Genomic DNA, 57,671 nt, shown 5'->3' with positions numbered 1-57,671 from the left:
TGCCTCCGCCGGGCCACCGCCGAGGAGCAGCGTGCGGCCCACCCGGGCCAACCGGCCGGCGAGCGGCCCGTCCAGCGCCTCGGCGACGGCCAGCACCGACCGATCCACCGGGGCGCCCGCCCGCATCGCCGCGGCCAGGAGGTCGGCGGCGAGTGGCAGGTCGGCGGCCTCCTGCTGCCGTCGCTTGCGCACAGCGGGCGCCTCGATCCGGCGCAGTAGGAGATCGAGCAGGACCGCGACCGGGACAGCGCCGAGCAGCCCGAACCAGCCCTCGACCACGACGGCCACGGCAAGTCCGCCCAGCGCCGCCACGAGCCGGATCGCGTCCGGCCGCCGCCGACTGACCGAGCTGGCCTGGCTCATCGAGCTGGCCTGACTCATCGAGCTGGGCTGACTCATCGAGCTGGGCTGGCGCGCTGAGCTGGGCTGGCGCACCGAGCGGGGTTGGCTCGCTGGGCCGGGGCGGCTGGCCGGGCCCTGGGGCATCACGCGGGCCGCCCCGGTGTCGCGCCCAGCCGTTCGGCCCAGAGGAGGCCCACGACCTGCAGGGCGACCGCGACCACCGCGCAGGCTCCACCGACGGTGCTGTGCAGCAGCACCGCCACGGGATTGACGCCGATGCCGTAGCCGAGCCCGATCCCACCGATCGGCAGCGCCGCCAGTAGCCATGCCGTGGCCCGGGCGCCGGCTGCCTGAGCCGCCGCAGCGGCCAGACCCCGGTCGGTCGCCCGAGCGTCCGCTTCGATCCGCTCGACGAGCTCCGCCAGCGGCGCGCCGGTCCGGTCGGCCAGCCGCACCGCCGCCGAGGTGAGTTGAGCTAGCCGGCTCGACCCGTCGCGCTCGACGGCCGCGACCTCAAACGCCTGCGGTACAGGCAGGCCGGCCCGAAGGTCCGCCGCGAGGCCGCACAGTTGGTCCAGCCCTCGCCGTCGGTCCCGCTCGGCGCACCGGTTCGATCGCCAGCGCAGTGCGGCACGTACGGCCAGCGTGCCGTACCCGGCAACCGCGACCGCAGCCACCGGCCCGCCAACCACGGCACCGACACTGCCTCCCACCAGGCCGATCAGTGGCAGCACCCGGGTCGTCGATCGCGAGAGGCGCACCGACGCGGTTGCGCTCGGCCCACCGGAGGTGCTGTCGACCGGGCCGTGGCGGAGGTCCCGGCTATCGATATCCGCGTACCCGTCGGCCATCGCCACCTCGGACGCGTCGCCCCGACAGCGCGTCTCCTGGTCGCCGTGCCCATCGGCGGTTGCCCTGCTGAGGACGTCGACCCGCCCGTCCACACCGTTGACCCCGATCGCGGCCGCCGACGGGGCAGCGGCCAGATCCGCGTCGAGCATGGTGGTCTCCGCCGGCCGGGCGGCGCCGGTCGGCCGTCGGGGATCTCGACGGGACGGTGGGCGCGTCGGGCCGGCCGGACGCGTGCGGCCCCCGGTCGCCCCGGGCCAACTCGGGCCGCGACTGAGGTCCCGGACGGGCCAACCGAGCGCCGTCCGCACTCCACCGGAACCCGCAGCGGTGCCCGGCTCGCACGCGGTGCCGGCCGAATGAACCGAGACCGGGGTGACGCCGAGGCCCTCGCCCGGTCCGTCCGGCGTGCGACCGAGTTCCCTGATCCACTCCAGGAGGGCGTCATCCGGATCGACACCGCCACCTTTCCGTCCCGGCGTCAAAATCCGACGTCGGCGGGCCCGAATGCTCTGCACGGGCCACGCCACCACGGCTGCGGCGATCAGGAGCAGTGCCGCCACCAGCATCGTCTCGCCGCTCATGCCGGACCCGCCGATCCGGGCCACGGCTCGCTGAGGATCGGCGGCACCGCCACCCCACGCTCCCGCAGTAGTGCCCCGAGGGCACGGGCCGCGAGCCCGAGCCCACTGCCACGCACCCAGGCGGGCACCACGGTCACCAACCGTTCGGGCCCCTCCGGCAGCAGCAGGCAGACCGACTCCAGAACCCGACCCCGGTCGCCCCGCCGTACCTGGAACAGCACCTGCAACGCGGCGGCCACCTGGGCGTGCAGCGCGGCCCGGGGCAACCCACCCAACATGCCCAGGGCCTCCAGCCGGGCCGGCACGTCGGACGGTGTGTTGGCGTGCAGCGTGCCAGCGCCCCCGTCGTGGCCGGTGTTGAGCGCGGCCAGCAGATCGACCACCTCACCGCCTCGACACTCCCCGACCACCAGCCGGTCCGGGCGCATGCGCAACGCCTGTCGGACCAGGTCCGCGAGACTGACCACGCCCGTGCCCTCCACATTGGCGGTACGCGCCTGGAGCCCCACCACGTGCGGATGCCCCGGACGCAGCTCAGCGGCGTCCTCCACCAGCACGATCCGTTCGGTGACCGGCACCATCCCGAGCAGCGTGTTGAGCAGGGTCGTCTTGCCCGACCCCGTGCCCCCGGTGACCAGGTACGCCAGCCGGGCCGCGACGACGGCGGCGAGCAGCGGTGCCAGCGGTCGCGGCACCGTCCCCTGGCGCACCAACTCGTCGAGGGTGAACGGCCGGTGCCGAAAGGTCCGCAGGGACAGGTAGGGGCCGTCGGTCGCCACCGGCGGTAGCACCGCGTGCAGTCGGGTGCCGTCAGGAAGCCGGGCGTCCGCGTACGGGGAGCCGTCGTCGAGCCGCCGCCCCGCGCTGGCGATCAGCCGCTGCGCCAATCGGCGTACGTCCTCTGCCGAACCCACCGGGACAGCGACCTGGTGCAGCCCCGACCCGCGGTCGACCCAGACCCGGGTGCCGTTGACGAGAACGTCGGTGACCGCCGGGTCGGCGAGCAGTGGTGCCAGCGGCCCGGCGCCAACGAGGTCGTCGCGCACCCGGTCGGCGATCCGGAGCATGGCGGTGTCACCGAGCACTGCCGCGGTGGGCTCGGCCCGTACCGCCGAGACGATCGCCGCCGCGGTGACCGGAGTGGTAGCGGCGGCGATCCGCTGTCGCACCCGGGCGGCGAGACTGCCGTCCTCCAGCCGGCCGGTCATGCCGCACCCGTGGCCGGCGCGCCGGTGAGGTCGGTGACGATCCGTTGGCAGAGTGCGGCCAGTGGGCCCTTGCCGTCGGCTGCCGGCGCCTCGCCCCGCTCCAGCCCACGGCAGATCCCCGGCTCGGGTCGCAGCGTGCCGGCCAGCGGAAGCCCCAACGCCCGTGCCACTTCGCTCGCGCGCAGCCGGCCCGGGGCAGGCCCGCGCACCACCGCCGAGAGCGCCGCGCAGTGTGGGGCGGCGGCGGCCACCACCCGAGTCGCCGCCGCGGTGGCACGCAGTTCGGCCGGCACGACGATGAATGCCTGGTCGGCGGCCTGCAACGCCACCACAGCCGCGTCGTCCAGCTGTCGGGGCAGATCGACCACCACAAAGTCACGACCACGCCGGGCCGCGTCGACCGTCGCCGCCATGGCCGCCGCCGGCAACGCCAGCATCTCCCCGCGATCCCAGGAGAGCACCACGAGATCACCCCGGCTGGGCAGGGCCTGCACCAGCGCCGGGGCGTCCACGCGCCCGTCGGCACCGGTGAGCGCCGGCCAGCGCAGGCCATCCAACTGCTCCCAGCCCAACACGAGGTCGAGGCCACCACCGAGCGGATCGGCGTCGACCAGCAGCGTGCGGAGCCGGGCCCGGGCGGCGGTCACCGCAAGGCCACCGGCGAGCACACTCGCGCCTGCACCACCCCGACCACCCAGGACCGCGACGATCCGGGCGCCGACGCCGGCCGGGCGGCCCGGATCATGCTCGGCGAACCGATCCACCAGCCACGGCTCCGCAGCCGGAAGCATGGCGACGTGCTCGGCCCCGATCAGCTCGGCGATCTGCCAGCCGGGGTCGAGCTGACCGGCCCGGCCCACCAGCACGAGCCGAGGCCGCTGCGGCAACCGGGCGCGCAGGCACGCCTGCGCCTGATCGGCGCCGAGCAGGACCAACGGCGCGGGAAGCCATCGGGTACGGGCGGCCGCTGGGTCACCGGCGAGCTCCACCTCGGTCCCGCCGACGGCGGCGAGCCGGAGCACATCATCGAGCAGATCGTCGTCGCCGGTGACGACCAGCGGAAGCCGGCGGATCGGCGGAACCGTGGTACGGGATGGCATCGCGGCCTCCAGCGGTCGGGCTCTGGTATGCCGCCAACCCTGGTCGGAATCCGCCCCACGGACCGCCCCGATGCGCTCGCCTGTGGACAACCTGGTGCCCTGTGGAAAAACCCCACCAAGACAGTTGATCTGCTACGAGCGTGGGCATCTTCGCAGCTACTGCCGCTGCGGCAAAGACAGCGGGGCCGCTCCCGGAAAGAGCGGCCCCGAAGGTCGACGGTCAGCCGAGCCGGTCGGTCCAGGCGACGTCGAGGATCACCTGGTACGAGCTGATCCGCGTGGGCGACAGCGTCAGCCGCTCGTGCGCGAGCAGTTCGCCCGTATGTGGATCGAAGATCAGGAGAGACTGCGCGTCGTGCTCGCGGTCGTCGAAGGTGACAGCGACACCGTTCCGGCCGGCGCGGTCGGTGACCTGCCCCCGCCAGCGGAAGCCGGGCACGTCGGCGAGGACCCGCAGGACCGCCGCTCGGGTCGCACGCGGGACGACGTACCGCCCGTAGAGCGTGCTGACCTCCTTACTCGCCGCTCCCGCGCCGTGCTCGACCTTCAGCAGCTCCCGCAACTCGGACGGGACGGCCGACGGCGGCCTGAGCTCCCTGGGCGGTAGCGGAACGACACTCGGTGCAGGGGTGCCGGTGGCTGCTGATCGCCCAATGCCCGCGCGCTGCCAGTAGTCCCGAGACTCCTGGTCGGGGTACTGCGGCTCGAGTTGCGTGTTGACCTGGTTACCGGTTCCGTCGGCGGCCTGCCAGACCTTCGTCTCGTCGGCGAAGGCCACGTGGTGGCGGCCGTCGGCCGAGGTCATCACCGGGTCGCCCCACACCTTCGTGTGGTGGTACATGTAGCGCCCGCTCTGGTGGTCGTACGCCGCGTCTTTGATCTTGTCGGCCAGCATGCGGAGCTGCGGGCCGGCGGCCGGCGGACCCGCGTCGAACTGGTACGCGACCGGCACGAGTACCAACCCGGCTGCCGCCGCCGGTTCGCCCGGAGTGTCCGGTGCGCCCTCGCCGAACGGCTGGAGCACCGCCACGGCGCCGACCGCCACCGCCAGCGTGCCGGCAGCCAGGACCAGCCGGCGGGTCGGGCGTACGCGACGCCCGACCACTGTCTCGGTAGCGCCGGCGCGGTCGATCAGCTCGCGCGCCGAGACCGGCGGTGGCCCGACGGCGACGTTCCGGGCCGGGTCGGCCGGGCCGAAAAGTGTACGGGTTCGCTCTGCTCCGAACATCACAGATCCTCTCGAATGGGCATCAGCACCGGGCTACGCCGGGTCTGCGCGGGTCGGTCCGACATCGCTTCGGCAAGACGGCGGCGGGCGCGATGCAGGCGCACTGCGGCGGTCGCCCCGGTGCAGCCGAGAACCTTGGCCGCCTCGGATACCGTCAGCTCCTCCCAGCCGACCAGCCGGAGGATTTCCTGGTCGAGGTCGTTGAGGTTGGTCAGAGCAGCCCAGATGTCGGCGACCCCCACGCTCGTGTCGGCACCCGGCGATCCGGCCAGCCGCTCGACGTCGACATCGGTGATCGAGAGGAGGTCCGGGGCGCTACGTCGCGACCGCCACTGGTTCGCCAGAAGGCGTCGGGCCACCCCGTACAGCCAGGGCAGGCTGCGCTCCGGGACCTCGGCGCGACGACGCCAGGCGACGACGAAGACCTCTTGGGCAAGCTCCGCCGAGGCATCCCGGTCAGCGAGCCGGCGCAGGCCGTATCGGACTATGTGCGCGTACTCGGCGGCGTAGAGACTGGTGAACCAGCCCTCGTCCCGCTTCTTCGGTGGACCCACCCCGAACCCCCATTGCCTCGGCGACTCTCACCCTGGCTTGTGTCGCTGCGGGCCCCGGGATTACCGCAACCCCGAGGGCGGGTGTCGCCCACGGGAAACGGCAGTACCCGCTTCCAGGCCGCTCCGGCGCGCGATTGCCGTTTCCGCTCCCCGGCGCATGCGCCTCGAAGTGCCGGGAAGATGTTGCAGGCGACGGACCTCGTCGGGCGCCAACTCGCGGCGGCTGGACAGTGCGATGGCGGCGCCGTACGGCCGGACACCGTCAGGCCGGGCAAGCAGCACGGCGACCGGGTGATCAAACCAGAAGCGTGATGCTGCCGCGCTCGTCACGGAGCGGCGGATCTCTGAGGAGCGCGGGGGTCCGGCTGACCTCCGCTGACCTTCGTCCGCCGTCCCGACCGGCCGCCCCGGAAGACAGACCTTCAGCTGGCCGGAAGCGATCCCGGGAAAGGGACGACCCCCGTCGGGGGGAAAGTGACCTGACGTAGCAGCGAGTGTGATCAAATGCCGTGCCGCGTGGTCAGGCGCATCGGTCGTGCCGTCGAGCATGATCGAGCCGGGCTGCGCGGTACGACGTTCGCTGACGATCCGCTGACTTCCTGCGCTTTGCGCCGAACCGCCAGCGATCAACCGTGACGGGCGCTACTGGCCGCCCGGCGCCGCTCCCGCCGAAGTCGCCAGCTCGGCTTCAATCCCCCATGCCTGTCGATGTGCTCGCACAGCTCGCGTTGACGGTAGGCACCAGGCACACCACGTCCAACGGCCACCCAGAACGCCTTGGCCTCGCCCAGGTGCCCGCTGCCGGTGTACCAGTACAGTCCTGGATTCTCCTCACGAAGTGCCCACAGAGCCACCGAAGCAAGGCCCTGACGCTGGTACTCCTCAGCGGTGTACGGCTTGTCGACCCAGGCTGTTCGGCAGTGCGGGCACACGATGTATTCGACGGCAAAAGCGAACTCCCGGTTGAGGTTCCCCTGTCGGCACCGCCAACCGAAGTACCTACCTGATGCGGTGTCCTGCCAGGGTGTGTCAAGGGTCGGGAGTTGGCCGACCGAGTAGCGCGGGCGCTTGTCGATCCGCCCACGTGTCGCGTGGTACAGAGCATCCCGAAGTGGAGCCCGCCCCGACCATCGACCAACGCCGGTGAGTGCCTGGTCACAGAGCAGCCGGACGGCTCGCCGAACCTCTTCCGTCACAGAACCAACGCTATCGGCAGCGTGACGTGCGCTCCAGGTACGGAAGCGGTTCGTCTTCGCCCGCTAGAAGCTCAGTTTGGAGGATCGTTCTCGGCAGTCGGGATCTGCCCGGAACGCCTGGTCAGTGTGGGTGGCGTGCTGCCCGATTATGACCGCTGTTGACCGCCCGGGACACCGGTTGCTGGCAAGGCAGAGCGGTGGGCGCGTGGCTGTCCGGCGGCGTGTGGCTTACCGCCCCCGGCCTGTTGGGCCGGGGGCGGCTTGCCGTGTCGCCGGTTTTCCGCGCGCCTGGACCCCGGTACCCGATGGCAAGCCGCGAAGCGGCGCGGCAGCCGATAACCCGGCTCGCGACGGACGTTGACCACCTTGCGATCGTCACATCTAGGGCTGGCGTGCTTGTCAACATCCCGACTACCACTCGTTAGCCAGCGGCGTCGCGTTGTCGTACGCTGCGCGGGCGCGGCGGGCACGAATCCCCGGAGGGGCCCAACATGGCAAAAGGCAGCGACAAGTCGAGTGGCAAGCGGCACGTCAGTACGCCGAGCGGTGAGTTCCGGCAGGAGACGGTGTCTACGGCCCAGAAGCCACCGCGGTCCACAAAACTGAGCCCCGAGGCGAACGCGTCCGACAAGTCCGGGTCGAAGAAGACGAAGTAGGAGGGGCAGTCGGGTGGTCCCGTCCAGCCTCGTCGGGTTGGTGCTGTTCGTCGCGCTGCTTGCTCCCGGCTTTGCCTACGTTCTGCTTCGAGAGCGGACGACCCCGAGGGGCGTCTTCTCACCCTTCCGGGAATCGCTAGCGGTGGTTTTCGCCAGTGTTGCCTGCCTGGCCGCCGTCGCCCTGCTTCATACGGGTCTACGGGCGTTACTTCCGGATCACACCCTGAACGTTCGCGAGTTAGTCAGGCATCCGGCCAGCTACGCCCGAGAGCACCATGTCAGCGTGGCCTGGTGGTCCTTCGCTCTACTTGTCGGCGCGGTCGTGATCGGCGTGGCTGCTGCTCACCCTCGCGTTCTCGACATAAGTAAAAGGCTCGGGTTCAGCCGGGTGCTGGGCTCGATGACGGGCTCAAACGGCGGCAGTATCGACACTAGGTCTGCCTGGCACAAGGTCATGCACATGTACGACGAAGAGGGCGCCGGGCCCATCTTCGTGGGTGCCTCCATGGACGATGGCAGCTACGTGCAGGGCAGGCTGTATTCCTTCAGCCCCGTACCTGAGGAGACTCAGGATCGGGAGATCCTGCTGTCGGCTCCAATCTCCTTGACCTCCAAGGAGGGGTTGACTGGACGAGTGGATGCCCAGTTCTCGGTGATCTCTGCCCGTCGTATCGTCCGCCTAGACGTGAAGCACTTCGAGCAGGGCGAGGACGTGGATGAGGCATGGGTGGGCCCTGAATCGAAGGGCGGAGAAAACGTCCACCGGTGGTGGCAGTTCAAGGCATGAGAATGTGAGCTACTAGCGCGGGGGCATCTTTGGGGAGAGTCGGCGTTCGGGCCGGAGCCCCTAGGTCTTTAGGTTCTGTCGTCGTCAGCGTGGCCGGCTGGCCCGGCCGATGCCGGCCGAAGGCCGCCAGCAGGCCGGGTCGGGCCGGCGCGGGCCGCTTGATTCAAAAGAGAGTGTTTCGGCATCCTAAGTCGCAGACATCGTCGCAGGCGCTGACGGTGTAGCCCTGAAACACGCACTTCCAGCGGTATTGATCTAGGGCAGAAGCGTAGCGACAGTGGTTGAAAGCCCATGTCAATCTCAGTTGCGCCGGGTCTGTAAGCCTGATGATCTTCCAGCTGCCGGCAGCCCCTCAGCGCCGCCCACTCGGTGCGCTGGCGCCCAGCCACCGATGGCGGGCCAGCACAGATCGTGGTCGCCACCCCGACCACGCCGTCCCTGCCATGGCACCGCAACGGCCGTGCTGGACCAAAAGGTCCGGGCCACCACTCAACCGTGAGGCCAGCTTCTACCACCAAACGCTGGGACCACCGCTGCCACGCTTCCTTTGCTGTTCGGTGAGCTTTACGTTGGGTCAATGACTGTGCTCCCCAGAGGGCCAATCGCCCTGCCTACGGCCTGGCTTATGTCGAAGAAGGAACTCAGGGCGTACAAGTGAACTTCCGTTTCGATGTCGAACTCAGTGCGGCAGAGTATGAGGAAGCCCGGCAGGCCGTTGAATCGATATTGCGGCTTGGCGGACAGGAGATCTTCAAGCTGGTCGCCCGCAACTATGAAGAAATAGAATCGCTGAACGCATACTATCTAAGACTGTTTGGCCTACCCCGAGAGCGTGGGCGCATCGAGCCACGCGAGGCGGCAATTGGGTTTATGAATGCGTGCGTGAACTGGCTGAACGTTGTTCGCCTGTTTCTTGACCATGAGGAGACTTGGCTTAAGCGAACGTTCGGTGAAAATTCCAACTATTTCACCGACTTCAAGTCAGCATGTAGTCAAGCGTTCGACTCCTCTATCGCCTACCGTTTTCTTTACAAGCTGCGGAACTACACAACCCACTGTGGTCTGCCGATCAGCAGCGTTAATCTGGATCCACCCGGAGCAGAGGAGCGGGCAGCAGGGCTGCACCAAAGGATTTCCTTTAGGCTCAACCGAGATGATTTGTTGAGGGATTTTAATTGGGGCGCGAAGGTAAGGGACGATCTAGCCACAATGGATCCGGCCTTCGAACTGCTGCCGTTGATAGGCGAGGCCATGCCCCATCTTGACGCCATCTTACAAGCGACCTTTGCAAATAAAGTGCGGGAGTGCCTCCGCACACTTCCTGGTATCCGAAGTCACCTCAGTCGGATGACTGCTAGGGCGGGCCAGCCATGCCTTTTGCGACTTACGCCGAACGACCTGGGGGGCTACGAGATCTCGCCCATGATGCTGCCGATGGACGCTATCGCCCGGCTTGAAACGGTAGACCTTTCGGGAGACGTCCTCGCTCCATTTCGACGTACCGGTGAATTTGTTAGGCCAGGCCCGCCCACCGTGTCGCCGGAGAGCCGATATCGAATGAAGCGCGGATCCCTGGTGCTCAGCGCACATTTGCACGAAGGCGGCCCTTCGCCAGCATTCTTCGAGACGGTAAACCAGCTCATAAGAGAGGACGGAGACATCGAGCCGGTTCTGACCGGAACGATCAACCTGGGAATAACGATACTTCATCTAGCAGCGATGGCGACCAATACGACTCCGCAATCCATCCTCGCATCGTTCGGAGAAGGCGACGAAGACCAGGCGAGAGGTCAGTCGTAGGATCTCCGGGCCGCCCTCCATCCTCCGCCCCACGCCGGCCCCCCTGCCCTCGGCCCGCCACCAAGCCAGCCCGTCGGCCTTCGTCCCCACACTGTGGAGTGGGCGGGCTGGCGGCCACCATCCCAGAGCGCCCGTGCCCCGCCGGAGGCACGGTATTTAGGTATTGGACAGTCACAGCCCGGCGCGGGAGGCGCAACACACCCGCCGCGCAACCCATACTGACGCAATGCTTGAAGTCATGGATGAGATCTGGCGATGGATCGGCCAGACCAACCCCGATACCTGGGCAGCAGGCGCGGGCTGGACAACAACAGTCGTTGCAATCGTCGCCAGCGTCGCGGCATTTTGGCAAGTCCGTGAAGCAAGAGACCTGCGCAGGGAACAGGCGCAGCCGTACGTTATTGCTTACATGGAAACCAGCCCAGCGAGCGAACACCTAATGGATCTGGTAATCAAGAACGTCGGCACTACTCCCGCCCGAGACGTAACGGTTGTAAGCGTGCCACCGTTAGTTAGAACGTCTCTTGCAGACACGGAATGGGAGAACTTGGAGATTCCCGCCGTACTACCAATGCTGGTACCCGGGCAGGAATGGCGAAGCTATTGGGACAGCGGCATCGAACGCAAAGACAAGGGGCTCCCTGACCGTTATGAGATTACGGCTACATACAAAGACTCGCGAAACAGGGTCATGGAGCCGACGATTGCTATCTTGGACTGGGCAAGCTACAAGAGCCGGGTATTCGCGAGGGTTTACGGCGTCCACGACGCGACAACAGCTCTAAGGCGGATCGACAAGACCCTCACCAAGTTGTCGCAGCATGGTTTAACCGTATTCACCAAAGATGGCAAAGCGGTGGACGCTGCGCGTCGGGAAGCCCATGCGCAAACGGTAAGGCGGCTACATACTCTAGGTCTCGTTCCAACGCAGAATGCATCGTCACCGTCTGCGCCTCAAGCCGAGGATATCGAGCCGGGCGAAAGCGACGAGGCGTAAGGTTAAGCCCCGAAACTGCCACTCTCCACGGCGGGCCGGGGATTCGTCGTACGTCGCGCCGCCGACGGGGCTGGAACCGCCGGGTGCGCTTGCGCCTGGGCGGCGGGCCCCGGGCGGCGGCCTATCGGGCCGGCCCCTGGTCAGCGGCGCGAGCGGCCTGCGAAGCGGGCCGCTTTGAAGACGTACAAAGATTCTGGGCTAAAGGGCCTTGCCGTGCTCCGCATAGGCGGCGATGCCGCTGTTGCGCGATGCGATCGCTGTGCGAAGTCTGCGAGTGAGTCGAGGCGGGCCGTAATGTTCAAGGTCGTCTGCTGTCACGTAGCGCCACTCGGTGAGTTCACCATCCGCGAAGTGGATGGCCTCTACTTGCTCCGTAGTGAGAGTTCCGGCGTCGAAAATGAAGAGGAGCTTGTCCCCTTCGTGCTCGGCCGGCGCCCAGTCAACGACGAGCATGGGGCCAAGCGCCGTGGTTAAGCTCAGCTCCTCCTCGATCTCGCGCAGACACGCCGTACGTGGCGACTCGCCGGGTTCAACGTAACCGCCGGGGATGTCCCAGTGCTTCTTATAGCTCGGGCGTACGAGGAGCACGCGGCCTTCGTCGTCGAAAAAGAGGGCGCCGGCGGCGACGCGTGGGGTTGCCATGGGTGGCATCTCGTTGGCCGTCACCAGGGCAGCCTAGATGGACTGGGTTCAGTCGAGCACCTTGAGTCGCTGGGCCAAGCCGACCAGTTCGGCCGGGGGCTTGCCGCGCTGCCGTCGGATCCAGGTCAGGGCGAGTTGGCGGCTCAGGAAGTGGTGCCGAACCTGCTCGGGTGCCATCTGTTCGGCGTCGAGGATGACGGCCTGGGCGTCGTCGAGGCGGTTCCACGCGCTGTAGGCGCGGGCGACTTCGAGGGCGTGCCGTACCCGACGCTCCATCGGTAGCCTGGCGGTGTCGACGCGCGGGCCGAGGTCGATGGCGACTTGTAGGTCGCCCAGCTCGGCGGCGGTGGCGACACGGTGGATGGCGACGTTGGTCGGGCCGAACGCGGTCCAGAGGTGATTGGCATCGGCTCCGAGTTGGCCGGCGGCCTGGTCGGCGGCGGCGAGGAAGGTGCGGGTGGTAGTGGCGTCGTTGGATCGGGCGGCGGCCATCGAGCCGGAGAGAAACAGCGTCCCGTATACGGAGAGAAGCGCTGGTGTGGCGTGCTTGAGGTAGGGCTCAAGGTAGCCGGCGGCGTCTTCGGTGAGGCGTACAGCTTCGGTGTAGCGGCCGGTGGCGTGCAGGGCATGTCCGACGGAGCGGAACAGGGAGCCGGTGACGAGAGGATCACCCGTGGGTCCGACGGCGGCCAAGCCGCGGTCGGCGGCGATCCATGCCAGGTCGTTCTCTCCAAGCTTGGTGAGCTGGGTAGCGGCGAGTTGGTACGCCAAGCCGAGAAGCCGACGAGCCTGGTCCTGGCCGTCGCCGTCGTGGTGGTCGGCGGCGGCCTGGGCGCGGTGCAGCAGCTCGGGCAGGCGGCCGGTCACGTACCCGAAACGGGAGTCCTGGTAGGCATCCCAGAGGGCGCCTACCTCCATCCTGAGCACAGCGACGCTCGTTGGCCCCGCGTCCGTGTCGCTGCCGAAGGGGCCGAGGGCTCGGTAGTCCATCAGAGCGGCACGGAGTGCGGGCATGGTCGCGGTGCCGCTGTCGCCGGTCCAGTCGAGCAGCGAGGGTTCGCCGAGCAGGTCGCCGAGGGAGACGTCCAGGACTTCTGCGAGGGACTTGATGACGGAGAGCCGGTCCAGCTCGATCCGGTTGTTTTCGATCTTGCCCAGCCAGTTGGCGGTCCGGCCGATGAGCCCGGCCAGGACTTCCTGGGACAGGCCGCGTCGGTAGCGGTACCAGGCGACGCGTTCGCCGATGGTCAGGTTGTTGGTTCTTCCGCGCACCGGTTCACCGTCTCCCCTCGGTCGGCTGCGACCCCGGAAGGATTTTCCGGGTAGCTGGGCGGTATGTGCCACAACCTGTCTGCATGACGGGGCTGAACGCATCGATCAACTGCCAATCCTGCTCGGGCGCGGGCTGGAAGTACACCCTCGCCCGCACCGCCGTCCGGGCAATCGGGCGTGGTCCGGAGCGGACCCGCGACTTCGAGCGTCGGTCATGCCTGGACTGCGCGGTTTCCGGTCGCGCGGCGACCTGCTGAGGCTGGCCCGGGGTGGGTGCTGGTGTGGGGCCGCGACCCGAACGACGGCCCGTGAATGGCCCGCCCGCCTCAGCGCTTCGCACACCGACGCCGCGCCGGCCGGGTGTCCCCGTTCCGGGTGACCTGGTGCTGGTCGATGGTCGGGCGTCGGTGCAGTTCGGCGGCGATCGGGCGCTGTGGCTGCGGGTGACCTCGGTGTGCGACAAGCCGACGTATCACGGCTGGGTGTGGCTCACCGGTTACTCCACCAACCCGGTGAGCGGCAAGGCGCTGGCGCGGCGGGAGGTCTTCGTGCAGATCGCCGGCCTTCAGATCCAGCCAGGCAAGACCGACAGCGCGCCGCCTCGCAACGTGGCGCCGGTGATGAGGAGACGCGGTGTTTGACGTTCGGATACGACTCGGCGCGGTGCTGGAGATCGACACGGCCGATCGCCTCCTGCCGTCGGACGGGCCGGTGACGTTGTGGGTGACCGGCGTTCGGCTGGTGACTCACCGCCCTCCGGACGATGAGTGGGTCTGGGTCGAGGGGATACGGCTCGGTCCGTCCGGCCGCCGTGGTCCGCAGGCACAAATTTTGGTACGCGCGAGCAAGCTTCCACCGGAGGGCTCAGTCCATGGAGTGTCGCCGTCGGCGTGACCAAATCGGAACGGCCGGGAACAGCGGACGGACCTTCCGACCGATGCGTCGGCGGTGGCGCACTCGGCACCGGTACCCGCACAGGCCCGAGCACTACGCGACCCGTCCGGCTGACCTTCGCTGACGCTTCGCTGCCTTCCCGCCCGCCGTCCCGACCGGCCGCCCCGGGAGACAGACCTTCAGCTGGCCGGAAGCGCTCCCGGGAAAAGGGACGACCCCCGTCGGGGGGAGACGGGGGTCGTCGGAGGTTCGGCTCCGGGGGGGTCGAGCCGAACCACTCAGCGGTCACGGGGGGTGCAACCGCTGAGGGTCTGTCTGTTTCGAGGATGTGAATGCTCGTCGTACGGACAAGTCTGCCTGAGCGGGCCCGTCACGTCGAGTGGTGCCGACTCCACTCACTGCGAAAATCTCCTCGCGGAGTGTGAGTGCGATCACGCGGAGCGGAGATGGTGCTGCCAGCCCGCAGGTCTGAGGGGTGGCATGACCCCGGGCACCCGCCGACGATAGACCATCCGGCTAGACTTTCGCGCCGTGGGCCGAAGTGCCGCTTTCTTCGATCTGGACAAGACCGTCATCGCCAAGTCGAGCGCCCTGGCGTTTGGTCGGCCGTTCTACCGGGACGGGCTGATCACCCGGCGTGACGTGGTCAAGTCGGCGTACGCGCAGCTGATGTTCCGGCTGGGCGGCACCGACGAGCAGACCATGGCCCGAACACGGGACTACCTGGCTGCGCTCTGCAAGGGCTGGCAGGTGGAACAGGTCCGCCAGATCGTTGCGGAGACGCTGCACGAGCTGATCAACCCCTATGTGTACGCCGAGGCCGCCGCCCTGATCGAGGAACACCAGGCGGCTGGGCGGGACGTGGTGCTGGTGTCGGCGTCCGGCGAGGAGATGGTCCGGCCGATCGGCGAGTTGCTCGGGGTGACCGATGTGATCGCCACCCGGATGACGGTGCGGGACGGCCGGTACAGCGGCGAGGTCGAGTTCTACGCGGCCGGCCCGAGCAAGGTCGAGGCGGTCACCGAGTTGGCCGCCGCCCGGGACTACGACCTGGCTGATTCGTACGCCTACTCCGACTCGTACAGCGATCGTCCGCTGCTGGAGTGCGTCGGCCACCCGAGCGTGGTGAACCCGGACCGGCAGCTGCGCAAGTTGGCCTCGGAGAACGCGTGGCCGGTGCTGGAGTTCCGGCACCCGATCCCGCTGGGTCGGCGCCTGCGGGAGCGGCCCGCGGTCCCGGTGGCCGCGGCGGCGCTCGGCGTCGGCGTCGGGGTGGCCATCGGCATCGCCTGGTACGGCCGGCACCGTCGCACCCGCGCCGCCACGACCGCCTAACTCGGAAGTAGACCTACTTCCTCCCGATTAGGGCCGCTTCGCGCAGCGGAGCGACAGGGACTAACCCCCCGGCCACCCAAACCAGGTTGATCATGGAGTTGTGGTGGGCGTCTTGAACCGATTGGCACCCTTCGCGGGGCACCACACCTCCATGATCGACGTCGCGAGGACGGGCCGCTGCTCCCGGGTAGCTGGCGGGGTCAGGTGGCGGCGAGGATTTCGTCGCCGATGGCGGTGAGCTGGTCGGCACCGACCTCGACGGCGGCCATGTAGTGGCGGAGCCAGGAGCGCAGCCCGTCCGGGGTGCCGGTGGCGAAGGCGCCGGCCGAGCCGACGTACTCGGGCTCGCGTTCGCGGTGCCCGACGTCGACGGCGAGCAGGCCACGCGGGTCCAGGCCACTGGCGAGCAGCACCAGCCGGGCGGCACCCCGGGCCACCACGCCGGACGGCCCGGCGAACGGTCGCAGGTTCAGCAACTCCCCGTGGACGACGGCGGCGAGCACCAACGGGGAGACCTTCGTGCCGCCGGCGACGAGGCCGGCCAGCCCGTCCAGTCGAGTGGCGACCACGGGGTCGGCCACCGGGCGGCCCAGCTCGGCTTCCGGCACCAGATCCCGGGCGGCGAGCACGTGCAGCTTCGCGAGCGCCTGGCGGGGCGCCTTCGGCCACAGCTCGCTCAGGCCGGGCAGCGCCCCGGCGACCCGCAACGCCCCCTGCAGCACCGGGTCGGTGACCGTGCCGGCCCGGACCGCCTCGCGCTCGTGCACCGCCCCCTCGAGGGCCGCGCTGGCCACCGCGGAGCGCAGGCTGACCTCGGCGGCGACCTGTCCACCGTGCCGGCGCAGCGCCCGGTGCCCGAGCGCCTGGTCGAACCGCTCGCGGGCCTGCTCGACGGCGGCGGCGATGTCGGCGAGCGCGAGCAGGGGCGCGAGCGGGTCGGTGGTCACCCCGCCACGCTAACGACCCGACGAGGCGGGGCGGGTCGCACCCGCCCGCAACGCGACCCGGACCACCCGACTTGACGCGGCACGGGCAAGGTCAACACGGATTTCTTGAAGTCGGGGTGTCCAGGCCACGCGGACACCCCAACTTCAATGAACCCGTGTCGATCAAGGCGCGCTGCGCGGCGACCGCGGGCGGGACGGGCCGTCGGGCGCGCGGCGAGGGCCACTCGGCGCGACGGAGTGGGCAGCCGTGGCCGGTCGAGGGCCCCGCGACTACCCTCGTGCCATCGAGACGCAGGTCACCCCGAGGATGAGGAGTCACGGCATGAGCGAGGCATTGGCCAATCTGCTGAACGAGACGCGCCAGTTCCCCCCGCCGGCCGAGCTCGCCGCGCACGCCAACGTCACCATCGACGCGTACGCCGAGGCTGAGGCCGACCGGCTCGCGTTCTGGGCGAAGCAGGCCGACCGTCTGGCCTGGTCGAAGAAGTGGGACGAGGTACTCGACTGGTCGAACCCGCCGTTCGCGAAGTGGTTCGTGGGCGGGCAGCTCAACGTCGCGTACAACTGCCTGGACCGGCACGTCGAGGCGGGCCGGGGCGACAAGGTGGCGATCCACTGGGAGGGCGAGCCGGGCGACACCCGCACCATCACGTACGCGGATCTGCACGAGCTGACCTGCCGGGCGGCGAACGCGCTCACCGAGCTGGGCGTGACCGCCGGCGACCGGGTGGCCATCTATCTGCCGATGATCCCGGAGGCGGCGGTGGCGATGCTGGCGTGCGCCCGGATCGGCGCCGCGCACAGCGTGGTCTTCGGTGGCTTCTCCGCGGACTCGCTGAGCAACCGGATCCAGGACGCCAGCGCCAAGGTGGTGATCACCGCGGACGGTGGGTACCGGCGGGGCAAGCCGTCGGCGTTGAAGCCCACCGTGGACGAGGCGGTGGCGAGCTGCCCGTCGGTGGAGCACGTGCTCGTGGTCCGCCGCACCGGCGAGGACGTGGCGTGGTCGGAGAAGGACCACTGGTGGCACGAGACGGTGGAGACCGCGTCGGCCGAGCACACCGCGCAGCCGTTCGACGCGGAGCACCCGCTGTTCATCCTCTACACCAGCGGCACCACGGCCCGCCCGAAGGGCATTCTGCACACCACCGGTGGCTACCTCACCCAGGCGTCGTACACCACGCACGCGGTCTTCGACCTGAAGCCGGAGACGGACGTCTACTGGTGCACCGCCGACATCGGCTGGGTCACCGGGCACTCCTACATCGTGTACGGCCCGCTCTCCAACGGCGCCACCCAGGTCATGTACGAGGGCACCCCGGACACCCCGCACAAGGGCCGGTTCTGGGAGATCATCGACAAGTACGGGGTGAGCATCCTGTACACCGCCCCCACCCTGATCCGGACGATGATGAAGTGGGGCGACGACATCCCGGCCGGCTTCGACCTGTCCTCGCTGCGCCTGCTGGGCAGTGTGGGCGAGCCGATCAACCCGGAGGCGTGGATCTGGTACCGGCAGCACATCGGCCGGGGCGAGCTGCCGGTCGTGGACACCTGGTGGCAGACCGAGACGGGCGCCATCATGATCTCGCCGTTGCCGGGGGTGACCGCGGCCAAGCCGGGTTCGGCGATGACGCCGCTGCCGGGCATCGTGGCCGACGTGGTGGACGACCAGGGCCAGTCGGTGCCGAACGGTGGCGGCGGCTACCTGGTGCTGCGCGAGCCGTGGCCGTCGATGCTGCGCACCATCTGGGGTGACGACGACCGGTTCATCGAGACGTACTGGTCGCGTTTCCAGGGCATGTACTTTGCCGGCGACGGTGCCAAGAAGGACGACGACGGGCACATCTGGCTGCTCGGCCGGGTGGACGACGTGATGCTGGTGTCCGGGCACAACATCTCGACGACCGAGGTGGAGTCCGCGTTGGTGTCGCACCCGTCGGTGGCCGAGGCCGCGGTCGTCGGTGCGACCGACCCGACCACCGGTCAGGCGATCGTCGCGTTCGCCATTCCGCGGGGCAGCACGGACATCGCCGGCGACGCGGGTGAGCAGCTCATCGCCGACCTGCGCAACCACGTGTCGAAGACGCTCGGCCCGATCGCCAAGCCACGGCAGATCATGCTGGTGCCGGAGCTGCCGAAGACCCGATCCGGCAAGATCATGCGCCGTCTGCTGCGGGACGTGGCGGAGAACCGGTCGCTGGGCGACGTGACCACGTTGCAGGACTCCTCGGTGATGGACCTGATCTCCTCGGGGATGAGCGGCGCGAAGTCCGACGAGGACTGACGGTAGGCGTACCCCAGCGGTGGGTGGCGGTCCGGACGGGCCGTCACCCACCGTTGTCTTTGATGGAGGTACGTCCGAAGCATCGATGTGATACGTCGGTTAAACAGATAACGCATCGATCACGATCCCGCCGCGCGGGTTGTTCGTCATTTAGTTTCACGCTCGTCGGGCGGCCTCGATGAGCTCCACGCCACCGGATCCGGCCGACGTCTTCTGCCCGAGAAACGGAGTGGCATGAACAGAAACTCCCGTCCGGGGTCGCGCCGACGACTACTCGTCGCGCTACCCGTCATCGCCCTCGCGGCCACGTCACTGACCGTGAGTGGCAGCGCGGCCGCCCAGCCTTCGTCCGACACCCCCCGGGCGGTGATCGGGGCGGACGAGTACTACATCAACTACGCCGAGCCCGAGGTGCAGCCGGACACCAGCGGCCGTGAGGTCAAGGGCAAGGGTGGCGTCTACACCCCTGCCGCCGAGTCCGCGCGTGCGTTCGACCGCAAGCACGCCCGGGGCAACCCGGTGGCGGCTCGGCAGCTCGCCAAGGACGAGGCCAAGTCGCTGCGGACGGGCCAGAACCCCCGCAAGTTCAAGAAGGCGCCGACCACCCAGACGGCGAAGCTGCTGACGCTGCTGGTGGAGTTCAACGACAAGGCCAACGACGACTTCACCGGCGTCATGGTCCCCAAGACCGTGTTCGAGGACCGCACCTGCGTCCCCGGCACCGTCCAGAACGGCCCGAAGCACAACAAGATCCCGGACCCGGCGCGACTGCCGCACGAGGACAACAACTCGATGTGGGTGCCGGACTTCTCGCCGTCGCACTACAACAAGATGCTCTACAGCAAGAAGGGCATCACCGAGCGGGTCCGCACCGACCTGAAGGGCCCGGACGGCAAGAAGGGCATCGACCTGTCCGGTCGCACCATGCACAACATGTACCTGGAGATGTCCAAGAACGCGTACACGGTGGACGGGCAGGCGAGCCCGTGGATCACCGTGCCGCACTCGGAGGGCTGGTACGCGGCCAACCGCTGCTTCCAGGACGAGACCGGCGCCTGGGTGCCCGGCCGTGAGCAGTCGATGAACGGCCACCCGGACAACCCGGCCGGCGTGGGCCGCCTGGCGACCGACGCGATCGACGCTCTCGTCGCGAAGGACCCGAACTTCCCGTGGGCCGACTACGACATCGAGGACCAGGCCGACCGCGACGGTGACGGCAACGTCTTCGAGCCGGACGGCGTGATCGACCACCTCGTGCTGGTGCACGCCGGTCAGGGCAAGTCCCGCGGCGGCGGCGCCGAGGGTGTGTACGCCGTGTGGGCGCACTCCTCCACGGTCGCCGGTGGCTACACGATCCCGGGCACCAACCTCAAGGCGTCCAACTACATCGTGCAGCCGGAGGACGCCGGCGTCGGCGTATTCGCCCACGAGTTCGGCCACGACCTGGGTCTGCCGGACCTCTACGACACGTCCGGCAACGCCGACTCCGACGTGGACTTCTGGGACCTGATGGCCTCGGGTTCGCACTCCGGTGAGATCTTCCAGGCGCTGCCGACGCACATGGGCATCTGGGACAAGTGGGTGCTCGGTTGGGCCGACCCGCTGACCATCCGCCCCGGGTCGAACCCCCGGGAGGTGAAGCTCGGCCAGACGTCGCGTACCCCGATCGACTCCGAGGACGGCATCAAGGTCGACCTGCCGGACAAGGTGACGACGCTGGCCACGCCGCACAGCGGCACGAAGATGTGGCACAGCAACAACGACCAGGAGTGGGCCGACGTCAAGCTGAGCCGCTCGGTCGACGTGCCGGCGGCCGCCGACTCGAAGTTCTGGATGTGGAACAACTACATCATCGAGGAGGACTGGGACTACGGCTTCGTCGAGCTCTCCACCGACGGCGGTACGACCTGGACCGAGCAGAAGGTGTACGACGAGGGCGGCACGGCGGTCACCACGCCGGACGGCTACGCCGACCCGAACGGCCGGATGAGCGACTTCGGCGGCAAGAAGTACGGCCTGACCGGCAGCACCGACGGCTGGCGGCACGACTACGTCGACCTGTCGGCGTACGCCGGGACGACCGTGCAGGTGCGGCTGCGCCTGGCCACCGACGAGGCGTTCGAGGAGCGCAACTGGTTCGTCGACGACTTCTCGGTCACCGGCGGCGGCGCCACCACCTGGAGTGACGACGTGGAGGGCGGCGCCAACGGCTGGACGGCCACCGGCGGCACCTTCGTCGACACCACCGGCGGCGGCTGGAAGGTCTCCAGCGGCACCGAGGTGCACGCCCAGTACTACCTGGCGGAGTGGCGCAACTTCGACGGCTTCGACAAGGGCCTCCAGTACGCCTACGACACCATCTACTCGCACGAGGCGTGGAAGGTCGACCGGATCTCCTACAACGCGCCGGGCATGCTGGTCTGGTACCGGGACACCGCGCTCGGCGACGTCAACCACGTCACCGGGCAGATGACCGCGCTGCCCAGCTACGGCGCGAAGGGCGGGTTGCTCATCGTCGACTCGCACTTCGACCCGTACCGGCGCACGGGCGAGGCGGCTGTGAAGGACCCGTCGGTGACGGACAACCTGCCCAGCCGTCCGCAGTCGTCCAACGCGGCCTTCTCGCTGCAGCGGACGTACCCGTTCACCGAGTGCCTGGAGGCGGCGGACGAGCCGTACAGCGCGTACTGCACGAAGTTCAAGGGTCAGGCGCCGGTGAAGGCGTTCACCGACGCCAAGGGCTGGTACCCGGGCATCGAAATGCGCGATGGTGCCGCCTACGCCCGGGACAACGACGCGTCGGTGGTGCTGCCGTCGCGTGACAACGCGCCGTACACCACCCGGGTCACCCACCCGGACGGCAGCCCCGCGCCGGAGTACTACGGCGTGACCCTGGGCGGTGGCGCGATCGTGCTGGGCACCGGCAACCCCGGTGACCAGGGCGTGAACTACGGCGTCTCGCTCACCATCAAGAAGGCGGCCGCGGACAACTCGTCCGCCATGATCTACGTGACCCCAGCGAAGAAGTAACGGTTTCGCAGATCAACAACTGAGGTGGGGCCGGTGGCGGAGACGCCACCGGCCCCACTGCCGTAGGTCGATCCAATTGGTCGACACCTGTCGTTACAAACCCCGCGCCCCACCCGTCGACGCTGGCCAGCGTCGCTGATGAAGCGCAGGTGTGTGACGGTGAAAAGCATTCCCAACAAAATCTTGCAACAAATCGACGCATTCATCTTCCCACCCGTCCCGGCAGTGTCTATGTTCACCATTGGTCCCACTAGTGGGATCGATCTCCCACCGGCCCGTACCCCCGTTGGGCCGGTTCCCCCACACCGGAGGTACCACGTGCGCAAAGTCGCAGTGGGTCTGCTCGGGCTCTCACTGACGGCGACAGGCCTGGCTTTCGGCCCGTCCGCCTCGGCGGCGCCTCAGCCCAAACTGCCGGCAGCAGCACCGGCCGCTGCCGAACCACAGGCACTGAAGGATGAGCTCCCCGACAAGCTCGAGGACAAGCGCCGTGCAATGCGCGAGCAGGGGCTCAGCGACGTGCTGAGTGGGCGTAGCAAGCCGATCGAGCGCAACGGAAGCACGGTTGTCAAGGTTGGCGAGGTCGGCAAGGCAGGCGGAGCAGGCGCTAACGCCCGCGCCGCCGCCGGCGCGACCAAGACCAAGGATCAGTACGTCGAGCTCAAGCGTGAGCGGACCGACAAGATCTTCGTGATCCTGGCCGAGTTCGGTGACGAGCGGCACCCGTCCTACCCGGACAAGGACCTGAACCCGGACATCGCCGGGCCGGCGACGTTCGAGGGGCCGCTGCACAACAAGATCCCCGAGCCCAACCGGGCCGTGGACAACTCCACCATCTGGCAGCCGGACTTCAGCCCGGAGCACTTCCGCCAGCTGTACTTCGGCACCAACCCGGGCGACGAGTCGCTCAAGCAGTACTACGAGGCGCAGTCGTCGGGTCGCTACACCGTCGACGGTGAGGTGACCGACTGGGTCAAGGTCCGGTACAACGAGGCCCGCTACGGTCGCTCCGACGACCCGATCCCGGACCCGGAGCCCGGCCAGGAGCCGGACCCGCAGGATGACCGGGCCGTCTGCGCGGACAGCGTCTGCCCGAACACCTGGAATTTGATCGCCGACGCCGCCAACCAGTGGGTCGCCGACCAGAAGGCCAAGGGCCGGACGGACGCGCAGATCGCCGCCGAGATGAAGTCCTTCGACCAGTGGGACCGCTTCGACTACGACGGTGACGGCGACTTCAACGAGTCGGACGGTTACATCGACCACTTCCAGATCGTCCACTCCGGCGGCGACCAGGCCGACGGTGACCCGCAGCAGGGTGAGGACGCCATCTGGAGCCACCGCTGGTCGGCGTTCAACAGCTCGCCCGTCGGCCCGCCGAACTTCCCGATCGGCGGCACCCAGATCGGCAACACCGGCGTCTGGATCCGCGACTACACGATCCAGCCGGAAAACGGCGGCCGCAGCGTCTTCTACCACGAGTACGGCCACGACCTGGGCCTGCCGGACGACTACGGACCGGCGGACAACAACAACGAGCACTGGACCCTGATGGCCCAGAGCCGGCTCGGCGCGAAGAACGACGTCGGCATCGGCGACCGGGGCGGTGACCTCGGCGCGTGGAACAAGCTCCAGCTCGGTTGGCTCGACTACGAGGTGGTCGTGGCGGGGCAGAAGCGCTCCCTGGAGCTCGGCCCGCAGGAGTACAACTCCGACAAGGCGCAGGCCGCGGTGGTCGTGTTGCCCCAGCGGGAATATACGTTCAACTACGGCGCGCCGTTCGAGGGCTCGAAGCAGTACTTCTCCGGTAACGAGGACGATCTCGACAGCAAGATGACGAGGACGTTCGACCTCACCGGTAAGTCCTCGGCGGCACTGTCGCTCAAGGGCAAGTACAGCATCGAGGCCGGATACGACTACCTCTACTTCGAGGCGTCCACGGACGGCGGCAAGACCTGGACCGACCTGGATGGCACGGTCAACGGCACGCCGATCGGTGTCGACGGCGCGGGGCGTCCGGCCCTCGCCGGCACCAGCAAGGGTTCCTGGGCGGACATCAACATTCCGCTGACCTCGGTTGCCGGGAAGGTGGCGCAGGTCCGCCTGCACTACGTCACCGACGGTGGGGTCTCCGAGGGCGGCTTCTTCGGTGACGCGATCACCGTGACCGCCGACGGCCAGACCGTGTTCAGCGACGGCGCCGAGACCGACGCCGGCTGGGTTCTGGACAAGTTCCAGGTGGTCGGGGCGACCTACACCCGGCTGTTCGACAACTACTACATCGCCGGCAACCGGTCGTACGTCTCGTACGACAAGTACCTGAAGACCGGCCCGTACTTCTTCGGCTACGCGAACACCCGCCCGGACTGGGTGGACCACTACGCGTACCAGGAGGGCCTGCTCATCTCGTACTGGAACACCCGCTGGTCGGACAACAACACCGCCCCGGCGTCGGAGTCCAACCCGGGTGGTCACCCGGGTGAGGGTCGCAACCTGTACATCGACGCGCACCCGCGCCCGATCTACAACCTCACCGGGGCTCCGTGGCGGGCCCGCATCCAGGTGTACGACGCACCGTTCAGCCTGAAGAAGGCCGACTCGTTCACCCTGCACCTCAACAGCCAGCCGCAGTACATCCGTGGCCAGGCCGCTGAGCCGCTGTTCGACGACACCCAGAAGTACTTCTACGAGGAGCTGCCGAACCACGGCGTCAAGCTCCCCGCGACCGGTGTCAAGATCAGGGTTCTGGAGCAGGACGGCACCTCGATGAAGATCCGGATCAGCTGACCACTGATCCCGCACCAACCAGCGACGCCCGGGCAGGTCATCTGCCCGGGCGTCGCCCTTTGTCGCGCCAGCTCCCCTGGTCCCGGTCCGGGGCAACCCGGGGCTTTCCCCTGTTCAACACGACCACCGGGGTCATCGGCGGCCACCGGGTCCTAGGCTGTCTGCCATGACCGACCAGCGCGGCGGAGCCGTCGACGAGTCCTGTGTCCTCACCGAGGGGCCGTGGACGCACCGTTTCGTCGGCGCCAACGGCAGCCGGTTCCACGTGGTCGAGGCCGGCACCGGGCCGATGGTGCTCTTCCTGCACGGCTTCCCCGAGCACTGGTGGGCCTGGCACCAGATGTTGCCGGCGGTCGCCGACGCCGGCTTCCGGGCGGTCGCCGTCGACCTGCGCGGTTACGGCGCCAGCGACAAACCACCCCGGGGGTACGACGGCTACACCCTCGCCGCCGACATCGCCGGGTTGATCCGCGCACTTGGGGAACGATCAGCGACCATCGTCGGCAGCGGCCTCGGCGGCATGGTGGCCTGGACGGTGGCCTCGTTCCACCCATCCCTGGTACGCCGACTCGTGGTGCTGGGGGCACCGCACCCGCTGCGACTGCGCGCCGCCATCTTCGCCGACCCGCGCGGGCAGTTCACCGCCTCCACTCCGGCGTTGAAGTTCCAACTACCCCGGTACGAGCACGTGCTGACCCGCGGCGGCGCGGCGGCTGTCGGCGAGATCATGCGCCACTGGGGCGGCCCACAGTGGGTGGCCGGGCCGGACTTCGAGGCGTACGCCGAGCGGTGCCGGGAAGCGATGTGCATCCCGCAGGCGGCCTTCTGCGCGCTGGAGGGTTACCGCTGGGCGTTCCGGTCGCTGTTGCGGCTGCACGGCTACCGGTTCGTCCGCCTGATGCAGAAGCCGCTGGCCACCCCGACCCTGCAGCTGCACGGCGCCCTGGACACCGCCTCCCTGCCGCGGACCGCCCTGGGCTCCGGCCGGTACGTCGTCGCCCCGTACGAGTGGCGACTGCTCGACGGGGTGGGGCACTTCCCACATCTGGAGGCACCGGAGCTGGTGCTCGGCGAAATCCTGCGGTGGGCGAAGACCTGACCGGTCAGACCCGCTGCTCCCGCAGATCGGTGACCTCGGCGGCCGGCGCCCAACCCTGGTAGACACCGAAGTCGAAGACCTCCAGCCGCATCGCCTCGGCCACCGGCCACCGCCCACCGGTGTATTCCACCCGCAGCCAGGCGTCGTGCTCGCCGAGCACGATGAACGGCTGCCCCTGCCAGGTGCAGGTCGTCCGCACGTACGCCAGATCCTCGATCTCGGTCGCCGGCAGCACCCGGACGTAACGGCCCGCGCGGACCTCCTCGAAGCCCTCGCCCGGCTCGGGCTGGTAGAGGCGGATGTTGTCGCCGTCCGGGCTGGCCTGGTATTCCCGGCCCTGCCAACGGGCCACGTAACCGTCGCGCATCACGCCTCACCGACCCGTCGCCAGACGACCTCATCGGTGTCCAGTTCCGCGACCACCCGCTCGGTGCCGTCCGCGCCGATCCGCCAGAGTTGGGCGCCGTGCGGCAGGCGGGCGCTGTCCACTTTGAACTCGGCCACCACGTCGCTGCTCTCGCCCGGGGCGAAGCCGTTGCCCCGGAACGGCGGGCGTTCGATGACCCAGCCCTCCATGGCGCGCATCGCCGGCTCGTTCTGACCGCCGTACGGGATCCGATAGAGGCTCGGCCGGTGCGCCGGCCAGCGCAGCACGTAGATCTCCTCGGCGTCGGGGGCGAACGGTGAGCCGGGGTAGCTGAGGCCGAGCGCGTCGTGCAGCTGAGCCGGCGTGGTCAGGTGCGACAGCTCACCGGCCCGGTGCACGAACCCGGAAACCCGGTCGTACCCGCGATCCAGGTAGTACGCGAGCTGGCTGGGCGCGATCGCCTTCTGCATGACCGTCGGCCGGGTCGGGTCGACCGCCGCGGGAGCGTACCGGGGGCGGGCGGTGGGCTCCGCCACGGCCGGCGCCTCCTCCTGGTCCACCTCCAGGTCGTCCCCGAGCCCCACCTCGGCGGCCCAGTTGGCCAACGCGACGATCTGCTCGCCGGGCAACTTGGCACCGACCGGGGTGCCCGGGTTGACGGCGAAGGACCAGTCCTCGTCCGGCCAGCGTCGGATCAGCTGGGCGAACTTCACCCGAACCGTGTCGACGTCGCCTTCGACATGGTCGGCGAGGCGCTCCGGCGACGTGTAGACCACCACGTACGTCTCGCCGTCGAGCTGCCCCGTACGCCAGACGAAGCCGGGTTCACCCGGGCGGCTACCCCGCACCGACTCCGGTGCCGCCGGCAGCAGCACCCGGGCCAGCAGCAAAGTGGACAGGAACGTGTCGGTGCTGCCAGAGCTGGCGGCACCGAGCAGGTCCTCCTCGACCGTGTTGGCCGGCTCGAACTCGACCGGCGCCGGTTCGCCGGCCGGCGGGCGCTGTTCGTCGCCCGCGATCACGCTCCCGCCGCTGACCTCGCTGTCGGCCCGGTCCGCGCCGGTCCCGCCGAGCGACGAACCGCTGTCGACACGGTCGCCACCCACCGGGGCGTCGGCGCGAGTGTCGGCAGCCACCTCGCCCAGGCCAGCGTGGCCGGCCTCGGTGGGAGCCGTGGGGTGCGGGATCGACGGGCTCGGGGCGGGCTGAGCGGGGCTGAACGACGTGGGACCGGCAGGACTGGGGCTGAAGGACGACGGACCAAACAGGCCCGGACCTGAGGACGACGGGCCGAACGACGGCGGGGCGGCCTCGGCGGGGCTGGGCCGGCGCGCCGCGTCGACCGGCCCGCTGCTCTCGACCGGGTCGGTGAGATCGCGGGACTCGATGATGGTGCCCTCGATGACGATGGGCGTGAAGCCACGGCGGGGCGCGGGCGGACCGGAGACCGGTTCCGCGACGGACACCGGCAGCTCCTCCACCGGCCCGAACCGGCCCGGCCGGTCCTGGGGGATCGCCTGGGTCTCCTCCGCCGACGGGCCGGACCGCCCGGGCGCCCCGACCACCGGAGGCTCACTGGTCATCCGGAACGCACGGGTGGGCTCCTCGGCCAGCGGATTGTGCCGGCGCGGAGGCAGTGGCTGGGTGATTTCCTCGCCGGATGACGGCGCGCCTGCGCCACGGGGCGCACCAAGACCACCCGTCGGCCGACGCAGCGGCCGGGTGGCTTCGGGATCGGCCATCGGAAAGGCGCGCGTCGCAGTCTCGTCGGCCGGTGCGTCGGCCGGGCGACGCCGAGGGAACGGCTGGCTGCCTCGCCCGAACCGGGTCGGCGGGGCCGCGCGATCACCGGAGCGCCCCCCGCTCGCGGCCGGGTCGGACGCCCGGTCACGGGCGGGGCTGGGGTCGAAGAAGGAGCGCCGAGGGGCCGCCTGGGGACCGGCGTTGCCGTTGCCGGCGGCGGGGGCGTCGACGTCGCCGGGTCGGCTCGGTGCCGGCCAGCCCGCGCTCGGCCCTGGCGGATCGGTGGCAGGGCCGGTGGACCCTAACGGAGTGAACCGGGACGGCCGGCCGGTGCGGGGCAGGGCGTCGGTGCCCGACGCCGGCCGAGGCGGCTCGGTCGGGTGCCGTTGGCCGGCGGCGGGCAGGCTCTCCTCGCCGGATCGGCGCGACGGCTCACCGGGGACGGATGGCCGCGGTGCCGGGCCCGTGGGGACACCCACCCGGGGCAGCCCACCGCGGGTGGGCCGCCCGGGTGCGAGCGGAGCGTTCTCGGGCCCAGACGGGGCCGCTCCCGTGGCCGGGGGCGATCCAGCGGCCGGCGCGGCGTCCCGGTGTGGCATGCCCGGCCGGGTACGGGCCAACGTCTCAACCCGCTCCAGCCGCGCCCGGGCGCCCATGGCACGGCCCGGCAGCCGCACGTCACCTCGGGACAGCTGAGACACGAACCAGGCCGGCAGGTAACCCTCGACCGGCAGACCCGGGTTGACGGCGAGCCACCACTCGTGGTCGGGCCAACTGGCCGCGAGATCGGCGAACGGGATGCGTCGGTTGCTGCCGGCGTGGTCGCCGAGGCAGGCGCGCAGCGAGGCGGCGGAGGTGAAGGCCAGGACGTGGGTCCGGCCGCCGGTGGTCCAGGTGCCCCATCCGGCGGGTGGCTGGCCGGGCTGCGTCGGCGCGGAGACCGGCAACAACACATCGGTGCGGGACAGGAGCCGGAAGTAGAGCTCCTGGTCGTTGGCGCGTAGCGCGTCGCGCATCGCCACCTCGGCCTCCGTGGCCGGCTCCCATTCGGTCACGGCCACCTCCCCTTCCGAGAACAGGCCACAGGTATCGCGTACAACCTACAAGGTGGTACCAAGATCACAATGGCTGGCCGGCGGCGGTCTGTCGGGGCCCGGACGAGGCGATAACATCGCGTCCCGGAGCCGACACGATACGGAGGGTGTCGATGTCCCGATCGATCACGCGCCCGGTCCTCGCGGGTCTGGCCGTCAGCCTGTTGACCGTACCGGCCCTGCCGACCGACGCCGCCACCGCCGGGCTCCGGGCGGCACCAGCCTGCGCGACCCCACTCGCCCCCGTCCGGCCGGTCGCGGCCGAGCCCTGGCCACAGCGGCGGTACGACCCCGCACGGCTCGCGCCCCTGGCCACCGGCCTCGGGGTGACTGTCGCGGTGGTCGACTCCGGGGTCGACCGGGTGCATCCGCAGCTGGCTGGACGGGTGCTGGCCGGCACGGACCTGCTCGACCTCGGCGGGGACGGTGGTCGGGACTGCGCCGGACACGGCACCGGTGTGGCGAGCATCATCGCGGCGGCGCCCCGCCGCGACGTCGCCTTCCGTGGCCTCGCGCCGGGCGCCCGGATCCTGCCGGTGCGGGTGAGTGAGCAGCAGGTGGTGCAGGGGCGGGAGTCGGGGCGTACGGTCAGCGCCGCCGAGTTCGCCCGGGCCATCCGGTGGGCCGTCGACCACGACGCCGACGTGGTGAACCTGTCGGTGGTGTTGTACGCCGACGACCCGGAAGTCCGTTCCGCCGTGCGGTACGCGGTCGACCGGGACGTGGTGCTGGTGGCCGCCGCCGGCAACCTGCACGACAGCGGCGACCCCCGACCGTTCCCCGCCGGTTACGACGGCGTGCTCGGTGTGGGGGCGATCGGGGCGGACGGTGGGCGGGCGACCTTCTCGCAGACCGGCCCGTACGTCGACCTGGTCGCCCCGGGCAGCGAGGTGCTGACCGCCGCACCCGGTGCGGGCCATCATCGGGTCGAGGGCACCAGTTACGCGGCGCCCTTCGTGGCCGCCACCGCCGCGTTGCTGCGGGAGTACCGGCCCGAGCTGACCGCCGCCCAGGTGGCGGAACGGATCATCGCCACCGCCGATCCGGCTCCGGGCTCGGGCCACGGCGGCGGGTACGGCGCCGGCGTGCTGAACCCCTATCGGGCGGTCACCGAGACCAGCGGCGGCCGTGCCGGCGGTTCGCAGCCGGCCGCCGCGCTCGCCGACGACCGGGCCGACCCGGCGCAGCTCGCCCGCCAGGCCCGCCGGGACACCGCGCGGAACCGAGCCCTGCTCGTCGGTGCGGTGGTCGGCATGACGGCGGTCACCCTCGTGCTGCTCGCCCTGGTGGTGCCCCGTGGTGCCCGCCGACGCTGGCGCCCGGCCGACCAGAGCTGACCTCGCCCGCCCATGGCACCGACCTCGGATCGGCTGCGGCCGGGGCGCTGACCCGGACACGGTCAGCGCTCCCGGCCCACATCGCTCACTGGAACAGCCCGGTGTTCTTCTTTTCGGTGTCCAGGTAGTCGGTGGCGGAGTCGTTCACCGCCAGCCTGATGTCACGCAGCATCCCCTGGAGGTCCTGCGAGGCCGAGCGCCACCGCGCCTGCCGCTGCTCGTAGGCCTGCCGGGCCTCGCCGGTCCAGCTCGCCACCAGCGGCGCGGCGTCCCGTTCGAGTTGGCCGAGTTGCGTGTCGAGGGTGTTCAACGCCTTTTGAATGTCCGCGCCGGCCTGTTGCAGCGCGGCGAAGTTGACGACCAGCACACCATGGTCCATCGGATTCCCTCCCCAGCGGGATCAGAGCGGCAGCTGGATGCCGCCGCGGTTGGTGCCGGCCACCCGGCTGGCCGCCTCGTCGTCGGACACGTCGTACTGCCGACCGGCGGTGCGGATCGCACCGGCGGTCTCCCGCAGCGCCCGGTGCAGCGCCGCCTGGTCCTGTGACCACTGCTGCTTGACCTGCTCGAACGACCGGCCACCGGCGCCACGCCAGGCTTGCTGCAACACCTCCAGCTCGGCCAGCAGGCCGGTCAGCATGGACTGCAACGACTGGTCCACCTGCTCGAACTTCGCGGCGGTCTGTTGCATCACCGCGGCTTCCGCCTTGGTCTGAGACACCCGAACGTCACCTCGTCTCTCCGATCGCACCTGGCTGTCGACGCGCCCACCCCGGGTGGACGCGTCGTCGCTTGGCCCGTCGTCCAGCACTGAGACACGGGTCAGCGAAGGACTTCGTGGCTGACGGTAGCGACCTCGTAGCGGTTCTGCTACCCCGCGCGGTTCTCCTGTGGACAACCGAGGCAGCCATCGGTCGCTTACGATGTGCCGCAGCCACGTCGCGGCGTGTGACGGGCCGTCGGAGGACGGCCGGCCGCCCGACAGGTCCCACTGGTCAAGGAGGCACGGTGCCGGCGATCACCACCGGAGGTCCGCATCCGGCGACCCCGGTCGGGTCCGGGGCAGGTGCCCCACGGGCGATCGGGCCGGGCCGACCCACCGAGCGCGTCCTCGGGCCGGGCGATCAGCGCACCCCTCACCCCCAGCCGTCCGTGCACCACTGGCTCGCACTCGCCCGGCGCGCGGGCGCCGGAGTGCGAGCCGGTCAACTCGTCGCCGCCCAGGTCGCGGCGGCACTCGTCCTCGTCGCCCTCGGCCGACCCGCGCCGGTCGTCGTCGCGGCCGTACTGCTGGCGGTGCTGCTGGTGACGGTCGCCTGGGTGCCGGTTCGGGGCCGTTGGCTCTTCGCGTGGCTGGGCACCGCCATCGGGCACCTCACCCGCCGGCGGGCGCTGACCGGGCCGGCCGGAGCGGGAGAACTGCTCGACCTGGTCGCCCCGGGCACCGTCGTCCGCTCGACCGAGCTGACCGACGGGCCGGCGGCCGTGCTGGAGGACATCGGGGGGATGGTGGCGCTGCTGGAGCTCGGCGACCCTGGCGACCTGCTCGGCGACGGGTCCCAGGCGATTCCGGCACCGGCCGCGTTGCTGCCCCCGGCCGGGCCCGACATGCCCCCGCTGCTGGTTCAACTGCTGCTCGCCGGGGCACCGGCTCCGGTGCCGGGCGCGGGTGGCACCGTCGGCACGTCGTACCGGCAGCTCACCGACGGGCGGCTCGCCGGGCGGGAACGGGCGGTGGTGGCGGTCCGGGTGCTGCGGGTGGACGGCTGGTCCGAGGAGGACCTGCGCCGCGCACTCGCCGGGACGGTACGCCGGATCGTCCGTCGGCTCGGGTCGTTGACCGCACGGCCACTGGGGGTGCCCGCGGCGCTGCGCGTGCTGGGCGAGTTGGCCCACCACGACGGCGCGCCGATGAGGGAGTCCTGGCCGGCGATCCGGTCCGGCACCCTGTCGCAGGCCACCTTCCACCTGATCCGGTGGCCCGAGCCGGGCGGTGCGGCCGGACGTCGACTGGTGCCTCGGCTGCTCGCGCTGCCGGCGACCGCGACGACGGTGTCCCTGTCGACCGGCCCGACCGCGCTGTCGATGTCGTCGGGCCCGTCGGCGAGCACCGGCGTCACCGCAGTGCCGACCGAGCTGACCGTACGCCTGGCCGCCGGGACGGCGACCGAGTTGGCCACGGCCACCGAGGCGCTGATCCGCCTGGTGACCGACCTGGGCGGAAAGCTGCGGCGGCTCGACGGCGCCCACCTGGGCGGGCTGGCCGCCACGCTGCCGTTGGCGCTGACCGCGTCCGGCGCGCAGCCCCGGCCGGTGGCACCCGCCCCGGCGGCGGACGACTGGGAGTTGTCCCTGGGCGACGCGGGATTGATGGTCGGCACCAATCGGCACGGCGGAGCCGTCACCGTACGACTGTTCCGGCCGGCGAGCACCCGGGTGCTGCTGGTCGGCGGCGTCCGCGCGGCCCAACTGGTGGCCCTGCGCGCCCTGGCACTCGGCGCCCTGGTGGTGGTGCAGACCGCGCGGCCGCGCGCCTGGGAACCGTTCGTTCGGGGGGTCGGCGCGCCGGGCGGCACGATCCCGTTGCTCCCACCCGGTCGGCCGGTAGCTGACGGGGTGGGCACCGCGCTGCGTCCGTTGCTGCTGATCGTGGACGCCGGGCCGGTGGCGGCCGACGCCGCGCCGGGGCCGCCGTGGCGGGCGACTCTGGTGGTCCGGGACGAGCTGACCCCCGCCGACGTGGACGCGTTGAGCCGGGCCGACCTGGCGTTGCTCCAGCCGCTGAAGGCCGCCGAGGCCACGTTGGCCGGAGCCGCGCTGGGTCTGGGCGGCTCGGCCGAGTGGCTGACCCGGATCCGCGACGACATGGTGGCCGTGGTCAACCGGCGGGCGCTGCGCTGGGCACTGCTCTCCCCCACCCCGATCGAGGCGCAACTGATCGGGTCGCCGGCCCGCGGCTGATCCACCACGATGGTCAGCTGCGGGTTACGCCGGTGGGCGGTCCGTGGCACGATCCCCGCCATGGGTTTTCTGAAAGGTCTGCTGATTCGGCTGGCCAGCACAGCTCTGGCTTTCTGGCTGGCCACACTCCTCATCCCGGGCATCACCCTGGATTCGAACTCCGCCACCGAGACGGTGACCACGCTGCTCCTGGTAGCGGTGATCTTCGGTGTGGTCAACGCGGTGCTCCAGCCGATCATCAAGACCGTCGGCTGTGGCTTCTATCTACTGACCCTGGGCCTCATCGCACTGGTGGTGAACGGACTGCTGTTCCTGCTCACCAGCTGGATCGCCGACCAGGCCGGGCTGCCGTTCTCGGTGGACGGTTTCTGGCCGGCGGCCGTGCTCGGTGCTCTCTTCGTGAGCATCGTGACCTGGATCCTCGGCGCCGTCCTCGACCGGGACTGACCGGCGAGCAGCCAGCACTGGACCCGGCCCGCCCGACGCTCCGACCTCGGTCGGGCGGGCCGATGACCAGATTCCGGGAATTGGCCGGCCGGGGTGCCCGTCTCGACGGTTAGCGTCGCGGCATGCTCTCGGTAACCCACAGCAACGGTCACCTACTCAGCAGCGATCCCGCGCGCATCGATCTGGACCTGGTGCACCACTGGTTGTCCACCGACGCGTACTGGGCGCTCGGACGAGACCCGGAGGTCACCGCACGGGCGTTCGCCGGCTCAGTGCCGTTCGGCATCTACCGGCCGGAGGACGGTCGCCAGGTGGCGGTGGCCCGGGTGGTCACGGACGGTGCCACCTTCGCCTGGCTCTGCGACGTGTACGTCGACCGCGCGGCCCGGGGTCGCGGGTTGGGCGGATGGTTGGTCACCGGGGTCCGCGACCACCTGGCCGAGCTGGGCGTACGCCGGATCCTGCTCTGCACCAACGACGCGCATGAGGTGTACGCGCGGGTGGGTTTCACGCCGCTGGACGTGCCGCAACGGTGGATGCAGCTCGATCGGCGCCCCCCGGTGACACCGATCACCGGAAAGGAACAAAGCGGCGGTACGCCCCTTACGGTAGACGCGTGACACCACTCCGCCTGGGATACCTCTACGGCCTCGGCGCGTACCTGCTCTGGGGTTTCTTTCCGCTCTACCTCAAGCTGCTGCGACCCGCCGGCCCGCTGGAGATCCTGGCTCACCGGATCGTCTGGTCGGTGGTCTTCGTGGCCCTGCTGCTGGCGGCGCTGCGCAACATCGGCTTCCTCCGTGCGCTGCTGCGCCGCCCCTGGGCGGTGGCCGGGATCGTCGCGGCCGCCGCGCTGATCGCGGTCAACTGGGGCACCTATATCTACGGGGTCAACTCCGACCGGGTGGTGGAGACCGCGCTGGGCTACTTCATCAACCCGCTGGTCGTGGTGCTGCTCGGGGTGACGGTGTTGCGGGAGCGGCTCCGGTCGGCGCAGTGGGTGGCGCTGGGCATCGGCGCGTCGGCGGTCGCGGTGCTCACCGTGGACTACGGCCGGCTGCCCTGGCTGGCGTTGACCCTGGCGTTCAGCTTCGCCGGGTACGGCCTGGTCAAGAAGCGGCTCGGACTGCCAGCCGCGGAGGGGCTCTTCGTCGAGTCGGCGGTGCTGGCCCTGCCGGCCCTGGGCTACCTCGGCTGGCTGACGGCGCGGGCCGACCTGACCTTCGGGCATGTCTCGGCCGGGCACACCGCGTTGCTGGTGCTGGCCGGCGCGGCCACGGCGATTCCGCTGCTGCTGTTCGCCGGGGCGGCCAACCGCCTGCCCCTGAGCAGCCTCGGCATGATCCAGTATCTGGCGCCGATCCTTCAGCTCGGCTGCGGTGTGCTGATCTTCCACGAGCCGATGCCCCCAGCCCGCCTGGCCGGCTTCGCGCTGGTCTGGCTCGCCCTGATCGTCTTCACCGCCGACGCGGTCCACACCTCCCGCCGCACCCGCCAGTCCCGCACCCCAACCCCAACCCCAACCCCAACCCCCGTCCCCACCCCCTGACACCCCACCCTTGTCCACCCCGCGTGCCCACCTGCCCCGGCGATCTTGCAGTTTCGACGGTCGATATGTCCTTCATGCCCCGTATGGAAGGACAGAAAGTGCAAGATCGCGGGGGACCCGGGTGCGGCAGAGGTGTGGTTGGTTAGGGGACGGCGTAGGTGAGGATGGGGGTGCCGTCGGCTTTTTGTAGCTCCACGCTGACCAGTTCGGCGTCGGTGAACCTGGTGGCACCGGTGAAACTGAGATCGTCACCGGGGGCCGCCAACCAGGAGCCGACCTGTTCGGTGCTGCCGTTCGGGCCGCGCGCCACCAGCCGGAACGGGTACGCCTTGCCGTAGCTCGTCCGCGCGTCGTACCCGCAGCGCATGGTCACCTCGGTGCCCCACTTGGTGCCGATGAGCCCGATCTCGGCGTGCACCGGCCCGGCGGCGGCCACCGGTCGCATGGCGACCATCGACACCTGCGGGGCCGGGGTGCCGCCCTGCGCACCGGGGGGCCGGGAGGGGCTGACCGGCCGGGGCAGCGCCACCGCGGTGCCCACCCCCACCAACAGCGCCAACCCGGCAGCGGCCAACGTGGTCAGCGCGTACCGTCGCCGGTCGGCGGCGCGGTCCCGACGGCGGCGACGCCGGGCCTCGTCGAGCAGCGCGGGCACCCGGGGCGGGGCCGGGGGCGGCAGGATCTGCTCCAACCCCGCCGGGTCGAGGCGCCCGAGCAGCCCGGGCAGGACGGCGATTTCGGCGACCGCCTCCCGACACGAGGCGCAGCCACCGAGGTGCCGCTCGTAGGCGGCCCGCTCGGCGGGGGCCAGGGCACCCAGCACGTACGCGCCGTCGTCGTACGCGAACTCGCACCGGGTCATCCCGTCACCCCCATTTCAGCCAGGACCAACCGTAGAGACCGCAGTGCGTAGTGGGTGCGCGATTTGACGGTCCCCGGTGGTACGCCGAGGCGGGACGCCGCCTCGGCCACCGAACGCCCCTGATAGAAGCACTCGACCAGCACTTCCCGGTGGGTCGGGCTGAGCCGGTTCAGCGCCTCGGCGACGGTCCACGCCTCCACCGCCCGTTCGGCCTCGTCGATCACCTCCGGCGGTTCGGGCAGATCGTCGGTGAACACCTCGCCGACCCGGGTGGAACGCCGCCGCCAGGCGTCGATGGCCAGGTTGCGGGCGGTGGTGAACAGCCAGGACCGCACCGAACCGCGGTTCGGGTCGAGCGCCTCCGGGTGTCGCCAGGCCCGCAGCAGCGTCTCCTGTACCAGGTCCTCGGCCCGCTGCCGGTCCCCGTTGACCAGCCGCAGGGCATGGGCGTACAGCGCTTCCGCGTGCTCGTCGTGCAGCGCGCGCAGCAGTTGGGCGTCATGGTCGCTGATGGCGGTCTCCTCGCTTCCGGCGCGCGTCCGGCGGTGCGTCCGCTCGGGAATACGTGCGGTCACGCCGATCGGTTCAGCCCGAGGTCAGACCGGTTGCATGGCGGTTGCCGCCCACGTAGGTGTTCATGCCCGGTTCACATCGTGGCCGACGAGCGCTCACCACGTCCTCCTAGCGTCCGGCTGGTACGCCGCCTGTCGTGCCACCGACTTCTCTGGAGGCTTCTCCCATGAGCGACCGTCCCCGGCTGCTCCCCCTGTTGAACGGCACCCGTCATGGCACCCGTGACGCCATGACCTGTCTATACCGCTGCGGCAACGCCTGTGACCACCCGGTCCCGAACACCTCCGACAACGCGTACTTCGGTGACGTGGTGAACGCGGAGGTCTCGCGGCGTGGCGTGGTCCGGGCCGGCGCGGTCGGCGCGTTGGTCCTCGGTTTCGGCGGCGCGGCGGCCGGTGCGCTCGCCGGCGCGGCCCCGGCCATGGCGGCCCCGAGCACCCCGGACGTCCCGGAGGCCTTCGGCTTCGGCCGTCCCAGCACCGGAGTCGGCAGTGGCGCGCTGACCTTCAAGCCGATCCCACCGAACAAGCTGGACACCCTGGTCGTGCCGAACGGCTACGACCACGCCGTGGTGATCAAGTGGGGTGACCCGGTGCTGCCGGGCGCGCCGGAGTTCAACCTGCACCACCAGACCGCCGCCGCGCAGTCCAAGCAGTTCGGTTACAACAATGACTTCGTGGGCGTCCTGCCGCTGGACAAGCAGGGCAAGCGGGCGCTGCTCGTGGTCAACCACGAATACACCAACGAGGACCTGATGTTCCCGGGCTTCCCCGGGCTGGACGGGCTCTCCGTCGAGCAGCTGCGCACCGCGATGGCCGCGCACGGCATGTCCGTGGTGGAGCTGGAGCGGGTCGCGGGCACCGGGCAGTGGAAGCCGGTCGACAAGGGTCCCCGGCCGTACAACCGGCGGGTCACCGCGCTGAGCACCAAGTTCGACCTGACCGGCCCGGCCGCCGGCTCGGCCTGGCTGAAGACCGCCGCCGACCCCAAGGGTCGTACGGTCGTCGGCACGTTGAACAACTGCGCCGGTGGGGTGACCCCGTGGGGCACGGTGCTCTCCGGCGAGGAGAACTTCAACCAGTACTTCGTCGGCGCCGACGCCGCTCCGGCCGAGCTGAAGCCGAAGCTGGACCGTTACGGCATCAGCACCGCCAGCCGTTACCCGAGTGGCAGCCGTAAGTGGGAGCGCGCGGACGAGCGCTTCGACCTGGCGAAGCACCCGAACGAGGCACACCGGTTCGGTTGGATCGTCGAGATCGACCCGTTCGACCCGGAGAGCCGCCCGCGCAAGCACACCGCGATGGGCCGGTTCAAGCACGAGGGCGCCAACGTGATCGTCGCGAAGGACGGCCACGTGGTCGCGTACATGGGCGACGACGAGCGGTTCGACTACCTGTACAAGTTCGTCTCGGACAAGAAGTTCATGAAGGGCAACTCCTGGGCTGCCCGCAAGCACAACCTGACCCTGCTGGAGTCGGGCACGCTCTACGTGGCGAAGCTCGAGCAGAGCAGCGCCGCCGAGATCGACGGCTCGGGCAAGCTCCCCACCGACGGCGCGTTCAACGGCCGGGGTCGCTGGATCAAGCTGGTCAGCGGAAACCGCTCGTTCGTCGACGGCATGACCGCCGCGGACGTGCTCACCTTCACCCGGCTCGCCGGTGACAAGGTCGGCGCGACCAAGATGGACCGCCCCGAGGACGTCGAGCCGAGCCTGCTCACCGGCAAGGTGTACGTGGCGCTGACCAACAACACCAACCGTGGCGTCGGCAGCAACCCCAAGGCGGACGAGGCGAACCCGCGCAACGCCAACAAGCACGGGCAGATCCTGGAACTGGTCGAGGACCGCAACGACAACACCTCGGAGACCTTCGCCTGGTCGCTGCCGATCGTCTGCGGCGACCCGACCGACCCGTCGACCTTCTTCGCCGGTTACGACAAGACCAAGGTTTCCCCGATCTCCTGCCCGGACAACGTCGCCTTCGACGCCACCGGCAACCTGTGGATCTCCACCGACGGCAACGCGTTGGGCAGCAACGACGGCCTCTTCGCCGTCGCCGTGGAGGGCCCGGAGCGGGGTCACCTCAAGCAGTTCCTGACGGTGCCGCTCGGCGCGGAGACCTGCGGCCCGTTCATCACCGGTGACAACCGCTCGGTCTTCGTCGCCGTACAGCACCCGGGCGAGATCACCGGCGCCTCGGTGGAGAACCCGGCCTCGACCTGGCCGGACGGCGACTACGCCAAGCCGGGCGTGGTGGTCACCTGGCGCCTCGACGGCGGCCCGGTCGGCAGCTGACTCCACACCCGCGGCCGAGAGGTCGCTGACGTTGTTCCGGCGGTCCGGCGCTGGACCGCCCCGAGAGGCCTTCTCCCAGCCTGGGAGAGGGCCTCTCGGCCGTCAGGTGTCGGCGGCGATGCCGTCGGCCACGTTGCGGGCCACGGTGAGCAGCTTGGCGCGTACCACCCGGGCGGAGGTCATCATCTCGCTGGCCGGCAACGCGCAGGCCAGCACGACGCGGCGTTCCATGTCCTTGTCCGGCGCGACGAGCACCGCGGCACAGGCCACCCCCTGCCGGAACTGCCCCATCTCCAACTGCATGCCGCGCCGGTCGCCGGCGGCCAGGTCGGCCTCGAAACTCTCGGTCGTGGTCAGCGTGGCGGTGGTGAACGGGCGCATGCCGTACTCGCGCAGATAGCGGTGGCGCTGGTCGACCGTGAGGGTCGCGAGCAACGATTTACCCAGGGCGGTCGCGTGCGCCCCCTCGTCGAAGCCGGGGACCAGGTCCTCCAGGTAGGGCGAGCGGTGCCCCTCGGCAACCGCCGTGAGGGCCACCTGTCCGCCGACGAACCGCCCGAGGTAGTGGCTGTAGCCGGTGTCCAGAGCGGCCCGCCGCAGCGTCTCACCGACCGCTGGCGGGCCCCGGAACGCCGTGACCAACTCCCGGTACCGGTCGGCCACCTCCAACCCCACGATGTACGTGCCGTCCTCGCGACGGATCACGTAGCCCTCGTAGGCGAGGGTGCGGACGAGGTGGTAGGTCGTGGCCACGGTCAGCTCACAGCGCCGGGCGATCTGCTTGACGGTCAGGCCCTTCGGGGCGCGACCGACCGACTCCAGCACCCGTAGCGCTCGGGACACGCTGCGAATCAGGTCCGAAGGTTCTGCCAAGGGGTCGCGCACAACCACCTCCGCCGCCGGGGACTTACACCATATGAAAAACAGGCCCGGTGCGAAATGCCTGTTCGGGTCGAGGATGCCAGATCACCATCCACAGCTTGTGCCCCGCCGATCACCAGGAGTGCTCTGAGCGGGACTCACGTAGGTTTGCCGGACGATGACCAACACCTCCATTACCCCGGAAACGCCCACCGCCCGACCCCACCCGGTCCGGGCGAGCGCCGGCGCGGTCGCCACCACCGTGGCCTGCGTGCTCCCCGTCTTCCTGCTCGGTGGCCTCGCCGTGCAGATGGGCACCGACCTCGGTTTCTCGCCGGCCGGTCTGGGCCTGGCCGTCTCCGTCTACTTCGGGATCAGTGCGCTGGCCTCGATGCCCTCCGGCCGCCTGGTCGAGCGGTACGGACCCGCCCTGGTCGCCCGCTGCGGCATCCTGCTGGCCGCCGGGTCGATGCTGGCCGTGGCCGCCTTCGCCCGGTCGTACCCGGTGCTGGTCGGTCTGCTGGCGCTCAGCGCCGCCGCGAACGCACTCGGCCAGTTGGCCAGCAACGCCGCGCTGGCCCAGCACGTACCGGCCCGGCGGCAGGGGTTGTCGTTCGGTGTCAAGCAGGCCGCCATCCCGGTCTCCACCCTGCTCGCCGGGGCGGCGGTGCCCACCATCGCGCTCACCGCCGGCTGGCGCTGGGCGTTCGTGGCCGCCGCCGTGGCCGCGCTGACGACACTGGCGGCCGTACCCCGGCAGTTGCCCGGCCTGGCGCGGCGGACCGGCGGCACACGCGCCGGGCGGGCGACGGCGGCGCTGGTGGTGCTCGGCGCGGCGGCGACGTTGGCCTCGGGCGCGGCCAACGCGCTAGGCACCTTCCTGGTGGACTCCGCCGCGGCCCGGGGCCTGTCACCCGGCCTCGCCGGGCTCACCCTCACCCTGGGCAGCGCGGTCTGCGTGGCGGCCCGGGTGGGCGCCGGCTGGTTGGCCGACCGGCGCGACACCGGTCACGTCGCCCTCATCGCCGCGATGCTGGTCGTCGGCGCGGTGGGGCTGGGCCTGCTCGCGGTGACCGGCTCGGTGCCGCTGGTGGTCGGCGTGGTCCTCGGCTTCGGCCTGGGCTGGGCCTGGCCCGGCCTGATGAACTTCGCGGTGGTCCGGCTCCACCCCCAGTCACCAGCCGCCGCCACCTCGATCACCCAGACCGGGGTGTACGCGGGCGGCTGTCTCGGCCCGCTGGGCCTGGGCCCGCTCGCCGCCCACCTCGGCTATCCGGCGATGTGGGCCGTCGCGGCCGTGGCGATGCTGCTCGCCGCCGCCCTCATGCTCGTCGGCAGCCGGCTGTTGACCCGCGTCGCCGCCACAGCGGGGCGGAGCGGGAATCAGCTGGTGCGGTCGGCGATGTAGTCGCAGAGCGACTCGAGCGCGCTGCGGGACGGGCCGTGCGGCAGCGGGGCGAGCTGCGCGCGGGCCTCCTCGGCGTAACTGCGCACGGTCTCCCGGGCCCGCTTGAGCGCCGGGCTCTCCCGGAGCAATCCCAACGCCTCGGCGTGCAGCGCGTCGTCGGTCAGTGGGCCGGTCGCCAGGATCTCCCGCAGACGCACCGACGACGCGTCGGAGTCGTCCGCCTCGCGGGCGTAGAGCACCGGCAGGGTCGGGACACCCTCGCGCAGATCCGTGCCGGGGGTCTTACCCGACTGCACCGACTCGGAGGCGATGTCCAACAGGTCGTCGGAGAGTTGGAACGCCACGCCGATCGTCTCGCCGTATCCGGCGAGCGCCTCCACGTGCGCGGGGGCGGCGCCACTGAACATGCCGCCGAACCGGGCCGACGTGGCGATCAGCGAGCCGGTCTTCTCGGCGATGACGTGCAGGTAGTGAGCGACCGGATCGTCGTCGGCGCGCGGCCCCACGGTCTCCGCGATCTGGCCGTGCACCAGCCGGGCGAAGGTACGCGCCTGCAACCGGACCGCCTCGGTGCCCAGATCGGCGGCGATGTCCGCCGCGCGGGCGAAGAGGTAGTCGCCGACCAGGATGGCGACCGAGTTGGTCCATCGGGAGTTCGCGCTTGGCGCACCCCGGCGGACGGCGGCCTCGTCCATCACGTCGTCGTGGTAGAGGGTGGCGAGGTGCGTGAGCTCCATCACCACGGCAGCCGGAACCACCTGCGCCGCGGTGGGATCGCCGAACTGGGCGCCGAGCGCCACCAGCAGCGGCCGGAAACGCTTCCCGCCGGCCTCGACGAGGTGCCGGGCAGCCTCGGTGACGAAGGGATCGGCGCTGGACGCACTGGCCCGCAACTCGACCTCGACCGTGTCCAGCAGACCCAGCACGGACGCCTCGATGCGGGGATCGGCGAGGTTGAGGCCGATCGCGCCGAACTGACTCGTGCTCGCCCGACCCCGCCGACCGCCGGAGCCGGAGGCACCTGAACGCTCGCCCGCCGGATTCACCACGCTATCAACCATGCCACACCCGTTCGACCTGCTCCGGGCCGGGGATACGCACCGGGGGCCGGCACGTGAACACGCGCCGACCCCCGGTGAGCGATCCTTCGGTCATCGAACGAATTCGGCAGCTCCAGCGGCCAGATCGAGCAGCGGCGCCGGGGCGACGCCCAGCACCAGCGTCGCCAGCACACCGATCATCAGCGCGGCGGAGGTGAGCCCCCCAGGCACGGTGACGGTCGGGGTGGACTCGCCCGGCTCGGAGAGCCACATCATCACCACGACCCGCAGGTACGGGAACGCAAGCACCATGCTGGTCAGCACACCGGCGATCACCAGCCACGCCTGGCCACCCTCCAGGGCCGGCCCGAAGATGGCGAACTTGCTGGTGAATCCGCTGGTCAGCGGGATACCGGCGAAGGCGAGCAGGATGAACGTGAACAGCGCGGCGAAGAACGGCGACCGGCGGCCCAGCCCGGCCCAACGGGACAGGTGGGTGGCCTCCCCGTCGTCGTCGCGGACGAGGGTCACCACGGCGAACGCGGCCAACACCGAGAAGCCGTACGCGACCAGGTAGAACATCGTGCCGGCGAGCCCGTCGCGGCTCGGCGCCAACACACCGACCAGCAGGTAGCCGGCGTTGGCGATCGAGGAGTACGCGAGCAGCCGCTTGATGTCGGTCTGGGTGACCGCGAGCACCGCGCCGACCAGCATGGTCAGCACCGCCACCGCGCCGAGGATCGGCGTGAAGTCCCAGTTGGCGTTGGCGAACGCGACCTGGAAGACGCGCAGCAGAGCACCGAACGCGGCGACCTTGGTGCAGGCCGCCATGAACCCGGTGACCGGGGTCGGGGCGCCCTGGTAGACGTCCGGGGTCCAGACGTGGAACGGAGCCGCCGCGGCCTTGAAGAGCAGACCGATGGCGAGCAGCGCCATGCCGGCGAAGAGCAGCACCGGGCTGGCCGGAGACTCGCTCACCGCCGCGTGGATGGTGGCGAAGTCGACGCCGGCCGGGCGGCCCGGGATGCCGGCGGTGAAGCCGTAGATCAGGGCCACGCCGAACAGGAAGAACGCGGAGGCGTACGCGCCGAGCAGGAAGTACTTCATCGCCGCCTCCTGGCTCAGCAGACGCCGGCGACGGGCCAGCGCGCAGAGCAGGTAGAGCGGCAGGGAGAAGACCTCCAGCGCGATGAACATGGTCAGCAGGTCGTTCGCCGCCACGAAGATCAGCATGCCGCCGATCGCGAACGTGGTGAGCGGGTAGACCTCGGTGAGACCGTTGCGTCCCTCGGCCTGCCGCCGGTCGTCGGCCGACTCGGCGGTCACCGCGGCCTGGGCGACGAACGCCCCACCCCGCTCGACCGAGCGGTCACCGATCAGCAACAGCGCCATCGCGGCCAGCACCAGGATCGCGCCCTGGAGGAAGAGCGTCGGCCCGTCGATCGCGAGGGCCTGGCCGGCGGTGATGATCCGCTCGTCGGCGTTGAGGACCACCATGGTCAGTGCCGCGAGCACCGCGAGCAGCGCCAGCGTCAGCTGCACCACGTGCCGCCAACGCCGGGGCACGACAGCCTCGACCAGCACGCCGAGCAACGCGGCGCCCAGCATGATCAGGATCGGAGAGAGCGCCGAATAGTTGATCGACGGCAGGTTCAACTCAGTCACTTTGCCGCCTCCTGGACGGTGCCGCCCACGGACGGTGCCGGGTCGGTTCTGCCGATGTCGTCCATGGTCGCCTGGACGGCCGGGTTGATCACGTCAGTGACCGGCTTGGGGAAGAAGCCGAGCAGCACGATCAGCGCGATCAGGGGGGCAACCACGACCTTCTCGCGCAGGTTGAGGTCCCGGCGCATCCCGTCGACCTCGGTGAGCGCCGGGTTGAGGGTGCCCTGGGTGGTGCGCTGCACCATCCACAGCACGTACGCGGCGGCCAGGATGATGCCGAGCGTGGCGATGACCGCGACCGGCTTGTTCACCGTGAAGGTGCCGATCAGCACCAGGAACTCGGAGATGAACGGTGCCGTACCAGGCAGCGCGAGCGAGGCCAGACCGGCGAAGAAGAGCACCCCGGCGAGCACCGGGACCAGCTTGCCGGCACCACCGAAGTCACTGATCAGCGCCGAGCCGCGCCGGGAGATCAGCATGCCCACCACCAGGAAGAGCAGGCCGGTGGCCAACCCGTGGTTGAGCATGTAGAGCACCGCACCGGTGCCGGCCTGGGTGGTGAAGGCGAAGATGCCCACCCCGATGAAGCCGAAGTGCGCGATCGAGGTGTACGACACCAGCCGCTTGAGGTCGTTCTGGCCGACAGCCAGCAGCGCGGCGTAGACGATGCCGATCACGCCCAGGGCCAGCGCCCACGGTGCGAACCACTTCGACGCCTCCGGGAACAGCGGCAGGCAGTAGCGCAGGATGCCGAAGGTGCCGACCTTGTCCAGCACACCGACCAGCAGGGCTGCCGCGCCCGCCGGGGCGGCGCCACCGGCATCGGGGAGCCAGGTGTGGAACGGGAAGAACGGCGCCTTGATGGCGAACGCGAGGAAGAAGCCGAGGAACAGCCACCGCTCGGTGCCGGTGCTGATGTCCACCTGCGACAGCGCCTGCCAGTCGAAGGTCTTGCCGCCGACCACCCACAGGCCGATCACCGCGGCCAGCATGAACAGACCGCCGACGAGCGAGTAGAGGAAGAACTTCACCGCCGCGTACTGCCGCTGGTGGCCGCCGTAGCTGCCGATCAGGAAGTACATCGGGACGAGCATGACCTCGAAGAACACGTAGAACAGGAAGACGTCGGCGGCCGCGAAGACACCGATCATCGTGCACTCGAGGACCAGCAGCAGCGCGAAGTAGACGGGCACCGACCGCTTCGACGACTCGGCGTCGTGCCAGGACGCCAGGATCACCAGCGGCACCAGCACCGCGATCAGCATCAGCATCACCAGCGCGATGCCGTCGGCCGCGAAGGTGAAGCTGACCCCCCAGTTCGGGATCCACGAGTACGACTCGCGGAACTGGAACCGGTCACCGCCGGCGTTGAAGCTGACCCACATCACCACCGACAGCACCAGCACGAGCAGCGACCAGGCGAACGCCACCTGCTTGGCCAGCTCCGGCCGGTGGCGCGGCAGGAAGGCCACCACCAGGGCGCCCACCAGCGGCGCCACGGTGAGCACCGAGAGGAACGGAAAGTTGGACATTATGCGGCCTTACCTCCGTCGTCACTGCGTGGTCCGCCGGCGGGGGCGGGCGTATTGAGGTCGATCACGCCAACCACCCCGCCTGCACCGCCAGGAACGCCGCCATCACCAGCAGCGCACCGGCCAGGATCGAGGTGGCGTACGAGCGGACGAAGCCGGTCTGCATCCGCCGGAGCCGACCCGAACCACCACCGACCGCAGCGGCGAGCCCGTTGACGAGCCCGTCGATGCCCCGGTTGTCGAGGTACACCAGCGCCCGGGTGAGGAAGATGCCCGGCTTCTCGAAAACCGCCTCGTTGACCGCGTCGGTGTAGAGGTTGCGCCGGGCGGCGGTGACCAGCACCCCGGCCGGCTGCGGCGCGGTGGCCGTACCGGCCCGGAACAGGAACCAGGCGAGCCCGGCGCCGAGCACGGTGACCAGCAGCGACAGCGTGGTGATCACGGCGTGCGAGAGGACCGCCTCGTGCTCGGCGTGCTCGCCGCCCAGCCCGGCGGTCGCCGTCAGCCAGTCCGGAACGGACGTGGAGAGCAGGAAGCCGGCGCCGACCGAACCGGCCGCCAGGAGGATCAGCGGGATGGTCATCAGCTTCGGCGACTCGTGCGGGTGCTCGATGTCCTCGGTCCAGCGCTGGGGGCCGTGGAACGTGAGCACGAACAGCCGCGTCATGTAGAACGCGGTCAGCCCCGCCCCGAGCAGCGCCGCCCCGCCGAAGAGCCAGGCGGTCCAGTCCTCCCGCTCAAACGCGGCCACGATGATCGGCTCCTTGGAGAAGAAGCCGGAGAACGGGAACATGCCGATGATGGCCAGCCAGCCCATCATGAAGGTCAGCCAGGTGATCTTCATGTACTTCGACAGCCCACCGAAGCGGCGGATGTCGACCTGGTCCTTCATCCCGTGCATCACCGCGCCGGCACCCAGGAACATGTTGGCCTTGAAGAAGCCGTGCGCCAGCAGATGCACGATGGCCAGCGCGTACGCGCCACCGCCCAGGCCGACGCCGACGAACATGTAGCCGATCTGGCTCACCGTCGACCAGGCGAGCACCCGCTTGATGTCGTCCTTGGCCGCACCGATGATGCAGCCGATCAGCAGGGTGAGCGCGCCGACGCTGACGACCACCAGTTGCAGCGTCGAGTTCGCGGAGAAGATCGGGTTGGACCGGGCGATCAGGTAGACGCCCGCGGTGACCATGGTGGCCGCGTGGATGAGCGCCGACACCGGGGTCGGGCCCTCCATCGCGTCCGGCAACCAGGCCTGGAGCGGGAACTGGCCGGACTTGCCGGCCGCCCCGAGCAACAGCAGCAGACCGAGGACCAGCACGGTGGTGCCGGTCAGCGCGCCGACACCGTTGAACACCTCGTCGTACTGGGTGGTGCCCAGGGTGGCGAACATGATGAAGATGCCGATGGCCAGGCCGGCGTCACCGACCCGGTTCATCAGGAACGCCTTCTTGCCCGCGGTGGCCGCGCTCGGCCGCTCGGTCCAGAAGGAGATCAGCAGGTACGACGCCAGACCGACGCCCTCCCAGCCGAAGTACAACATCACGTAGTTGTTGCCGAGCACCAGCAGCAGCATCGCCGCGACGAACAGGTTGAAGTACGCGAAGAACCGACGACGGCCGGCGTCGTGCGACATGTACTCCACCGCGTACAGGTGGATCAGGAAACCCACCCCGGTGATCAGCAGCACGAAGACCGCAGCCAGCGGGTCGAACAGCAGGCCGAAGTCGACGCGCAGGTCACCGACAGCGATGAAGTCCCAGAGGCTCAGCTCGACCGACTTGTTCTCCAGGCCACGCAGCTGGAAGAAGAAGGCCAGGCCGAGCACGAACGCGGCGCCGATCGCGGCGACGCCCAACCAGTGCCCCCAGCGGTCGGCCCGGCGGCCGAGCAGCAGCAGGATGGCCGCGCTGACCAGCGGGATCGCCACGAGCAGCCAGACGCTGCCGAGCAAGCCTGTGGCACCGGCGTACTGCACAGTCTCTTCCACTTGCTTGCCCCTTAGTACTTGAGCAGGTTGGCGTCGTCGACGCTCGCCGAGCGTCGCGTCCGGAAGATGGACATGATGATCGCGAGCCCGACCACGACCTCGGCCGCCGCCACCACCATCACGAAGAACGCCATGATCTGACCGTTCAGGTCACCGTTGATCCGGCTGAAGGTGACCAGCGTCAGGTTGGCCGCGTTGAGCATCAGCTCCACGCACATGAACAGCACGATCGCGTTGCGCCGGACGAGCACCCCGGCGGCGCCGATGGTGAACAGCATCGCCGCGAGGACCAGGTAGTAGTCAGGCGTCATGGCTGAGCTGTCCTTTCGTTCGCGACTGCGGGGCTCCGCTTCGCTGCACTCCTCGCGCTCACCGTTGGTCCGTACCTTTCAGCGTGGTCTCCTGCGCGGTCAGCTCCCGCACCGGCAGGATGTCCGGCGTGCTCCGCTCGGAGAGCCGGCCGTCCGGCAGTCGCGCCGGGGTGGCCACCGAGGACGAGGTCGCGAAGACGCCGGGGCCCGGCTTGGGGCCGGGGTAGTTGCCCGGCGCGAAGCGGGCCCGCATCGTCGACGGCTGGTCGACCTTGTCCTGCTTGCGGCGCTCGATGTGGGCGAGCACCATCGCACCGACCGCCGCGGTGATCAGCAGCGCCGAGGTCAGCTCGAACGCGAACACGTACTTGGTGAAGAGCAGTCGGGCGATGCCCTGCACGTTGCCCTCCGCGTTGGCCTGCTCCAGGCCGACCGCGGTGGTTCCCTCCAGCGCCCGGTAGAGCGCGCCGCCGACCAGACCGGCGAAGCCCAGCCCCAGCACGATCGCGGCGACCCGCTGACCGCGCAGCGTCTCGATGAGCGAGTCCGTGGAGTCCCGACCGACCAGCATCAGCACGAAGAGGAAGAGCATCATGATCGCGCCGGTGTAGACGATGATCTGCACCATGCCGATGAACGGCCCGGCCTGGAGCACGTAGAACACGCCCAGGCAGAGCATGGTGAGCACCAACCAGAGCGCGGAGTGCACCGCGTTACGCGCGGCCACCATCCCGATCGCCCCGATGAGCGCGAGCGGCCCGAGGATCCAGAAGGTGACCTCCTCACCGCCGGACACCCCACCCGCCGCGGCCAGCACCGTAGACGTGGTCATGCTTCCTCTCCCTTGCCGGCCGCGACGCGCTGGGCGGCCTGCTCGGCGCCCGGGAACGTCACGCCGGGGTGCTCCTCGACCTGGTAGCGGCCGGGGCCCATCGGGGACGTCTCCGCACCGGCGGAGGTGCCCGGGTTGTCCAGCGCGCCGACGTAGTAGTCCTTCTCGCTGTCACCCAGCCGCATCGGGTGCGGCGGCTGCTCCATGCCCTCGAGCAGCGGCGCAAGCAACTGCTCCTTGGTGAAGATCAGGTCCTGCCGGTTGTCCCGGGCCAGCTCGTACTCGTTACTCATGGTCAGCGATCGAGTCGGGCACGCCTCGATGCACAGCCCGCAGAAGATGCACCGGGCGTAGTTGATCTGGTAGATGCTGGCGTACCGCTCACCCGGCGAGAAGCGCTGCTCGTCGGTGTTGTCGCCACCCTCGACGTAGATCGCGTCCGCCGGGCAGGCCCAGGCGCACAGCTCGCAGCCGATGCACTTCTCCAGGCCGTCCGGGTGCCGGTTGAGAATGTGCCGCCCGTGGTAGCGCGGCGCCGACACCGGCGGCTTGAACGGATAGTCGGTGGTGACGACCTTCCTGAACATGTGCGAGAAGGTGACACCGAATCCCTTGAACGTTCCGGTGATCGCGCCCACGTCACACCTCCCTGGAGTCCGAGCCGGCAACGATGTTGGCCGGCTCCCGCTCGGCGACCACGCGCGTGATACGCGGGCTCGGTGGTACCTGAAGATCCATCGGCGGCAGCGGGAAGCTCCCGTACGGCCGGTTGTCGACCTGCTCCTGCGTCGTCGGAGTCGGCGTCGGCTTGCGGCTGGGCCAGAAGATCGTGGCGATCAGCAGGATGCCGGCCGGAATGCCGACGGCGATCACCTTGCCGCGGGTGTCCCAGCCCTCGATGGAGCGCAGGCCCGACAGGACCAGGATCCAGACCAGGTTGATCGGCAGCAGCACCTTCCAACCGAGGCGCATGAACTGGTCGTACCGCAGCCGGGGCAGCGTGCCGCGCAGCCAGACGAAGACGAAGACCAGCGCGATCACCTTGCCGAAGAACCAGAGCATCGGCCACCAGCCGGAGTTGGCGCCCTCCCAGATGGTGATCGGCCACGGCGCTCGCCAACCGCCCAGGAACAGCGTGGTGGTGACCGCGGACATGGTCACCATCGCGACGTACTCGCTGAGCATGAAGAGCGCGAACTTCAGCGAGCTGTACTCGGTCATGAAGCCCGCGACCAGCTCGGACTCGGCCTCGGGGAGGTCGAACGGCGCCCGGTTGGTCTCACCCACGGTGGCGATGAAGAAGATGACGAAACTCGGCAGCAGCAGGATCGCGTACCAGCCCGGCGCCGGGATCGTCTGGCCGAGGATAGTCAGCTGGGTGCCGTCGCCCTGCGCCGCGACGATCCCGCTCGTGCTCATCGTGCCGGCGGTCATGAAGACCGCCACGATGCTCAGCCCCATGGCGACCTCGTAGGAGATCATCTGGGCACTCGACCGGAGACCACCCAGCAGCGGGTACGTCGAGCCGGAGGCCCAACCACCCAGCACGATGCCGTAGACACCCATCGACGAGCAGGCGAGCAGCAGCAGCACCGCCACCGGCACGTCGGTGACCTGCAACGGCGTGTGGTGACCGAAGATGCTCACCATCGGACCGAACGGCACCACCGACAGGGCGGTGACCGCGCAGATCACCGAGATGGTCGGGGCGAAGAAGTAGACGACCTTGTCGGCCGCCTTCGGCAGGATGTCCTCCTTGAAGGCCATCTTCAGGCCGTCGGCGAGGGTCTGCAGCAGGCCGAACGGACCGACCTGGTTGGGGCCGGGCCGCACCTGCATGTAGCCGACCACGCGCCGTTCGAACCAGACACCGAGCAGGGTGGCCAGCAGACCGAAGGCGAACGCGAAGACAATCTTGCCGAGAACCAGCCACCACGGATCCCGACCGAAGTCGGCCAGCGTCGGATCCTGGGCCAGGTAGATCGGGTTCACTGGTTACCCCCAGAACTGAGGAGCGGACCCGGGAGACCGGTCTCGTCGGCCGCCACGCGTCCGGCCGGAATGGCCGTACTCGGTGCGGGGACGGAGATCCGGACGACCGCGCCGGACGTCGCCCCGAGGCTGCGCCGCACGGTCGAGCCGGGTGAGTTGGTCGGCAGCCAGACCACGCCGTCCGGCATCTCGGTGAGCTCCGCCGGCAGGGTCAGCGCCCCCCGGTCGGTGCCGACCGTGACGGCGTCACCGTCGGCGACGCCGAGCGCCTCGGCGGTGCCCTTACCCAGCCGGACCACCGGCGGGCGGGCGGTCCCGGCGAGGTTCTCGTCGCCCTCGGTCAGGGTGCCGAGATCCACCAGCTGGTGCCAGGTGGCCAGCACGGCCTCCCCGGCGCCCGGCTGCGGCACCCGGCCCGGCGCGACCGACGGCGCGGCCGGTCGAGACATCCGCGTCGCCGGCAGCGAGCCCAGCTCGCGGCGCACGCTCAGCACGTCGGCCGTGCCGAGGCGCACGTCGAGCAGCGCGGCCAGCGCGTCGAGCACCCGCCCGTCGGTCATCGCGGAGGTGTTCAGCACCGCCTCGAACGGACGCAGCCGACCCTCCCAGTCCAGGAAGCTGCCGGCCTTCTCGACCACCGGGGCGACCGGCAGTACCACGTTCGCCCGCCGGGTCACCGCGCTGGCGCGCAGCTCCAGGCTGACCAGGAACGGCACCGCGTCCAGGGCGGACTCGGCCAGTCGCGGGTCGGCCAGGTCGGCCGGGTCGACACCGCCGACGATCAGCGCGCCGAGCTGCCCGTTGGCGGCCGCGGTCAGGATGCCGTCGGTGTCCCGACCGGCCTGGCTCGGGATCACCCCGGCCGGGATGTCCCACGCCTCACCCAGCTCGGCCCGGGCGGCCGGCTCGGTGACCAGGCGTCCGCCGGGGAGCAGGTTGGGCAGACAGCCCGCGTCGACCGCGCCCCGGTCACCCGCGCGCCGCGGCACCCAGGCCAGCTTCGCGCCGGTACGCCGGGCCACGTCGGCCGCGGCGGAGAGCCCACCCGGCACGGTGGCCAGCCGCTCGCCGACGATCAGGATCGCGCCCGGCGCGCTCAGCGCCTCGGTGACCGTGGCGTGCTCGGCCAGCACGCTGGCCTCCTCGCCCGGCACCACCCGGGCCAGCTTGGCGCCGAGCTTCTCCAGGCCGCGGGTGGCGAAGGGCGCCAGCGCGTACACCGTCAGGGTCTTCTTCAGGTACGCCTTGCGCAGCCGCAGGAAGAGGATCGGGCACTCCTCCTCCGGCTCCAGGCCGACCAGCACCACCGCTGGCGCGTTCTCCACGTCGGTGTAGGTGACGTCGGTGACCCCGGCGACCGAGCTGGCCAGGAAGTCGGCCTCCTCGCGGGAGACCGGCCGGGCCCGGAAGTCGATGTCGTTGGTGTTCAACGCGACCCGGGCGAACTTGGCGTACGCGTACGCGTCCTCGACGGTCAGCCGACCGCCGGTGAGCACCGCTGTGCCCTGCCCGCTCTCCCGAGCCGTGTGCAGCCCCTCGGCGGCCACGGTGAGCGCCTCACTCCAGGAGGCTTCGCGCAGCTCACCGGTGTGCTCGTCGCGGACCAGCGGAGTGGTCAGCCGGTCGGCGGCGCGGGTGTACTGGAAGCCCCACCGGCCCTTGTCGCAGTTCCACTCCTCGTTCACCGCCGGCTCGTCGCCGGCCAGCCGGCGCAGCACCTTGCCGCGCCGCCAGTCGGTGCGCTGCCCGCAGCCGGCCGAGCAGTGCTCGCACACGCTCGGGCTGGAGACCAGGTCGAACGGGCGGGCCCGGAAGCGGTACTGGGCGCCGGTCAGCGCACCCACCGGGCAGATCTGCACGGTGTTGCCGGAGAAGTAGGAGTTGAACGGGACGTCTCCACCGGCGAAAGCCGGAGCGCCAGCGGAGGCTGAGTCGGTGCGGCCAGCACTGCCGTCGTCCGCTTTCCCTCCATACGCGTCGTCCCGGTAGATGTTGATCTCCTCGGCGGACGACCGGCCCATCAGGTCGATGAACTTGTCGCCGGCGATCTCCTCGGAGAACCGGGTGCACCGCTGGCAGAGCACGCACCGCTCACGGTCCAGCAGCACCTGGCTGCTGATCGCCATCGGCTTCTCGTACTCCCGCTTGTGCTCGTGGAAGCGCGAGTCGGTGCGGCCGGTGGACATCGCCTGGTTCTGGAGCGGGCACTCACCGCCCTTGTCACACATCGGGCAGTCCAGCGGGTGGTTGAGCAGCAGCAGCTCCATCACCCCCTCCTGCGCCTTCTTGGCCACCGGGGAGGTGATCTGCGTACGCACGACCATGCCGTCGGCGACGGTCTGGGTGCAGGAGGCGACCGGCTTGCGCTGCCCCTCCACCTCGACCAGGCACTGCCGGCACGCGCCGGCTGGAGCCAGCAGCGGGTGGTCGCAGAACCGGGGGATCTCGGTGCCCATCTGCTCGGCGACCCGGATCAGCAGCGTCCCCTTGGGGGCGGTGACCTCGACGCCGTCGATGGTGAGGGTGACGGTCTCGGTCTGCTTGGCTACGTCGGTCATTAGTGCGCCCCTACCAGGGTCTTCTCCGACAACTTGGGTGCGGTCCGTCCCTCGATGTAGTCGAGGTAGTCCTGCTTGAAGTACTGCAGCGAGGAGGTCACCGAGCTGGTCGCGCCGTCACCCAGCCCACAGAACGAGCGGCCGAGGATGTTGTCGCAGGTGTCCAGCAGGGTGTCCAGGTCTTCGTGGGTGCCCTGACCGGCGAGGATCCGCCGGTAGACCCGCACCATCCAGTAGTTGCCCTCGCGGCACGGGGTGCACTTGCCGCACGACTCGTGGTGGTAGAACTCCAGCCACCGGTACGTCGCGTAGACCGGGCAGTCCTGGTCGGAGAAGATCTGCGTGGCCGTGGTGCCGAGGATCGAGCCGGCCGCCGCCACCCCCTCGAAGTCCAGTGGCACGTCCAGGTGCTCGGCGGCGAGCAGCGGAGTGGACGAACCGCCCGGGGTCCAGAACCGCAGGTTGTGGCCGGGCTGCATGCCCCCGGCCAGCTCCAGCAGCTCGCGCAGCGTGACACCCATCGAGCACTCGTACTGGCCCGGGTTGGCGACCCGGCCGGAGAGCGAGTAGATCATCGGCCCGGAGGACTTCTCGGTGCCCATGCTCTTCCACCAGTCGGCCCCGCCGAGCACGATCGGCGGCACGCTGGCGATGGTGCCGACGTTGTTCACCACGGTCGGGCTCGCGTACAGGCCGTGGGTGGCCGGGAACGGCGGGCGCAGCCGGGGTTGACCCCGGAACCCTTCGAGCGAGTCGAGCAGTGCCGTCTCCTCGCCGCAGATGTACGCCCCGGCGCCGGAATGCACCACCAGCTCCAGGTCGTAGCCACTGCGCAGGATGTTCCGGCCCAGGTAACCCTTGTCGTACGCCTCCTGGACCGCGTTGCGCAGCCGACGTGCGGCGTGCACCGCCTCGCCCCGGATGTAGATGTAGGCGCGGCTGGCCCGGATCGCGTACGACGCGATGATCACGCCCTCGACCAGCGCGTGCGGGTCGTGGGTCATCAGCGGCAGGTCCTTGCAGGTGCCCGGCTCGCCCTCGTCGGCGTTGACCACCAGGTAGTGCGGCTTGCCGTCGCCCTGCGGGATGAAGCCCCACTTGAGACCGGTGGGGAAGCCGGCGCCGCCACGGCCCCGCAGCCCGGAGTCCTTGATCAGCTGGATCAGGTCGTCCGGGTGGGCCTTGAGCGCCTTGCGCAGCGCGGCGTAGCCGTCCAACTGCTCGTACGTGCCGATCCGCCAGGCGTCCGGCGACAACCAGCGCTTGGTCAGCACCGGCGTCAGCTTGGCCAGCGTCTCCGGGCGGGGAGTGGTCACTTCTGGGCCCCCGTTTCGTTCGCGTCCGCCGGTCCGGCGCCGTCGGCGTCCGTCCCAGCCTTCGCTTCGGTGAGGTTGCGCTCCTGCGCCCCGGCCTCGTCGCCGGCGGGCTTGCCGTCGCCGGCCGGCACGTTGGCCGCCACGCCGGCGGCCTCGGCCGAGCGCGCGTCGCCGGCCTGTGGCGCGGTGCCGCTGCGGTCTGCCGGGGCCTTCGTGCCGGGCGCGTCCGGCACTGCGGTGTCCGCGTCCGGCTGCCGGGTCTCGGCGGTACGCACCTGCGGCGACTTGTCGTCCGGTGCCTTCACGTCCGGCGCGGTGCTGCCGGTGGCCGCTCCCGTCGGGGCGGACGCCCCGTCGCCGCCCTTCACCGGGGCCGCGCTGGCCTCGACGGGTGCCGGCTTGGCGGCCTCCGCCTTCGCCTTCGCCTCGGCGGCGGCCTTGTCCGCCTCCGCCTTGCTGCGGATCGGGGTGTTCGGGTCGAAGCCCGGCACCGAGACGCCGTGCTGCTGGGCCAGCCGCAGCCCGCGCAGGGTGGGCTCGCCCGGCCCGCCGTCGGCGACGGCACCGTCGCGCTCGTCGGCGAAACCGGCGAGCTGTACCGCCATCTCCTTGAGGGTGCAGAGCCGGGCACCCCGGGTGGGCATCGGCCGTCCGCCGGCCCGCAGCTCGTCGACCACACCGACCGCCGTGGAGGCGTCCACGCCGTCGAAGAAGTCGTAGTTGACAGTCATCACCGGGCCGTAGTCGCACGCCGCCAGGCACTCGGCGTGCTCCAGCGTGATCGTGCCGTCGGCGGTGGTCTCGTCGTGCCCGACGCCCAGGTGCTCGGAGAGGGTGTCGTAGACCTCCTGGCCACCGAGCACGTTGCACATGGTGTTGGTGCAGACGCTGACCAGGAAGTCACCGGTCGGCTTGCGCTTGTACATCGTGTAGAAGGTGGCCACCGCGCCGACCTGGGCCTTGTTCAGCCCCAGCACCTCGGCGCAGAACGCGACCCCGGCCGGGGAGACGTACCCCTCCTCGGCCTGCACCAGGTGCAGCAGCGGCAACAACGCCGAGCGGGACCGGTCCGCCGGATAACGAGCGATGATCTCGCGCGCCCGCTCGCGAGTCGTGTCAGTGAAAGTCATCGGTCACAACCACCCATCACGGGGTCCAACGAGGCGCCGCCGGCGATCACGTCGGCGATCAGGCCGCCCTCGGCCATCGCCGGGAGGGCCTGGAGGTTGACGAAGCTCGGCTCCCGGTAGTGCACCCGGTACGGCCGGGTGCCACCGTCGGACACCGCGTGCACGCCCAACTCACCACGGGGTGCCTCGATGGCGACGTACACCTGGCCCGGCGGTACCCGGAAGCCCTCGGTCACCAGCTTGAAGTGGTGGATCAGCGACTCCATCGACTGACCCATGATCTTCGCGACGTGCTCCAGCGAGTTACCCATGCCGTCCACGCCGATGGCCAACTGCGCCGGCCAGGCGATCTTGCGGTCGGCGACCATCACCGGGCCCGGACGGAGCCGGTCCAGGGCCTGCTCGACCAGCTTCAACGACTCCCGGATCTCGGCAAGCCGGACCTGGTAGCGGCCCCACACGTCACCGTCGGGGTGGGTCGGCACGTCGAACTCGTACGTCTCGTAGCCGCAGTACGGCATCGTCTTGCGCAGGTCCCAGGCGAGGCCGGCGGAGCGCAGCACCGGGCCGGTGATGCCGAGCGCCACGCAGCCGGTGACGTCCAGCACCGCGACGTTCTTCGTCCGCTCGGTCCAGATCGGCTGGCCGGAGAGCAGGTCCTCGTACTCCTTGAGCTTCTTCGGCATCATCTTGAGGAAGTCGCGGATCTTGCGGACCGCGTCGTCCGGCACGTCCTGCGCCACGCCGCCCGGCCGCACGTACGCGTGGTTCATCCGCAGACCGGTGATGGTCTCGAAGATGTCGAGGATGTACTCCCGCTCGCGGAAGCCGTACAGCATGATCGAGATCGCGCCCAGCTCCATGCCGGTGGTGGCCAGCCAGACCAGGTGCGACGAGATCCGGTTGAGCTCCATCATCAGCACGCGGATCGTGGTGGCCCGCTCGGTGATGTCGTCGGTGATGCCGAGCAGCTTCTCCACCGCGAGGGCGTACGCCGTCTCGTTGAAGATCGGAGCGAGGTAGTCCATCCGGGTCACGAACGTCGAGCCCTGGACCCAGTTGCGGTATTCGAGGTTCTTCTCGATGCCGGTGTGCAGGTAGCCGACGACCGAGCGGGCCTCGCGGACCGTCTCGCCCTCCAGCTCCAGGATCAACCGCAGCACCCCGTGCGTGGACGGGTGCTGCGGGCCCATGTTGACCACGATGCGCTCGTCGCTGATCGGGTCGGTGCCGGAGACGATCGTGTCCCAGTCCCCGCCGGTGACGGTGAAGACCCGCCCCTCGTCCGTCTCGCGCTCGCTGGCGTAGTTCGACGTCGCGCTCACTGGTACGACCTCCGCGTGTCCGGCGGCTGGATCTCCGCGCCCTTGTACTCGACGGGGACGCCGCCGAGCGGGTAGTCCTTGCGCTGCGGGTGACCCTCCCAGTCGTCCGGCATGAGGATCCGGGTCAGGCTGGGGTGGCCGTCGAAGACGATGCCGAACATGTCGTACGCCTCCCGCTCCTGCCAGTCCGCGGTCGGGTAGACGGCGGTCACGCTGGGCAGGTGCGGGGACTCGACGGAGACCGCGGCCTCCAGCCGGACCCGGCGGCGGTACGTCATCGAGGTGAGCAGGTAGACCACGTGCAGCCGGCGTTCGTCGGCGCCCAGATAGTCCACGCCGGACACCGAGGAACACAGCTCGAACCGCAGCGCCAGGTCGTCCCGCATCACCTGGCAGACCTCGGCGATCCGCTCCGGGCGGACGTGCAGGGTCAGCTCACCCCGGTCGACCACGACCTTCTCGATCGCGTCGCCGAAGGCCGGGTACGCCTCCTCCAACGCGTCGCGAACCTCGTCGAAGTAACCCCCGTACGGCCGGGACGCCTCTTCGATGGGGTGGCGCTGGCGGACCAGGCCGCCGTAGCCGGACACGTCGCCGGTGCCCTGGTTGCCGAACATCCCGCGACCGGCCGGGCTGGCCGGCGGGTACTCGGCCGGGGCGGTGCTGCTGGCGCCGACCGGCGTGACCGGGACCGGCACCCCGCCGTCGTTTGGCTTGTCCGTGGGTGACGTCATTTCGGGCCTACCTGCGGGTGGAGGTGGTTCTGAGCGTTCATCCAGTTCTCGATGCGCAACTGCTCCTCGCGGCCCTCGCGGACCGCCCGGGTCCACTCGGCACGCCGGGCCTTGTCGTTGCGGTACGAGGAGGGCATGGAGCCGTAGGGCACCACCG

48 protein-coding genes (2 of these 48 running past the window's edge) are annotated in these 57,671 nt (G+C 70.1%); 18 read left to right on the top strand and 30 right to left on the bottom strand.

The genetic code is table 11. The annotated features are described in order from the left end of the window. From ACIBF8_RS22900 to ACIBF8_RS22875, 6 genes are all read right to left on the bottom strand, one after another. On the bottom strand, window positions 1-399 hold the 5' portion of the coding sequence (locus tag ACIBF8_RS22900) for a type II secretion system F family protein (protein ID WP_396785436.1). It extends 261 nt beyond the left edge of the window; the window shows 399 of its 660 coding nt (coding positions 1-399); it begins with the start codon at window positions 397-399; the stop codon falls past the left edge of the window. Window positions 400-485: 86 nt separating this feature from the next. Continuing rightward, the gene (locus tag ACIBF8_RS22895) at window positions 486-1,775 is read right to left on the bottom strand and encodes a hypothetical protein (RefSeq protein ID WP_396785434.1); all 1,290 of its coding nucleotides are present in this window, start codon (window positions 1,773-1,775) and stop codon (window positions 486-488) included. Beyond that, complete coding sequence (locus ACIBF8_RS22890; protein WP_396785432.1) at window positions 1,772-2,983, bottom strand: TadA family conjugal transfer-associated ATPase; 1,212 nt, start codon at window positions 2,981-2,983, stop codon at window positions 1,772-1,774. Before ACIBF8_RS22890 ends, ACIBF8_RS22895 begins: the two co-directional genes overlap by 4 nt. After that, window positions 2,980-4,083 (bottom strand): septum site-determining protein Ssd, encoded by a 1,104-nt coding sequence (gene ssd, locus ACIBF8_RS22885; protein ID WP_396785430.1) that lies wholly within the window; start codon window positions 4,081-4,083, stop codon window positions 2,980-2,982. Before ssd ends, ACIBF8_RS22890 begins: the two co-directional genes overlap by 4 nt. Before the next feature lie 220 nt (window positions 4,084-4,303). After that, window positions 4,304-5,311, bottom strand: coding sequence for a CU044_5270 family protein (locus ACIBF8_RS22880; protein ID WP_396785428.1), 1,008 nt, complete (start codon window positions 5,309-5,311; stop codon window positions 4,304-4,306). Continuing rightward, entirely contained in the window at window positions 5,311-5,865 is a 555-nt protein-coding gene (locus tag ACIBF8_RS22875) for an RNA polymerase sigma factor (protein ID WP_396785426.1), read from the bottom strand. Before ACIBF8_RS22875 ends, ACIBF8_RS22880 begins: the two co-directional genes overlap by 1 nt. A 1,687-nt stretch (window positions 5,866-7,552) precedes the next feature. Here ACIBF8_RS22875 and ACIBF8_RS22870 point away from each other — a divergent pair. The 4 genes from ACIBF8_RS22870 to ACIBF8_RS22855 all read left to right on the top strand — a co-directional run bounded on the left by ACIBF8_RS22870 (window position 7,553) and on the right by ACIBF8_RS22855 (window position 11,301). After that, window positions 7,553-7,717, top strand: a complete 165-nt coding sequence (locus ACIBF8_RS22870) for a hypothetical protein (protein ID WP_396785424.1) — start codon at window positions 7,553-7,555, stop codon at window positions 7,715-7,717. A gap of 13 nt (window positions 7,718-7,730) precedes the next feature. After that, the gene (locus tag ACIBF8_RS22865; protein ID WP_396785422.1) at window positions 7,731-8,504 is read left to right on the top strand and encodes a DUF6338 family protein; all 774 of its coding nucleotides are present in this window, start codon (window positions 7,731-7,733) and stop codon (window positions 8,502-8,504) included. 654 nt (window positions 8,505-9,158) lie between these two features. Continuing rightward, a complete protein-coding gene (locus ACIBF8_RS22860; RefSeq protein ID WP_396785420.1) occupies window positions 9,159-10,304 on the top strand; it encodes a hypothetical protein in 1,146 nt (381 codons plus the stop codon). Window positions 10,305-10,542: 238 nt separating this feature from the next. Continuing rightward, window positions 10,543-11,301: a hypothetical protein gene (locus tag ACIBF8_RS22855; protein WP_396785418.1), complete on the top strand. Its 759-nt coding sequence runs from the start codon at window positions 10,543-10,545 to the stop codon at window positions 11,299-11,301. Window positions 11,302-11,499: 198 nt separating this feature from the next. On the opposite strand, the gene ACIBF8_RS22850 is transcribed toward ACIBF8_RS22855, so the two are convergent. After that, window positions 11,500-11,967 (bottom strand): NUDIX domain-containing protein, encoded by a 468-nt coding sequence (locus ACIBF8_RS22850; RefSeq protein ID WP_396785416.1) that lies wholly within the window; start codon window positions 11,965-11,967, stop codon window positions 11,500-11,502. Window positions 11,968-11,991: 24 nt separating this feature from the next. Continuing rightward, on the bottom strand, window positions 11,992-13,215 hold the full coding sequence (locus tag ACIBF8_RS22845; RefSeq protein WP_396785414.1) for a helix-turn-helix domain-containing protein: 1,224 nt from the start codon (window positions 13,213-13,215) through the stop codon (window positions 11,992-11,994). Window positions 13,216-13,298: 83 nt separating this feature from the next. Between ACIBF8_RS22845 and ACIBF8_RS22840 the strand changes: the two genes are divergently transcribed. From ACIBF8_RS22840 to ACIBF8_RS22830, 3 genes are all read left to right on the top strand, one after another. After that, window positions 13,299-13,472, top strand: coding sequence for a hypothetical protein (locus ACIBF8_RS22840; protein WP_396785412.1), 174 nt, complete (start codon window positions 13,299-13,301; stop codon window positions 13,470-13,472). 126 nt (window positions 13,473-13,598) lie between these two features. Beyond that, on the top strand, window positions 13,599-13,856 hold the full coding sequence (locus tag ACIBF8_RS22835; protein WP_396785409.1) for a hypothetical protein: 258 nt from the start codon (window positions 13,599-13,601) through the stop codon (window positions 13,854-13,856). A gap of 784 nt (window positions 13,857-14,640) precedes the next feature. Beyond that, complete coding sequence (locus tag ACIBF8_RS22830) at window positions 14,641-15,444, top strand: HAD family phosphatase (protein ID WP_238661425.1); 804 nt, start codon at window positions 14,641-14,643, stop codon at window positions 15,442-15,444. A gap of 200 nt (window positions 15,445-15,644) precedes the next feature. Here ACIBF8_RS22830 and ACIBF8_RS22825 read toward each other — a convergent pair whose 3' ends face one another. Continuing rightward, a complete protein-coding gene (locus ACIBF8_RS22825) occupies window positions 15,645-16,391 on the bottom strand; it encodes an oxidoreductase (protein WP_396785407.1) in 747 nt (248 codons plus the stop codon). A gap of 322 nt (window positions 16,392-16,713) precedes the next feature. On the opposite strand from ACIBF8_RS22825, the gene acs reads away from it, so the two are divergent. The 4 genes from acs (at window position 16,714) to ACIBF8_RS22805 (ending at window position 25,594) form a co-directional block, all read left to right on the top strand. Then, window positions 16,714-18,678: an acetate--CoA ligase gene (gene acs, locus ACIBF8_RS22820; RefSeq protein ID WP_396785406.1), complete on the top strand. Its 1,965-nt coding sequence runs from the start codon at window positions 16,714-16,716 to the stop codon at window positions 18,676-18,678. 234 nt (window positions 18,679-18,912) lie between these two features. Beyond that, the gene (locus ACIBF8_RS22815) at window positions 18,913-21,708 is read left to right on the top strand and encodes an immune inhibitor A domain-containing protein (RefSeq protein ID WP_396785405.1); all 2,796 of its coding nucleotides are present in this window, start codon (window positions 18,913-18,915) and stop codon (window positions 21,706-21,708) included. Window positions 21,709-22,041: 333 nt separating this feature from the next. Next, window positions 22,042-24,495, top strand: coding sequence for an immune inhibitor A domain-containing protein (locus ACIBF8_RS22810; protein ID WP_396785537.1), 2,454 nt, complete (start codon window positions 22,042-22,044; stop codon window positions 24,493-24,495). A 166-nt stretch (window positions 24,496-24,661) separates the two neighbouring features. Next, window positions 24,662-25,594 (top strand): alpha/beta fold hydrolase, encoded by a 933-nt coding sequence (locus ACIBF8_RS22805; RefSeq protein ID WP_396785403.1) that lies wholly within the window; start codon window positions 24,662-24,664, stop codon window positions 25,592-25,594. A 4-nt stretch (window positions 25,595-25,598) separates the two neighbouring features. On the opposite strand, the gene ACIBF8_RS22800 is transcribed toward ACIBF8_RS22805, so the two are convergent. Both ACIBF8_RS22800 and ACIBF8_RS22795 read right to left on the bottom strand, forming a co-directional pair. Then, on the bottom strand, window positions 25,599-25,964 hold the full coding sequence (locus tag ACIBF8_RS22800; protein WP_358001501.1) for a hypothetical protein: 366 nt from the start codon (window positions 25,962-25,964) through the stop codon (window positions 25,599-25,601). Next, window positions 25,961-28,759 (bottom strand): SseB family protein, encoded by a 2,799-nt coding sequence (locus ACIBF8_RS22795; RefSeq protein WP_396785402.1) that lies wholly within the window; start codon window positions 28,757-28,759, stop codon window positions 25,961-25,963. The genes ACIBF8_RS22800 and ACIBF8_RS22795 overlap by 4 nt, the downstream gene beginning before the upstream one ends. A gap of 152 nt (window positions 28,760-28,911) precedes the next feature. On the opposite strand from ACIBF8_RS22795, the gene mycP reads away from it, so the two are divergent. Beyond that, window positions 28,912-30,135 (top strand): type VII secretion-associated serine protease mycosin, encoded by a 1,224-nt coding sequence (gene mycP / locus ACIBF8_RS22790; protein WP_396785401.1) that lies wholly within the window; start codon window positions 28,912-28,914, stop codon window positions 30,133-30,135. An 85-nt stretch (window positions 30,136-30,220) separates the two neighbouring features. Here the strand turns inward: mycP and ACIBF8_RS22785 are convergent, their stop codons facing one another. Both ACIBF8_RS22785 and ACIBF8_RS22780 read right to left on the bottom strand, forming a co-directional pair. After that, window positions 30,221-30,514 carry a WXG100 family type VII secretion target gene (locus ACIBF8_RS22785; protein WP_030486284.1) on the bottom strand — a complete coding sequence of 98 codons (294 nt, stop codon included), beginning with the start codon at window positions 30,512-30,514 and terminating at the stop codon, window positions 30,221-30,223. Window positions 30,515-30,535: 21 nt separating this feature from the next. Further along, window positions 30,536-30,856 (bottom strand): WXG100 family type VII secretion target, encoded by a 321-nt coding sequence (locus tag ACIBF8_RS22780; RefSeq protein WP_203149468.1) that lies wholly within the window; start codon window positions 30,854-30,856, stop codon window positions 30,536-30,538. 287 nt (window positions 30,857-31,143) lie between these two features. Here ACIBF8_RS22780 and eccE point away from each other — a divergent pair, with 287 nt between their 5' ends. The 4 genes from eccE (at window position 31,144) to rarD (ending at window position 35,092) form a co-directional block, all read left to right on the top strand. After that, entirely contained in the window at window positions 31,144-33,096 is a 1,953-nt protein-coding gene (gene eccE, locus ACIBF8_RS22775; RefSeq protein ID WP_396785400.1) for a type VII secretion protein EccE, read from the top strand. A gap of 60 nt (window positions 33,097-33,156) precedes the next feature. Beyond that, entirely contained in the window at window positions 33,157-33,543 is a 387-nt protein-coding gene (locus ACIBF8_RS22770) for a phage holin family protein (RefSeq protein WP_124778570.1), read from the top strand. A 122-nt stretch (window positions 33,544-33,665) separates the two neighbouring features. After that, window positions 33,666-34,163, top strand: coding sequence for a GNAT family N-acetyltransferase (locus ACIBF8_RS22765; RefSeq protein ID WP_396785399.1), 498 nt, complete (start codon window positions 33,666-33,668; stop codon window positions 34,161-34,163). Beyond that, window positions 34,160-35,092: an EamA family transporter RarD gene (gene rarD / locus ACIBF8_RS22760; RefSeq protein ID WP_396785396.1), complete on the top strand. Its 933-nt coding sequence runs from the start codon at window positions 34,160-34,162 to the stop codon at window positions 35,090-35,092. Before ACIBF8_RS22765 ends, rarD begins: the two co-directional genes overlap by 4 nt. Window positions 35,093-35,234: 142 nt before the next feature. Here rarD and ACIBF8_RS22755 read toward each other — a convergent pair whose 3' ends face one another. Further along, the gene (locus ACIBF8_RS22755) at window positions 35,235-35,954 is read right to left on the bottom strand and encodes an anti-sigma factor family protein (RefSeq protein ID WP_396785394.1); all 720 of its coding nucleotides are present in this window, start codon (window positions 35,952-35,954) and stop codon (window positions 35,235-35,237) included. Next, complete coding sequence (locus tag ACIBF8_RS22750; RefSeq protein ID WP_396785535.1) at window positions 35,951-36,466, bottom strand: sigma-70 family RNA polymerase sigma factor; 516 nt, start codon at window positions 36,464-36,466, stop codon at window positions 35,951-35,953. Before ACIBF8_RS22750 ends, ACIBF8_RS22755 begins: the two co-directional genes overlap by 4 nt. A 227-nt stretch (window positions 36,467-36,693) precedes the next feature. Here ACIBF8_RS22750 and ACIBF8_RS22745 point away from each other — a divergent pair, with 227 nt between their 5' ends. After that, window positions 36,694-38,820: a PhoX family protein gene (locus ACIBF8_RS22745; protein WP_396785392.1), complete on the top strand. Its 2,127-nt coding sequence runs from the start codon at window positions 36,694-36,696 to the stop codon at window positions 38,818-38,820. A 102-nt stretch (window positions 38,821-38,922) separates the two neighbouring features. On the opposite strand, the gene ACIBF8_RS22740 is transcribed toward ACIBF8_RS22745, so the two are convergent. Continuing rightward, complete coding sequence (locus tag ACIBF8_RS22740; protein WP_396785390.1) at window positions 38,923-39,705, bottom strand: IclR family transcriptional regulator; 783 nt, start codon at window positions 39,703-39,705, stop codon at window positions 38,923-38,925. A gap of 154 nt (window positions 39,706-39,859) precedes the next feature. On the opposite strand from ACIBF8_RS22740, the gene ACIBF8_RS22735 reads away from it, so the two are divergent. Next, window positions 39,860-41,089 carry an MFS transporter gene (locus ACIBF8_RS22735; RefSeq protein ID WP_396785388.1) on the top strand — a complete coding sequence of 410 codons (1,230 nt, stop codon included), beginning with the start codon at window positions 39,860-39,862 and terminating at the stop codon, window positions 41,087-41,089. On the opposite strand, the gene ACIBF8_RS22730 is transcribed toward ACIBF8_RS22735, so the two are convergent. The 14 genes from ACIBF8_RS22730 to ACIBF8_RS22665 all read right to left on the bottom strand — a co-directional run. Beyond that, entirely contained in the window at window positions 41,065-42,150 is a 1,086-nt protein-coding gene (locus tag ACIBF8_RS22730) for a polyprenyl synthetase family protein (RefSeq protein WP_396785386.1), read from the bottom strand. The genes ACIBF8_RS22735 and ACIBF8_RS22730 overlap by 25 nt on opposite strands. Window positions 42,151-42,240: 90 nt before the next feature. Next, window positions 42,241-43,794, bottom strand: coding sequence for an NADH-quinone oxidoreductase subunit NuoN (gene nuoN, locus ACIBF8_RS22725; RefSeq protein WP_396785385.1), 1,554 nt, complete (start codon window positions 43,792-43,794; stop codon window positions 42,241-42,243). Beyond that, on the bottom strand, window positions 43,791-45,326 hold the full coding sequence (locus tag ACIBF8_RS22720) for an NADH-quinone oxidoreductase subunit M (RefSeq protein ID WP_112585696.1): 1,536 nt from the start codon (window positions 45,324-45,326) through the stop codon (window positions 43,791-43,793). The genes nuoN and ACIBF8_RS22720 overlap by 4 nt, the downstream gene beginning before the upstream one ends. 64 nt (window positions 45,327-45,390) lie before the next feature. Next, complete coding sequence (gene nuoL / locus ACIBF8_RS22715) at window positions 45,391-47,316, bottom strand: NADH-quinone oxidoreductase subunit L (RefSeq protein WP_396785383.1); 1,926 nt, start codon at window positions 47,314-47,316, stop codon at window positions 45,391-45,393. Between the two features lie 11 nt (window positions 47,317-47,327). After that, on the bottom strand, window positions 47,328-47,627 hold the full coding sequence (gene nuoK / locus ACIBF8_RS22710; RefSeq protein ID WP_396785382.1) for an NADH-quinone oxidoreductase subunit NuoK: 300 nt from the start codon (window positions 47,625-47,627) through the stop codon (window positions 47,328-47,330). Window positions 47,628-47,685: 58 nt separating this feature from the next. Continuing rightward, window positions 47,686-48,459, bottom strand: coding sequence for an NADH-quinone oxidoreductase subunit J (locus tag ACIBF8_RS22705; RefSeq protein WP_396785380.1), 774 nt, complete (start codon window positions 48,457-48,459; stop codon window positions 47,686-47,688). Then, window positions 48,456-49,097: an NADH-quinone oxidoreductase subunit NuoI gene (gene nuoI / locus ACIBF8_RS22700; RefSeq protein WP_112585694.1), complete on the bottom strand. Its 642-nt coding sequence runs from the start codon at window positions 49,095-49,097 to the stop codon at window positions 48,456-48,458. The genes ACIBF8_RS22705 and nuoI overlap by 4 nt, the downstream gene beginning before the upstream one ends. 1 nt (window position 49,098) lies before the next feature. After that, on the bottom strand, window positions 49,099-50,451 hold the full coding sequence (gene nuoH / locus ACIBF8_RS22695; protein WP_396785379.1) for an NADH-quinone oxidoreductase subunit NuoH: 1,353 nt from the start codon (window positions 50,449-50,451) through the stop codon (window positions 49,099-49,101). Then, window positions 50,448-53,009 carry an NADH-quinone oxidoreductase subunit G gene (locus tag ACIBF8_RS22690; RefSeq protein ID WP_396785378.1) on the bottom strand — a complete coding sequence of 854 codons (2,562 nt, stop codon included), beginning with the start codon at window positions 53,007-53,009 and terminating at the stop codon, window positions 50,448-50,450. The genes nuoH and ACIBF8_RS22690 overlap by 4 nt, the downstream gene beginning before the upstream one ends. After that, window positions 53,009-54,325: an NADH-quinone oxidoreductase subunit NuoF gene (nuoF, locus tag ACIBF8_RS22685; protein ID WP_278137003.1), complete on the bottom strand. Its 1,317-nt coding sequence runs from the start codon at window positions 54,323-54,325 to the stop codon at window positions 53,009-53,011. The genes ACIBF8_RS22690 and nuoF overlap by 1 nt, the downstream gene beginning before the upstream one ends. Further along, the gene (nuoE, locus tag ACIBF8_RS22680; protein WP_396785376.1) at window positions 54,322-55,455 is read right to left on the bottom strand and encodes an NADH-quinone oxidoreductase subunit NuoE; all 1,134 of its coding nucleotides are present in this window, start codon (window positions 55,453-55,455) and stop codon (window positions 54,322-54,324) included. The genes nuoF and nuoE overlap by 4 nt, the downstream gene beginning before the upstream one ends. Continuing rightward, window positions 55,452-56,780, bottom strand: a complete 1,329-nt coding sequence (locus ACIBF8_RS22675) for an NADH-quinone oxidoreductase subunit D (RefSeq protein WP_396785374.1) — start codon at window positions 56,778-56,780, stop codon at window positions 55,452-55,454. The genes nuoE and ACIBF8_RS22675 overlap by 4 nt, the downstream gene beginning before the upstream one ends. Beyond that, the gene (locus tag ACIBF8_RS22670) at window positions 56,777-57,514 is read right to left on the bottom strand and encodes an NADH-quinone oxidoreductase subunit C (RefSeq protein ID WP_396785372.1); all 738 of its coding nucleotides are present in this window, start codon (window positions 57,512-57,514) and stop codon (window positions 56,777-56,779) included. The genes ACIBF8_RS22675 and ACIBF8_RS22670 overlap by 4 nt, the downstream gene beginning before the upstream one ends. Continuing rightward, a protein-coding gene (locus tag ACIBF8_RS22665; RefSeq protein ID WP_145785918.1) for an NADH-quinone oxidoreductase subunit B family protein crosses the window boundary here: on the bottom strand, window positions 57,511-57,671 show its end. It continues 517 nt past the right edge of the window; the window shows 161 of its 678 coding nt (coding positions 518-678); the start codon falls outside the window, past its right edge; its stop codon occupies window positions 57,511-57,513. Before ACIBF8_RS22665 ends, ACIBF8_RS22670 begins: the two co-directional genes overlap by 4 nt.

The organism is Micromonospora sp. NPDC050276, assembly GCF_044459545.1.
Classification (GTDB): Bacteria; Actinomycetota; Actinomycetes; order Mycobacteriales; family Micromonosporaceae; genus Micromonospora.
The sequence above is the reverse complement of the archived record's forward strand: the minus strand, read 5'-3'. Positions and strand labels throughout refer to the sequence as shown.

What these genes read in the sequence shown, in the direction of transcription:
- ACIBF8_RS22730 (WP_396785386.1), bottom strand. Translation starts at nt 42,150, where the DNA reads ATGGTTGATAGCGTGGTGAATCCGGCGGGCGAGCGTTCAGGTGCCTCC.
- nuoK (WP_396785382.1), bottom strand. Translation starts at nt 47,627, where the DNA reads ATGACGCCTGACTACTACCTGGTCCTCGCGGCGATGCTGTTCACCATC.
- ACIBF8_RS22815 (WP_396785405.1), top strand. Translation starts at nt 18,913, where the DNA reads ATGAACAGAAACTCCCGTCCGGGGTCGCGCCGACGACTACTCGTCGCG.
- ACIBF8_RS22840 (WP_396785412.1), top strand. Translation starts at nt 13,299, where the DNA reads ATGACGGGGCTGAACGCATCGATCAACTGCCAATCCTGCTCGGGCGCG.
- ACIBF8_RS22720 (WP_112585696.1), bottom strand. Translation starts at nt 45,326, where the DNA reads ATGTCCAACTTTCCGTTCCTCTCGGTGCTCACCGTGGCGCCGCTGGTG.
- mycP (WP_396785401.1), top strand. Translation starts at nt 28,912, where the DNA reads ATGTCCCGATCGATCACGCGCCCGGTCCTCGCGGGTCTGGCCGTCAGC.
- ACIBF8_RS22670 (WP_396785372.1), bottom strand. Translation starts at nt 57,514, where the DNA reads ATGACGTCACCCACGGACAAGCCAAACGACGGCGGGGTGCCGGTCCCG.
- ACIBF8_RS22735 (WP_396785388.1), top strand. Translation starts at nt 39,860, where the DNA reads ATGACCAACACCTCCATTACCCCGGAAACGCCCACCGCCCGACCCCAC.
- ACIBF8_RS22690 (WP_396785378.1), bottom strand. Translation starts at nt 53,009, where the DNA reads ATGACCGACGTAGCCAAGCAGACCGAGACCGTCACCCTCACCATCGAC.
- ACIBF8_RS22785 (WP_030486284.1), bottom strand. Translation starts at nt 30,514, where the DNA reads ATGGACCATGGTGTGCTGGTCGTCAACTTCGCCGCGCTGCAACAGGCC.
- ACIBF8_RS22755 (WP_396785394.1), bottom strand. Translation starts at nt 35,954, where the DNA reads ATGACCCGGTGCGAGTTCGCGTACGACGACGGCGCGTACGTGCTGGGT.
- nuoE (WP_396785376.1), bottom strand. Translation starts at nt 55,455, where the DNA reads ATGACTTTCACTGACACGACTCGCGAGCGGGCGCGCGAGATCATCGCT.
- ACIBF8_RS22870 (WP_396785424.1), top strand. Translation starts at nt 7,553, where the DNA reads ATGGCAAAAGGCAGCGACAAGTCGAGTGGCAAGCGGCACGTCAGTACG.
- ACIBF8_RS22805 (WP_396785403.1), top strand. Translation starts at nt 24,662, where the DNA reads ATGACCGACCAGCGCGGCGGAGCCGTCGACGAGTCCTGTGTCCTCACC.
- ssd (WP_396785430.1), bottom strand. Translation starts at nt 4,083, where the DNA reads ATGCCATCCCGTACCACGGTTCCGCCGATCCGCCGGCTTCCGCTGGTC.
- ACIBF8_RS22880 (WP_396785428.1), bottom strand. Translation starts at nt 5,311, where the DNA reads ATGTTCGGAGCAGAGCGAACCCGTACACTTTTCGGCCCGGCCGACCCG.
- ACIBF8_RS22855 (WP_396785418.1), top strand. Translation starts at nt 10,543, where the DNA reads ATGGATGAGATCTGGCGATGGATCGGCCAGACCAACCCCGATACCTGG.
- ACIBF8_RS22705 (WP_396785380.1), bottom strand. Translation starts at nt 48,459, where the DNA reads ATGACCACGTCTACGGTGCTGGCCGCGGCGGGTGGGGTGTCCGGCGGT.
- ACIBF8_RS22895 (WP_396785434.1), bottom strand. Translation starts at nt 1,775, where the DNA reads ATGAGCGGCGAGACGATGCTGGTGGCGGCACTGCTCCTGATCGCCGCA.
- ACIBF8_RS22890 (WP_396785432.1), bottom strand. Translation starts at nt 2,983, where the DNA reads ATGACCGGCCGGCTGGAGGACGGCAGTCTCGCCGCCCGGGTGCGACAG.
- ACIBF8_RS22770 (WP_124778570.1), top strand. Translation starts at nt 33,157, where the DNA reads ATGGGTTTTCTGAAAGGTCTGCTGATTCGGCTGGCCAGCACAGCTCTG.
- ACIBF8_RS22765 (WP_396785399.1), top strand. Translation starts at nt 33,666, where the DNA reads ATGCTCTCGGTAACCCACAGCAACGGTCACCTACTCAGCAGCGATCCC.
- acs (WP_396785406.1), top strand. Translation starts at nt 16,714, where the DNA reads ATGAGCGAGGCATTGGCCAATCTGCTGAACGAGACGCGCCAGTTCCCC.
- ACIBF8_RS22745 (WP_396785392.1), top strand. Translation starts at nt 36,694, where the DNA reads ATGAGCGACCGTCCCCGGCTGCTCCCCCTGTTGAACGGCACCCGTCAT.